The sequence below is a fragment of the Morganella morganii genome (assembly GCF_019243775.1).
Lineage (GTDB): Bacteria > Pseudomonadota > Gammaproteobacteria > Enterobacterales > Enterobacteriaceae > Morganella > Morganella morganii.
On the sequence record NZ_CP069157.1, the window covers coordinates 2,645,275 to 2,702,945 of the forward strand.

Annotated in this window: 54 protein-coding genes, 3 tRNA genes, 1 pseudogene and 1 riboswitch (2 of these 59 only partly in view); of the genes and pseudogenes, 14 read left to right on the forward strand and 44 right to left on the reverse strand. The window is 52.4% G+C overall.

Features of this window, described 5'->3' with window-relative positions; genetic code table 11:
• The 5 genes in view from JL661_RS12750 to JL661_RS12770 are tightly spaced (at most 38 nt apart) and all read left to right on the forward strand, a layout consistent with a single transcriptional unit that may run on beyond the window.
• Window positions 1–438: the 3' portion of a CerR family C-terminal domain-containing protein gene (locus tag JL661_RS12750; protein ID WP_004235704.1), read on the forward strand. Its footprint begins 249 nt before the window's first position; the window shows 438 of its 687 coding nt (coding positions 250–687); its start codon lies beyond the left edge, outside the window; it ends in the stop codon at window positions 436–438.
• A 38-nt stretch (window positions 439–476) separates the two neighbouring features.
• Window positions 477–1,475 carry a secretion protein HlyD gene (gene hlyD / locus JL661_RS12755; protein ID WP_062772269.1) on the forward strand — a complete coding sequence of 333 codons (999 nt, stop codon included), beginning with the start codon at window positions 477–479 and terminating at the stop codon, window positions 1,473–1,475.
• Between the two features lie 9 nt (window positions 1,476–1,484).
• A complete protein-coding gene (locus JL661_RS12760; RefSeq protein WP_062772266.1) occupies window positions 1,485–3,230 on the forward strand; it encodes an ATP-binding cassette domain-containing protein in 1,746 nt (581 codons plus the stop codon).
• On the forward strand, window positions 3,227–4,363 hold the full coding sequence (locus JL661_RS12765; RefSeq protein WP_036417063.1) for an ABC transporter permease: 1,137 nt from the start codon (window positions 3,227–3,229) through the stop codon (window positions 4,361–4,363). The genes JL661_RS12760 and JL661_RS12765 overlap by 4 nt, the downstream gene beginning before the upstream one ends.
• 10 nt (window positions 4,364–4,373) lie before the next feature.
• Window positions 4,374–5,471, forward strand: a complete 1,098-nt coding sequence (locus tag JL661_RS12770) for an ABC transporter permease (RefSeq protein WP_062772263.1) — start codon at window positions 4,374–4,376, stop codon at window positions 5,469–5,471.
• 63 nt (window positions 5,472–5,534) lie between these two features.
• Here JL661_RS12770 and JL661_RS12775 read toward each other — a convergent pair whose 3' ends face one another.
• From JL661_RS12775 to JL661_RS12800, 6 genes are all read right to left on the reverse strand, one after another.
• On the reverse strand, window positions 5,535–6,245 hold the full coding sequence (locus tag JL661_RS12775) for a Bax inhibitor-1/YccA family protein (RefSeq protein WP_062772260.1): 711 nt from the start codon (window positions 6,243–6,245) through the stop codon (window positions 5,535–5,537).
• A gap of 200 nt (window positions 6,246–6,445) precedes the next feature.
• On the reverse strand, window positions 6,446–6,901 hold the full coding sequence (gene moaE, locus JL661_RS12780) for a molybdopterin synthase catalytic subunit MoaE (RefSeq protein WP_004235696.1): 456 nt from the start codon (window positions 6,899–6,901) through the stop codon (window positions 6,446–6,448).
• A 3-nt stretch (window positions 6,902–6,904) separates the two neighbouring features.
• Window positions 6,905–7,150: a molybdopterin synthase sulfur carrier subunit gene (gene moaD, locus JL661_RS12785; RefSeq protein WP_024474126.1), complete on the reverse strand. Its 246-nt coding sequence runs from the start codon at window positions 7,148–7,150 to the stop codon at window positions 6,905–6,907.
• Complete coding sequence (gene moaC / locus JL661_RS12790; RefSeq protein WP_004235693.1) at window positions 7,147–7,626, reverse strand: cyclic pyranopterin monophosphate synthase MoaC; 480 nt, start codon at window positions 7,624–7,626, stop codon at window positions 7,147–7,149. Before moaC ends, moaD begins: the two co-directional genes overlap by 4 nt.
• Window positions 7,627–7,651: 25 nt before the next feature.
• Entirely contained in the window at window positions 7,652–8,635 is a 984-nt protein-coding gene (gene moaA / locus JL661_RS12795; protein WP_049243032.1) for a GTP 3',8-cyclase MoaA, read from the reverse strand.
• A riboswitch (molybdenum cofactor riboswitch) is annotated at window positions 8,623–8,772 on the reverse strand. Its footprint overlaps the gene before it by 13 nt.
• Before the next feature lie 286 nt (window positions 8,773–9,058).
• On the reverse strand, window positions 9,059–9,601 hold the full coding sequence (locus JL661_RS12800; protein WP_004235690.1) for a GNAT family N-acetyltransferase: 543 nt from the start codon (window positions 9,599–9,601) through the stop codon (window positions 9,059–9,061).
• A 256-nt stretch (window positions 9,602–9,857) separates the two neighbouring features.
• On the opposite strand from JL661_RS12800, the gene JL661_RS12805 reads away from it, so the two are divergent.
• Window positions 9,858–10,766, forward strand: coding sequence for a gluconeogenesis factor YvcK family protein (locus tag JL661_RS12805; protein WP_004235688.1), 909 nt, complete (start codon window positions 9,858–9,860; stop codon window positions 10,764–10,766).
• 5 nt (window positions 10,767–10,771) lie between these two features.
• Here the strand turns inward: JL661_RS12805 and uvrB are convergent, their stop codons facing one another.
• From uvrB to bioB, 5 genes are all read right to left on the reverse strand, one after another.
• Window positions 10,772–12,784, reverse strand: coding sequence for an excinuclease ABC subunit UvrB (uvrB, locus tag JL661_RS12810; protein ID WP_004235687.1), 2,013 nt, complete (start codon window positions 12,782–12,784; stop codon window positions 10,772–10,774).
• A 530-nt stretch (window positions 12,785–13,314) separates the two neighbouring features.
• Complete coding sequence (gene bioD, locus JL661_RS12815) at window positions 13,315–13,998, reverse strand: dethiobiotin synthase (protein ID WP_004235686.1); 684 nt, start codon at window positions 13,996–13,998, stop codon at window positions 13,315–13,317.
• Window positions 13,985–14,779 (reverse strand): malonyl-ACP O-methyltransferase BioC, encoded by a 795-nt coding sequence (gene bioC, locus JL661_RS12820; RefSeq protein WP_062772619.1) that lies wholly within the window; start codon window positions 14,777–14,779, stop codon window positions 13,985–13,987. The genes bioD and bioC overlap by 14 nt, the downstream gene beginning before the upstream one ends.
• Window positions 14,745–15,917, reverse strand: a complete 1,173-nt coding sequence (gene bioF / locus JL661_RS12825; RefSeq protein ID WP_032098858.1) for an 8-amino-7-oxononanoate synthase — start codon at window positions 15,915–15,917, stop codon at window positions 14,745–14,747. The genes bioC and bioF overlap by 35 nt, the downstream gene beginning before the upstream one ends.
• Before the next feature lie 8 nt (window positions 15,918–15,925).
• Window positions 15,926–16,963 carry a biotin synthase BioB gene (gene bioB / locus JL661_RS12830; RefSeq protein ID WP_004235683.1) on the reverse strand — a complete coding sequence of 346 codons (1,038 nt, stop codon included), beginning with the start codon at window positions 16,961–16,963 and terminating at the stop codon, window positions 15,926–15,928.
• 86 nt (window positions 16,964–17,049) lie between these two features.
• Here bioB and bioA point away from each other — a divergent pair, with 86 nt between their 5' ends.
• Window positions 17,050–18,354 carry an adenosylmethionine--8-amino-7-oxononanoate transaminase gene (gene bioA, locus JL661_RS12835; RefSeq protein ID WP_004241641.1) on the forward strand — a complete coding sequence of 435 codons (1,305 nt, stop codon included), beginning with the start codon at window positions 17,050–17,052 and terminating at the stop codon, window positions 18,352–18,354.
• A 176-nt stretch (window positions 18,355–18,530) separates the two neighbouring features.
• Here bioA and pgl read toward each other — a convergent pair whose 3' ends face one another.
• The gene (gene pgl, locus JL661_RS12840; RefSeq protein ID WP_004241640.1) at window positions 18,531–19,520 is read right to left on the reverse strand and encodes a 6-phosphogluconolactonase; all 990 of its coding nucleotides are present in this window, start codon (window positions 19,518–19,520) and stop codon (window positions 18,531–18,533) included.
• Window positions 19,521–19,742: 222 nt separating this feature from the next.
• Here pgl and JL661_RS12845 point away from each other — a divergent pair, with 222 nt between their 5' ends.
• Complete coding sequence (locus JL661_RS12845; protein ID WP_004235680.1) at window positions 19,743–20,564, forward strand: pyridoxal phosphatase; 822 nt, start codon at window positions 19,743–19,745, stop codon at window positions 20,562–20,564.
• Window positions 20,565–20,652: 88 nt separating this feature from the next.
• On the opposite strand, the gene JL661_RS12850 is transcribed toward JL661_RS12845, so the two are convergent.
• The 6 genes from JL661_RS12850 to JL661_RS12875 form a co-directional block, all read right to left on the reverse strand.
• Complete coding sequence (locus tag JL661_RS12850; protein ID WP_036417077.1) at window positions 20,653–21,009, reverse strand: hypothetical protein; 357 nt, start codon at window positions 21,007–21,009, stop codon at window positions 20,653–20,655.
• A 198-nt stretch (window positions 21,010–21,207) separates the two neighbouring features.
• Window positions 21,208–22,275: a molybdenum ABC transporter ATP-binding protein ModC gene (modC, locus tag JL661_RS12855; RefSeq protein WP_062772257.1), complete on the reverse strand. Its 1,068-nt coding sequence runs from the start codon at window positions 22,273–22,275 to the stop codon at window positions 21,208–21,210.
• A complete protein-coding gene (gene modB / locus JL661_RS12860; RefSeq protein ID WP_004235677.1) occupies window positions 22,269–22,964 on the reverse strand; it encodes a molybdate ABC transporter permease subunit in 696 nt (231 codons plus the stop codon). Before modB ends, modC begins: the two co-directional genes overlap by 7 nt.
• A 23-nt stretch (window positions 22,965–22,987) precedes the next feature.
• The gene (gene modA, locus JL661_RS12865) at window positions 22,988–23,758 is read right to left on the reverse strand and encodes a molybdate ABC transporter substrate-binding protein (RefSeq protein ID WP_004235676.1); all 771 of its coding nucleotides are present in this window, start codon (window positions 23,756–23,758) and stop codon (window positions 22,988–22,990) included.
• Between the two features lie 196 nt (window positions 23,759–23,954).
• Window positions 23,955–24,095, reverse strand: a complete 141-nt coding sequence (locus JL661_RS12870; protein WP_004235675.1) for an AcrZ family multidrug efflux pump-associated protein — start codon at window positions 24,093–24,095, stop codon at window positions 23,955–23,957.
• 114 nt (window positions 24,096–24,209) lie between these two features.
• A complete protein-coding gene (locus JL661_RS12875) occupies window positions 24,210–24,779 on the reverse strand; it encodes a hypothetical protein (RefSeq protein WP_004241632.1) in 570 nt (189 codons plus the stop codon).
• 199 nt (window positions 24,780–24,978) lie between these two features.
• On the opposite strand from JL661_RS12875, the gene modE reads away from it, so the two are divergent.
• Complete coding sequence (modE, locus tag JL661_RS12880) at window positions 24,979–25,764, forward strand: molybdenum-dependent transcriptional regulator (RefSeq protein WP_004235672.1); 786 nt, start codon at window positions 24,979–24,981, stop codon at window positions 25,762–25,764.
• 51 nt (window positions 25,765–25,815) lie between these two features.
• Here the strand turns inward: modE and JL661_RS12885 are convergent.
• Window positions 25,816–27,769, reverse strand: a pseudogene (locus JL661_RS12885) (bifunctional 2',3'-cyclic-nucleotide 2'-phosphodiesterase/3'-nucleotidase).
• 204 nt (window positions 27,770–27,973) lie between these two features.
• Here JL661_RS12885 and modF point away from each other — a divergent pair.
• The 3 genes from modF to gpmA all read left to right on the forward strand — a co-directional run bounded on the left by modF (window position 27,974) and on the right by gpmA (window position 31,422).
• Complete coding sequence (modF, locus tag JL661_RS12890; RefSeq protein WP_036417084.1) at window positions 27,974–29,425, forward strand: molybdate ABC transporter ATP-binding protein ModF; 1,452 nt, start codon at window positions 27,974–27,976, stop codon at window positions 29,423–29,425.
• Window positions 29,426–29,612: 187 nt separating this feature from the next.
• A complete protein-coding gene (locus JL661_RS12895) occupies window positions 29,613–30,431 on the forward strand; it encodes a CPBP family intramembrane glutamic endopeptidase (protein ID WP_049246931.1) in 819 nt (272 codons plus the stop codon).
• Between the two features lie 238 nt (window positions 30,432–30,669).
• Complete coding sequence (gene gpmA / locus JL661_RS12900) at window positions 30,670–31,422, forward strand: 2,3-diphosphoglycerate-dependent phosphoglycerate mutase (RefSeq protein ID WP_004235668.1); 753 nt, start codon at window positions 30,670–30,672, stop codon at window positions 31,420–31,422.
• A 75-nt stretch (window positions 31,423–31,497) separates the two neighbouring features.
• Here the strand turns inward: gpmA and aroG are convergent, their stop codons facing one another.
• The 3 genes from aroG to pnuC all read right to left on the reverse strand — a co-directional run bounded on the left by aroG (window position 31,498) and on the right by pnuC (window position 34,468).
• On the reverse strand, window positions 31,498–32,550 hold the full coding sequence (aroG, locus tag JL661_RS12905) for a 3-deoxy-7-phosphoheptulonate synthase AroG (RefSeq protein ID WP_004235667.1): 1,053 nt from the start codon (window positions 32,548–32,550) through the stop codon (window positions 31,498–31,500).
• Window positions 32,551–32,748: 198 nt separating this feature from the next.
• Window positions 32,749–33,678, reverse strand: coding sequence for a DUF808 domain-containing protein (locus JL661_RS12910; protein WP_015422551.1), 930 nt, complete (start codon window positions 33,676–33,678; stop codon window positions 32,749–32,751).
• Window positions 33,679–33,766: 88 nt separating this feature from the next.
• Complete coding sequence (gene pnuC / locus JL661_RS12915; RefSeq protein ID WP_062772254.1) at window positions 33,767–34,468, reverse strand: nicotinamide riboside transporter PnuC; 702 nt, start codon at window positions 34,466–34,468, stop codon at window positions 33,767–33,769.
• Window positions 34,469–34,694: 226 nt separating this feature from the next.
• Here pnuC and JL661_RS12920 point away from each other — a divergent pair, with 226 nt between their 5' ends.
• Window positions 34,695–35,573 (forward strand): aminoglycoside 6-adenylyltransferase, encoded by an 879-nt coding sequence (locus tag JL661_RS12920; protein WP_062772251.1) that lies wholly within the window; start codon window positions 34,695–34,697, stop codon window positions 35,571–35,573.
• A 66-nt stretch (window positions 35,574–35,639) separates the two neighbouring features.
• Here the strand turns inward: JL661_RS12920 and JL661_RS12925 are convergent.
• From JL661_RS12925 to JL661_RS12980, 12 genes are all read right to left on the reverse strand, one after another.
• Window positions 35,640–35,715: transfer RNA gene (locus JL661_RS12925), tRNA-Lys, on the reverse strand.
• Window positions 35,716–35,743: 28 nt separating this feature from the next.
• Window positions 35,744–35,819: transfer RNA gene (locus tag JL661_RS12930), tRNA-Lys, on the reverse strand.
• A gap of 25 nt (window positions 35,820–35,844) precedes the next feature.
• Window positions 35,845–35,920: transfer RNA gene (locus JL661_RS12935), tRNA-Lys, on the reverse strand.
• A 165-nt stretch (window positions 35,921–36,085) separates the two neighbouring features.
• Complete coding sequence (gene cpoB, locus JL661_RS12940; protein WP_049243098.1) at window positions 36,086–36,865, reverse strand: cell division protein CpoB; 780 nt, start codon at window positions 36,863–36,865, stop codon at window positions 36,086–36,088.
• Between the two features lie 9 nt (window positions 36,866–36,874).
• On the reverse strand, window positions 36,875–37,369 hold the full coding sequence (gene pal / locus JL661_RS12945; RefSeq protein WP_004241622.1) for a peptidoglycan-associated lipoprotein Pal: 495 nt from the start codon (window positions 37,367–37,369) through the stop codon (window positions 36,875–36,877).
• A gap of 43 nt (window positions 37,370–37,412) precedes the next feature.
• Window positions 37,413–38,705: a Tol-Pal system beta propeller repeat protein TolB gene (gene tolB, locus JL661_RS12950; protein WP_004235661.1), complete on the reverse strand. Its 1,293-nt coding sequence runs from the start codon at window positions 38,703–38,705 to the stop codon at window positions 37,413–37,415.
• Between the two features lie 127 nt (window positions 38,706–38,832).
• Window positions 38,833–39,918, reverse strand: a complete 1,086-nt coding sequence (gene tolA, locus JL661_RS12955; protein WP_004241621.1) for a cell envelope integrity protein TolA — start codon at window positions 39,916–39,918, stop codon at window positions 38,833–38,835.
• 46 nt (window positions 39,919–39,964) lie between these two features.
• Window positions 39,965–40,390 (reverse strand): colicin uptake protein TolR, encoded by a 426-nt coding sequence (tolR, locus tag JL661_RS12960; protein WP_004235659.1) that lies wholly within the window; start codon window positions 40,388–40,390, stop codon window positions 39,965–39,967.
• Window positions 40,391–40,404: 14 nt separating this feature from the next.
• Complete coding sequence (gene tolQ / locus JL661_RS12965; RefSeq protein WP_004241620.1) at window positions 40,405–41,091, reverse strand: Tol-Pal system protein TolQ; 687 nt, start codon at window positions 41,089–41,091, stop codon at window positions 40,405–40,407.
• On the reverse strand, window positions 41,088–41,480 hold the full coding sequence (ybgC, locus tag JL661_RS12970; protein WP_004241619.1) for a tol-pal system-associated acyl-CoA thioesterase: 393 nt from the start codon (window positions 41,478–41,480) through the stop codon (window positions 41,088–41,090). Before ybgC ends, tolQ begins: the two co-directional genes overlap by 4 nt.
• Before the next feature lie 426 nt (window positions 41,481–41,906).
• Window positions 41,907–42,314 carry a hypothetical protein gene (locus tag JL661_RS12975; protein WP_126324590.1) on the reverse strand — a complete coding sequence of 136 codons (408 nt, stop codon included), beginning with the start codon at window positions 42,312–42,314 and terminating at the stop codon, window positions 41,907–41,909.
• Window positions 42,307–43,680 (reverse strand): MFS transporter, encoded by a 1,374-nt coding sequence (locus JL661_RS12980; RefSeq protein WP_062772248.1) that lies wholly within the window; start codon window positions 43,678–43,680, stop codon window positions 42,307–42,309. Before JL661_RS12980 ends, JL661_RS12975 begins: the two co-directional genes overlap by 8 nt.
• Window positions 43,681–43,771: 91 nt before the next feature.
• On the opposite strand from JL661_RS12980, the gene JL661_RS12985 reads away from it, so the two are divergent.
• Window positions 43,772–44,665: a LysR family transcriptional regulator gene (locus tag JL661_RS12985; protein ID WP_004235654.1), complete on the forward strand. Its 894-nt coding sequence runs from the start codon at window positions 43,772–43,774 to the stop codon at window positions 44,663–44,665.
• A gap of 68 nt (window positions 44,666–44,733) precedes the next feature.
• Here JL661_RS12985 and ybgE read toward each other — a convergent pair whose 3' ends face one another.
• The 10 genes from ybgE to sdhA all read right to left on the reverse strand — a co-directional run.
• Window positions 44,734–45,018, reverse strand: coding sequence for a cyd operon protein YbgE (gene ybgE, locus JL661_RS12990; RefSeq protein WP_015422547.1), 285 nt, complete (start codon window positions 45,016–45,018; stop codon window positions 44,734–44,736).
• Window positions 45,019–45,023: 5 nt separating this feature from the next.
• Window positions 45,024–45,131 carry a cytochrome bd-I oxidase subunit CydX gene (cydX, locus tag JL661_RS12995; protein WP_004235652.1) on the reverse strand — a complete coding sequence of 36 codons (108 nt, stop codon included), beginning with the start codon at window positions 45,129–45,131 and terminating at the stop codon, window positions 45,024–45,026.
• Between the two features lie 13 nt (window positions 45,132–45,144).
• Window positions 45,145–46,287 carry a cytochrome d ubiquinol oxidase subunit II gene (gene cydB / locus JL661_RS13000; protein WP_004235651.1) on the reverse strand — a complete coding sequence of 381 codons (1,143 nt, stop codon included), beginning with the start codon at window positions 46,285–46,287 and terminating at the stop codon, window positions 45,145–45,147.
• 14 nt (window positions 46,288–46,301) lie between these two features.
• A complete protein-coding gene (gene cydA / locus JL661_RS13005; RefSeq protein WP_004235650.1) occupies window positions 46,302–47,864 on the reverse strand; it encodes a cytochrome ubiquinol oxidase subunit I in 1,563 nt (520 codons plus the stop codon).
• A gap of 802 nt (window positions 47,865–48,666) precedes the next feature.
• A complete protein-coding gene (gene sucD, locus JL661_RS13010) occupies window positions 48,667–49,539 on the reverse strand; it encodes a succinate--CoA ligase subunit alpha (protein ID WP_004235649.1) in 873 nt (290 codons plus the stop codon).
• Complete coding sequence (gene sucC / locus JL661_RS13015) at window positions 49,539–50,705, reverse strand: ADP-forming succinate--CoA ligase subunit beta (protein ID WP_004235648.1); 1,167 nt, start codon at window positions 50,703–50,705, stop codon at window positions 49,539–49,541. The genes sucD and sucC overlap by 1 nt, the downstream gene beginning before the upstream one ends.
• A 148-nt stretch (window positions 50,706–50,853) precedes the next feature.
• On the reverse strand, window positions 50,854–52,065 hold the full coding sequence (gene odhB, locus JL661_RS13020; protein ID WP_004241611.1) for a 2-oxoglutarate dehydrogenase complex dihydrolipoyllysine-residue succinyltransferase: 1,212 nt from the start codon (window positions 52,063–52,065) through the stop codon (window positions 50,854–50,856).
• 14 nt (window positions 52,066–52,079) lie between these two features.
• Window positions 52,080–54,884: a 2-oxoglutarate dehydrogenase E1 component gene (sucA, locus tag JL661_RS13025; protein WP_004235645.1), complete on the reverse strand. Its 2,805-nt coding sequence runs from the start codon at window positions 54,882–54,884 to the stop codon at window positions 52,080–52,082.
• Between the two features lie 461 nt (window positions 54,885–55,345).
• A complete protein-coding gene (locus JL661_RS13030; protein ID WP_036417103.1) occupies window positions 55,346–56,062 on the reverse strand; it encodes a succinate dehydrogenase iron-sulfur subunit in 717 nt (238 codons plus the stop codon).
• A gap of 34 nt (window positions 56,063–56,096) precedes the next feature.
• Window positions 56,097–57,671, reverse strand: the 3' portion of a protein-coding gene (gene sdhA / locus JL661_RS13035) for a succinate dehydrogenase flavoprotein subunit (protein WP_036417105.1). Its footprint extends 192 nt past the window's final position; the window shows 1,575 of its 1,767 coding nt (coding positions 193–1,767); the start codon falls outside the window, past its right edge; its stop codon occupies window positions 56,097–56,099.

The window sequence follows — 57,671 nt, forward strand, 5'->3', positions numbered from 1 at the left end:
GATCTGTTTCTGGAAAACGGCGCTGACGAACGGGATGAAAGCCGCTGTCTGCAACTGATTGAACTGAGTTTTCTTGCCTACAATGAGCTGGTACTGAAGAAAAGTAATATTAATATCAGCCGGATTATGTCGCGCGAGCAGTTAATTCCGACCAAAGCTTACACGCTTATCCACGAACAGGCGCTGTCTGCGATTTTTACCCGCCAGGCAAGACTTGTCGCCCGTTATACCGGGCTGCCGGACGGACATATCAATACGCTGATCCATACACACGCTCTGATGGGTGAGATTTTATCTTTCCGTCTGGCACGGGAAAACCTGCTGCGCCAGACCGGCTGGGATAATATCGGCCCGAAAGAGTATGACATGATCAATGATGTGCTGCGGGAACATATCCGGTTGCTGCTCAGCGGATTAAAGCAGCATTACCGCAACTGATACACCGCTGTCTCTGATAACTCACCAGGAATCAATTCATGAAGCCAATGAAAAAAACCGAGATATTTATCATTATTCTGATCCTGCTGGCCGGTGCCGGCGGATGGTACTGGTGGGAGTCACGCCCGTCGGGGCCTGTACTGCTGTACGGTAATGTGGATATCCGGACGGTGAATCTTGGTTTTCGTGTCGGCGGCAAACTGCAATCCCTGAATGCGGATGAAGGGGCGGCGGTTCAGCCCGGTGAGCTGCTCGGTATGCTGGATGATACACCGTACCGTCACGCCCTGCTGAAAGCGGAAGGGGTACGGGACAGCGCACAGGCGGCATTACTGATGATGGAAACCGGCTACCGCCCGGAAGAAATCGCGCAGGCAAAAGCCGATGTTGCCCGTAATACGGCAGCGGCGGAATTTGCCCGTCAGTTTTATCAGCGCCAGGCCGGACTGATGAAAAGCCGTGCCATCTCCGCCAATGACCTGGAGAATGCCCGTAATCAGCGCAATCAGGCCGATGCGGCACTGAAAGCCTCACAGGACAAACTGAACCAGCTGGAAAACGGTTACCGCAAAGAAGAGATTGCCGAAGCGCGCGGACAGCTGAAACAGGCTGAAGCCGCCGTGGAGCAGGCACAGCTTGACCTGGCGGACACACGGCTGACCGCACCGGCAGCAGGTACTATTCTGACCCGCGCCATCGAGCCCGGCACGATTTTACCGGCAGGCAGCACCGTGTTCACCCTGACACTGACCAATCCGGTGTGGGTACGGGCGTATGTCAGCGAAAGCGAGCTGGGACAGGCACAGCCCGGCCGTAAAGTATTACTGGAAACCGACAGCCGCCCGGGCAAACCGTATCACGGGCATGTCGGATTCGTCTCCCCGACTGCCGAGTTTACCCCGAAATCCGTTGAAACCCCGGCACTGCGGACAGATCTGGTCTACCGTCTGCGCATTGTGGTGACGGATGCCGACCCGCTGCTGCGTCAGGGGATGCCGGTCACTATCCGCTTTGATAATGAAGAGCAGCAGCCGTAAGGAGAGACGATGCCAGACATCACTATCTCCCTCAGTGCCGTCGAAAAATGCTTTCCCGGCCTTGATAATCCCGCAGTTAACCGGCTGACCACCACCATCCGGGGCGGTGGTGTAACCGGGCTTGCCGGGCCGGACGGTGCCGGAAAAACCACCCTCATCCGTATGCTAGCCGGGTTACTGAAACCGGACAGCGGGGAGATCCGCGTGGCCGGGTTTGATCCGATTGAAGACAGTGTGGCTTTGCACGCACAGCTCGGTTATATGCCGCAGAAATTCGGGCTGTATGAAGATCTGTCCGTGATGGAAAACCTCCGTTTATATGCCGAACTGCGCGGTCTGCCGCACCATGAACAGCAGGCTGTTTTTGACCGCCTGCTGACCTTTACTGACCTGACCCGTTTTACCGGCCGCATGGCGGGCAAACTCTCCGGCGGCATGAAACAGAAGCTCGGACTGGCCTGCACACTGCTCGGGCAGCCGCAGGTGCTGCTGCTCGATGAGCCGGGTGTGGGAGTCGATCCTATCGCCCGCCGCGAACTGTGGCGGATGGTGCACACTCTCGCCGATGACGGCATGCTGATCCTCTGGAGTACCTCTTATCTGGATGAGGCAGAACAGTGCCGCGATGTGCTGCTGCTCAATCAGGGAAAAGTCATTTATGAGGGCAAACCGGCACATCTGACAGAAACGATGGAAGGCCGCTCTTTCCTGCTCTCCGCAGCCCCCGGTGAACGCCGCCGCATCTTACAGGAGGCATTGATTCAGCCACAGGTGTCTGATGGTGTTATTCAGGGACGTTATGTCCGGCTGATTGTAAAACCACAGGCCGATACCCGCACCCTGCTCAGCGCGCTGAAATGCCCGGATGCAGAGCTGCTGCCCGCTAAGCCTCGTTTTGAGGATGCATTTATTGATCTGCTCGGCGGCGGCCCTTCTCACCGCTCACAGCTGGCGCAGATTATGCCGCAGATCCCGGCGGCACCGGATGAGACCGTGATTGAAGCCGTCAGCCTGACCAAAAAATTCGGTGATTTTGCCGCGACCGATCATGTGGATTTTCAGGTCAAACGCGGGGAGATTTTCGGCCTGCTCGGCCCGAACGGTGCGGGCAAATCCACCACCTTTAAGATGATGTGCGGCCTGATGATCCCGAGCAGCGGCCGCGCTCTGGTGCTGGGGCTGGATCTGAAAACCAGCTCAGCCAAAGCCCGCAGCCGCCTGGGTTATATGGCGCAGAAGTTTTCTCTCTACGGCAATCTGACGGTCGCCCAGAACCTGAAATTTTTCTCCGGCGCTTACGGGCTGCGCGGCAAAGCGCAGCAGCAGAAAATCGATGATATGGTAAATGCTTTTAATTTCACCCCGATCCTGCGCCAGACCACCGAAGATTTGCCGCTCGGCTTCAAACAGCGGCTGGCGCTGGCCTGTGCCCTGATGCATGAACCGGATATTCTCTTTCTCGACGAACCCACCTCCGGCGTTGACCCGCTCACCCGCCGTGAATTCTGGCTGCATATTAACGGCATGGTGGATAAAGGTGTGACCGTGATGGTGACCACCCACTTTATGGATGAGGCGGAATATTGTGACCGCATCGGGCTGGTCTATCACGGCAAAATCATTGCTGCCGGCACCCCCGATGAACTGAAAGCCTCGGTGGCAGACGACACCCGTCCTGATCCGTCAATGGAAGATGCCTTTATCGGGCTGGTCGAGGAGTATGACAAAGAAAGCGCACAGGAGGCCGCATCATGAGCACACCTTCCGGTTTTTCATGGCGCCGTCTGCGGGCGCTGTGCATCAAAGAGAGCAAACAGATTGTCCGCGACCCGTCGAGTGCCCTGATCGCAATTGTGATCCCGCTGATTCTGTTATTTATTTTCGGTTACGGCATCAATCTGGATTCATCAAAACTGCGCCTCGGGATTCTGGTGAATCAGCAGAGCGAACCGGCGCGGGAGCTGATCAACGCCTTTACCGGCTCTCCGTTTATTGATGCCACCCTCAGTGATAACCGCCGTGAATTAATTGATAAACTCCAGGCGGGGCATATCCGCGGTATTGTGGTGATCCCGGCGGATTTGGACAAACGTCTGGCTCGTCAGGGTGATATCGCACAGATTCAGGTGATTACGGACGGCAGCGAGCCCAATACCGCCAACTTTGTACAGGGCTATGCCAGCGGTATCTGGCAGGTCTGGCAGCAGCAGCGGGCACAGGATCGGGGGATCAGCAGTGAGCCGACTGTTGATGTCCGGCTGCGCTACTGGTTTAACCCGGCTGCTATCAGCCAGCATTTTATTATACCGGGCGCTATCAGCATCATTATTACCGTGGTCGGCGCTATCCTGACCTCACTGGTGGTGGCACGGGAATGGGAGCGCGGCACCATGGAAGCCCTGCTTTCCACTCAGGTAACCAAAACGGAACTGCTGCTCTCCAAACTGCTGCCGTATCAGGTGCTCGGCAGCTTTGTCATGGTGCTGTGTATGGTGGTGACCGTGTATGTGCTGGATGTGCCGTATCACGGCTCGCTGTGGCTTCTGGCCCTGGTGACCTCCCTCTATCTCGCCACCGCGCTTGGTATGGGATTGCTGATATCCACCGTGACCCGCAATCAGTTTAACGCGGCTATGATTTCGCTGAACGCCGCATTTCTGCCTGCGATTATGCTGTCCGGCTTTGTGTTTGAAATTGACAGTATGCCGGTGGCGATACAGGTGGTAACTTATGTGATCCCGGCGCGCTACTTTGTGGAAAGCCTGCAGACTCTGTTCCTGGCGGGTAATATTATGCCGGTGATTATCAGTAATCTGGTGTTGCTGATCCTGTCAGCGCTTGTGTTTATCGGCCTGACCGCCCTGAAAACCCGCCGCCGGCTTGATTAAGGAGACTGCCATGTTTCATCGGATACTCACCTTAATTATCAAAGAGCTGCAATTACTTCTCCGTGAGCGGCAGACCCGTACGATCCTGATCGTACCGGTAATTTTTCAGATGATTTTGTTCCCGCTGGCGGCAACGCTGGAAGTCACCAACGCCACTATCGCCATTTATGATGAGGACAAAGGCCCCGCATCCATTGAACTGACCCAGCAGTTTGCCAAAGCCAGTGCGTTTTCTGATGTGCTGCTGATCCAGAACCGGCATGATGTACAGGATGTGATTGATAACCGCAAAGCCCTGCTGCTGGTGCATTTCCCGCAGAATTTCAGTGCACAGCTCGCCGCACAGAAACCGGCACAGCTGCAAATCCTGCTCGACGGACGAAACTCCAACAGTGCGCAGATTGCCGCCAATTATGTTCAGCAAATCACCGCGCATTACCAGCAGGAGCGGATGCCGCAGGCGGTCACCAGTGAGCTGGTGGTGCGCAACTGGTATAACCCGAATCTGGATTACAAATGGTTTATCGTGCCGTCGCTGGTGGCGCTGATCACCACCATCGGCGTGATGATTGTCACCTCTCTCTCTGTTGCCCGTGAGCGGGAACAGGGTACGCTGGATCAGTTGCTGGTTTCGCCGCTGACCACCGGTGAAATCTTTGTTGGTAAGGCAGTTCCGGCACTGATAGTGGCCACGGTCCAGGCCAGTATTGTGCTGGTGATCGGCATTTTCGCTTACCGCATCCCCTTCTCCGGTTCACTGATCCTGTTTTATTTCACCATGATGGTGTACGGCCTGTCGCTGGTCGGGTTCGGTCTGTTAATCTCCGCACTCTCCGCCACCCAGCAGCAGGCCTTTATCGGCGTGTTTGTCTTTATGATGCCTGCCGTGCTGCTGTCCGGTTATATTGCCCCGGTGGAGAATATGCCGGTCTGGCTGCAACATATCACCTGGGTCAATCCTATCCGCCATTTTAATGAAATCACCAAACAGATTTACCTCAAAGATGCGGATTTCAGTGTTATCCGCCAGAGCCTCTGGCCGCTGCTGGTGATTGCCGTGACCACCGGAACCGCCGCCTATGCGTTGTTCCGGCGCAAGATTGCGTGAATCAGAACGTAAAAAGGCCGGTTTTCACCGGCCTTTCATTGTTACATCCTGTTCTGTCTGTGATTAGCGGCGGTCGCCCAGCAGGCGCAGCAGCATCAGGAACAGGTTGATGAAGTCCAGGTACAGCGACAACGCACCCACGATCGCATAGCGGCGCATGGTGTCTTTGTTGTTGCTGTCAATCTGCTCACCCAGCTCACGCAGTTTCTGAGTGTCATACGCGGTCAGACCGGCAAACACAATCACACCGATATAGGTGATGATCAGTGTCATACCTTCGCTTTTCAGCCAGATATTAACCAGTGACGCGATGATAATACCAATCAGCCCCATAAACAGGAAGTTACCCATCCCGGACAGGCTGCGCTTGGTGGTGTAACCGTAGATACTCAGCGCACCGAACATCCCTGCCGTGATAAAGAAGGTGCTGACGATAGATGCATCTGTATACACGATAAAGATACTGGAGAGCGTCAGCCCTGTCAGTGCGGAATAGAGCATAAACAGCCCGGTCGCCATGGACGCGCTCAGGCGCTCAACCATGCCGGAGATAATCCAGACCAGTGCCAGCTGAGCAATAATCAGGCCGAAGAAGGTGATTTTGCTGGAGAAAACAAAGCTCATAATCGCCATCGAGTTAGACGAATACCAGGCGACGAAGGCAGTCAGCAGCAGGCCGCACGCCATCCAGCCGTAAACCTGGGCCATATAAGCCTGAATACCGGAGCCCGCCTGTGAAACTATCGAGCCGTTAGAACGAGGAAATCGGTCCATGATGGATAACCCTTTCATCTGTATCAAATTGTTTATCGGATGATAAACGACCAAGGACTATAGATTATCACATAAAAAGGGTGTTGCCAGCAGGCAAACTGTCAGGAATTCTCCCCATTTCTTTACAAACAGAGAATATTTTTAACCTGATGTACAGCCGCCGGAAAAAATCCGGCGATCAGGAGGTTATCAGCGGTAAATTACCAGCGATCTGCGGCTTTCTGGTCGCTTTCTCTGGCATCCACCCAGCGGGTGCCGCCTTCCGGCAATGTCTCTTTTTTCCAGAACGGCGCGCGGGTTTTTAAGTAATCCATCAGAAATTCAGCCGCTTCAAATGCCATGCCGCGATGGGCAGCACTGACACCGACAAACACAATCTCATCATTCGGGTATAAACTGCCGACCCTGTGGATCAGCGTCACCCGCTGTAATTCCCAGCGCTCACGCGCCTGTGTGACAATATCCGCCAGCGCTTTTTCGGTCATGCCCGGGTAGTGCTCCAGCGACAGAGCCGCCACATTATCACCCAGGTTATGATTGCGGACTTTACCGGTGAATGTGACCACTGCGCCGTCATCCGCGCAACCGGCCAGCCACTGATATTCCTCACCGACACTGAAATTGTCCGTCTGAACAGCAATCCGGGTATTATTCATGGCTCAGCCTCCGGTGACCGGCGGGAAGAACGCGACTTCGTCACCGTCTGTCAGCGGGTGCGACAACGGCACAAAAGACTGATTCACCGCACACAGCAGTTTGCCGGATTCCAGCGCCAGCGCCCAGCGCTCACCGCGCTCACATAACGCGGCCCGTAAATCTTCCGCTGTGGCGTAATCATACGGCAGAGAAAGCTCATCGGTATTCACCAGCTCGCGCACCTGCGCGAAAAACAGTACCTTAATCATGCGTCCGCCTTAAAATGTCCTGATTTCCCGCCGCTTTTTTCCAGTAACCGGACAGGGCCGATAACCATATCCTTCTGCACCGCTTTGCACATATCATAAATCGTCAGTGCAGCCACAGAAGCCGCAGTCAGGGCTTCCATCTCCACCCCGGTTTTACCGGTCAGACGGCAGCAGGATTCAATACGCACACGGGATGTGTCCGGCTCCGCGCTCAGCTGAACCTCCACTTTGCTCAGCATCAGCGGGTGACACAGCGGGATCAGATCCCAGGTTCGTTTAGCGGCCTGGATACCGGCGATACGGGCTGTCGCAAAGACATCCCCTTTGTGATGGTTGCCGTCAATAATCATCTGTAAGGTTTTGGCATCCATGGTGATAAAGGCTTCGGCGCGCGCTTCGCGGACAGTTTCCTGCTTTCCGGACACATCCACCATGTTGGCTTCGCCCGCCGCATTAATATGGGTGAGTTGAGACATGTAAACTCCTGATATGACCGGCGGATCAGCCGCCGATAACGGATAAATTCGGGGTAATACCGCTGTCCCCCTGATGGAGGAAATGGGTTTCGCGTTTGTGCTGCAATGCGCGCTGAAGTCGTGCTTTCAGCTCCGCATCGTGTCCGTCTTCCGCCAGCAGGTCACGCAGCGTGATCCCCTGCTCACCGAACAGGCACAGATGCAGATTACCGACCGCCGACACCCGCAGACGGTTACAGCTCTGACAGAAGTCTTTTTCATACGGCATGATCAGGCCGATTTCGCCCTGATAATCCGGATGACTGAACACCTGTGCCGGGCCGTCACTGCGGGCACGCGCCACCTGCTGCCAGCCTGCCTGTAACAGACGGGCGCGGATAACATTGCCGGAGATATGGAAACGGCGGAACACATCGCTGCCGTCACCGGTTTCCATCAGTTCGATAAAACGCAGCTGGATCGGGCGGTCTTTGATCCAGTTCAGAAATGCAGGCAGATGGATGTCATTGACATTCTTCATCAGCACCACATTCACTTTCACCTTCTCAAAACCGGCGTCAAACGCGGCATCGATACCACTCATCACCTGCATGAATTTATCCTGCCCGGTGATAGCGTGAAACTGGCGCGGGTCGAGGCTGTCAACGCTGACATTCACGGCGCTCAGCCCGGCGGCACGCCAGTCGCGGATATCCCGTGCCATGCGGTAACCGTTGGTGGTCACGGCAATGGTGCGGATATTCTCATTTTCGCGGATAGCGGCAACGATATCGGTAAAATCGCGGCGCATGGTCGGCTCACCGCCGGTCAGACGGATTTTTTCCGTGCCCAGCTGAGCAAATGCGCGGGTCACCCGGCGGATTTCGCCGAGAGAAAGAAAGGATTTGTGTCCGTTTGGTTTATAACCATCAGGCAGACAATAGTTGCAACGGAAATTGCAAACGTCTGTCACGGAGAGGCGCAGATAATAAAATTTGCGCGCAAAGGGATCTGTCAGTTGTTCAGTCATAACACCTTTCCAAATACGGGAGATGCGGACATTTCTATCCTGCACCCTGGTGGCACTCGTGAGTGTCACGGCCAGCTCACCCTATTTCCGGTTCTGACCTGAAACGTAGGTGTGAAGGCTAGGAGTTAATCGTTGTCATTAATGCTGTTAATAACCACGCTAAGTGAATTGATTCTAGCGTTGCCCTGCGGGAATTACCATGACAAATACGCTATATATCTTATTATACAACGAGTTACCGGGCCTCCGGGAAAAGGAACGGATACGCCGGATAACGAAAATTTCACACAGTTTTTCAATTAATTAGCAAATCCATTATAGGTCACTGAATAAATAATAAACAGCAAACCGCCGGAAATACGGCGGTTTGACAGGAAAATTATTTACCGGTTTCTTGATCTGACACAGGTATAGCAGGCCCGGTCAGTCCAGTGTAACGTGATAGAAAATAACGGATTTATGATTCATTCTCAGTGTCTCCTGCGGGCGGAATCCGTTACGCTCTGCCAGCCGGATGGAGGGTTTATTCTCTGGAGCAATAATACACACGCATTCATTAATACCGCGCACCTCTTTCAGCCAGTTCAGTATGGCTCCCAATGCTTCACCGGCATAGCCCTTACCGTGTGCCCGCTTTGTAAACACCCAACCCGCTTCCGGATAGTGGCTGATGTCTTTTTCCATTTCACGGTAAAAATCCGCAAAACCGATATCCCCGATATACTCTCCGGTGCTTTTCTCCCTGACCGCCCAGTAACCATAGCCCAGCAGCGGCCACAACCCGAGATACGCCAGCATCCGCATCCAGCTGTCACGCGGTGTGGAGATTTGTCCTGCCATAACATGATGCGTTACCACCGTGTCTGACCACATATCAGCAACCGCCGCATGATCTTCTCTGCGGTGGGCACTCAGGATCAGACGGTCAGTTTCCAGCACCGGAATGGTGCACGTCAGGTCATTCATGATGTTCTTCCTGTCATTTATTGATTTTTGTTATTGATGTTTATTTGTGATGCTTTCAGTCACCGCATTCACTCATACCATGACTTCCCTGCCGCTGCCACTTCTGAATCACACGTAAAAGTACGCAGCAAAAAGATAATTTATCTTTATGATTGACCGGAGTTTGATAAATCTCAGTATCGTGACGCGAAAAATTGGTTTTTATGATAGATTACCGCGCAAATAAATATGAAAACTCAGGGAATGCATAAACACTATGGGAAACCGCACACTCACGTCGCTGGAACATGTTGTTGCTTTAGGCGGAGGCCACGGGCTGGGACGGGTGATGTCCTGCCTGAACGGTCTGGGATCGCGGCTGACCGGCGTGGTCACCACCACGGATAACGGCGGCTCCACCGGCCGGATCCGCCGGGCGGAGGGCGGCATTGCCTGGGGCGATATGCGCAACTGTCTCAATCAGATGATCACGGAGCCGTCGATTGCTTCCACCATGTTTGAATACCGTTTTAGCGGTAACGGCGAACTGGCGGGACATAACCTCGGCAACCTGATGCTCAAGGCGCTGGATCATATGAGTGTGCGTCCGCTGGATGCCATCAATCTGATCCGCAATATGCTGAAAGTCAAAGCTAAATTGATACCGATGTCGGAAACGCCGGTCGACCTGATGGCTATCGACAGCGAAGGTCATGAAGTGTACGGCGAAGTGAATGTCGATCAGCTGACCTGCCCGCCGCAGGAGTTACAGCTATCCCCGCCGGTGAAAACCACCAAAGAGGCGCTGGATGCCATCTGCCGCGCGGAACTGATTATTATCGGGCCGGGCAGTTTCTTTACCAGCCTGATGCCGCTGATGCTGCTGCCCGATTTCACCAAAGCCATTAATTTTAATCAGGCGCCGATGATCTATATTGAGAATCTCGGCAAAGAACTGAGCCCGGCCGCGGCGTCCCTCAGCCTGAGTGAAAAAATCGCCGTGATTGAAAAACGCATCGGCCGCAAACGGATAGATGCAGTGGTGTGCGCACCGCATATCAATACCGGCGACCTCGGCGACCGCCTGATTGTCAGAGAGGTCCTGGAGGCACAGGATGTACCGTACCGCCATGACCGCCGCCTGCTGCTGAGTGCGCTGGATAAAACAATCGCCCTGCTGCCCTGATCCCGTCAGGAGTTGGCAATAAACTGCTCACGCAGCCCCTGTAATTCATCCCGTACCGCTGCCGCCTGTTCAAATTCCAGATCCTGAGCGTGGCGGTACATCTGTGCTTCCAGCTCCTGAATTTTAACTTCCAGCTCTTTCGGCGACATACGCTGATAATCGCTGCTTTTCGCGGCTGCTTTCCCTTTGCCTTTATTCTTCGCCCCAGCTGACGGCTGGCCGATTTTAAGGATATCGCCAATCTTTTTATTCAGCCCTTTCGGCACAATACCGTTTGCTTCGTTAAACGCCATCTGCTTCTCTCTGCGGCGTTCGGTTTCCTCAATAGCCCTCGCCATTGAGTCAGTGATTTTATCGCCGTAGAGAATCGCTTTGCCGTGCAGGTTACGGGCGGCACGACCAATGGTCTGGATCAGTGAACGTTCGGAACGCAGGAAGCCTTCTTTGTCCGCATCCAGAATCGCCACCAGCGACACTTCCGGCATATCCAGCCCCTCACGCAGCAGGTTGATACCCACCAGCACATCAAACTCCCCGAGACGCAGATCGCGGATAATTTCCACACGTTCCACCGTATCGATATCCGAGTGCAGATAACGCACCCGCTCGCCGTGCTCTTCCAGATATTCGGTGAGATCTTCCGCCATCCGTTTGGTCAGCGTGGTGACCAGCACACGCTCATTTTTCTGTGCGCGGATGCGGATTTCAGACAGCAGATCATCCACCTGAGTGGTTACCGGACGCACTTCCACTTCCGGATCGAGCAGCCCGGTCGGCCGGACCACCTGTTCAACCACATCAGACCCGGATTTCTCCGTTTCATATTTGCCCGGCGTGGCGGACACATAAATGCTCTGCGGCGCGAGGGATTCAAACTCCTCAAAGCGCAGCGGACGGTTATCCAGCGCGGACGGCAGACGGAAACCGTACTCCACCAGCGTTTCTTTGCGCGAACGGTCTCCTTTGTACATCCCGCCGATTTGCGGAATGGTGACGTGGGATTCATCAATTACCAGCAGGCCGTCCGCCGGCAGGTAATCAAACAGGGTCGGCGGGGATTCACCGGATTTGCGTCCGGAGAGGTAGCGTGAGTAGTTTTCGATACCCGAGCAGTAACCCAGTTCATTCATCATTTCCAGATCAAACTGAGTGCGCTGGGCGAGGCGCTGCTCTTCCACCAGTTTGTTGTTGTCGATCAGGAATTTGCGCCGCTCCGCCAGCTCCGTTTTAATCCCTTCCATCGCCTCAATGATGCGCTCACGCGGCGTTACATAGTGGGTTTTCGGGTAAACGGTAAAGCGCGGCACCTGATAATGGATATGGCCGGTCAGCGGATCAAACAGCGACAGGCGCTCGACCTCATCATCAAACAGTTCCACGCGCAGTGCGTAATCATCAGATTCCGCAGGGAAAATATCCACCACTTCACCGCGCACACGGAATGTACCGCGCTGAAAGGCCTGGTCATTACGGGTGTACTGGAGATCGGAAAGCCGGTGCAGGATCGAGCGCTGATCAATGATCATCCCCTCGGTGAGGTGCAGCATCATCTTCAGGTAGCTGTCCGGATCACCCAGCCCATAGATAGCGGAAACGGACGCCACCACCACCACATCCCGCCGCTCCAGCAGGGCTTTGGTGGCAGAAAGCCGCATCTGCTCAATATGTTCGTTTACTGAGGCATCTTTTTCGATAAAGGTGTCAGAGCTCGGGACATAGGCTTCCGGCTGATAATAGTCGTAGTAAGAGACAAAATATTCCACCGCGTTTTCCGGGAAGAAATCTTTAATCTCACTGTAAAGCTGCGCGGCAAGGGTTTTGTTGGGCGCCATGATCATGGTCGGGCGGTTCAGCGTGGCGATAACATTGGCAATGGTGAAGGTTTTCCCCGAGCCCGTTACCCCAAGCAGCGTCTGATGCGCCAGCCCGTCTTCCAGGCCCTCAACCAGTTTTGCAATGGCCTGCGGCTGATCACCGGCCGGTTTAAAGTCAGAATGCAGTTTAAATAGTTTGCTCATTGGCCCCCCTGCGCGAATAGGGTCACTATGATACTGGATAAAAAACCAGCTTCAACCCCCGGCAGAAAAAATCCGTTATTTTGTGATTTTTTGCTTGCAAAACCGGGGAAAATTTTATTGGCTTTCCACAGTTATCCCCAAAAAAAAAGCACTTGCAATTTTAAATTATGCTGAAATCTGATGCCCCTCTGACCAATTGCTATTTTTCACGCCGGAGGACCCTTGATTTTATTTATCTAATTGTTATTTATGAATAAATCATAAAAGCCCGATTTTACAACAATGTCAGTGAAAGCCCCGTTCCTGCAAGGATAGCGTGAGTTTTCTAAAGTTAATACACAGGGTTATCCACAGGAATAGTGGATAACTTAATAAAGTCGTTTGCCGGTGCATGGTTGCGTGACATTGTGCAGTCATAAAATTGTCACTCTCAGCACAAAGAGAAAAAATAATTCAGGATTTTTTCCTGATAAAAAACACCCGGCCGGAAGATTTGCCGTGATCCCGGCACGATCCGTCCGGATGCAGGATCAGTGCGCGGAAACCGGCAGTGAAAGATAGCCGGATAAGTCCTGATTCATCGGGTCCGGCAGATGCGGTAACACACCCAGGCACGGTGCCGGGATCAGGTTATTCAGTGTCGCCAGATACTCCGGCTGACGCAGGCCCGGCGGTGTGACTTCATTCGCCACCCAGCCCGCCAGGGTCAGTCCGGCCTGCTGTATCGCCAGTACAGTCAGTAACGCGTGATTAATGCAGCCGAGCTTCACCCCGACGACGAGGATCACCGGCATCCGCATTTGTGCCGCCCAGTCCGCATAACTTTGTGTGGCCGACAGCGGCGTAAACCATCCGCCCGCCCCTTCGGTCAGTACCCAGTCAGCCTGCTGATTTAAGGCATGCAGCCCGTCAGTCATCACCGAAAATTCCAGCGGGGTTTGAGTCAGTTCGCTGACAATGTGTGGTGATGTCGGCTCGGCAAAGGTATAGGGGTTAATCTGCGCGTAACTGACCGCCGGTACCGTATGCCGCCACAATGCCAGTGCATCACTGTTGCGCAGCCCCTCCTCCGTCATCTCACTGCCCGAGGCTACCGGCTTATACCCCGCGCAGCAGAAACCGGCGTTGCGGGCCGTTTGCAGCAGGGCGCAGCTGACCACGGTTTTACCGGCATCCGTATCGGTGCCGGTTAAAAACCAGTTATTTTTCAACATGTATGACTCCGTACTGAATAAGATAGCTGAGCGGAAATACGCCGTCTTCGGCGGGATAATGATTCGCCAGCTGAATGAGTTTATTGCGTGTCATCAGCCCGGCAGCACGTCCCTGATGAACATGGGTAGCTCCAATCCCCTTGAGGGAGTGCAGCAGCGCGGGCAGAGAATCAAAGGAGAGCCGGTAACACACTTCTGACAAAGTATGCCGGTAAGGCTGACAGGCGGCGGAAACCGCCTCACGGCTGAGAAAACCGTTGGCGTGACGGTTGCTGTCCACCCGGGAAAACGCCTGATTCAGCTCGTCCAGCGACCCGCTGAGCAGGGTGGAAAACGCCACCACACCACCGGGCCGGGTTACCCGCATCAGTCCGGCCAGCGCCGCCGCCAGTGAATCACACCACTGCACCGCCAGATTGCTGAAACAAAAATCAAACTGATTATCCGCAAAAGGCAGCTGTTCGATATCCCCCTGCACATAACGGGTCGCCCGCTGCTGCTGCCGGGCGTGTGCCAGCATGTCAGGGGAGAGATCAAACGCCGTCACACAGCGGCAATCCGCTTTCCACTGTTCACTGAAAAACCCGGTACCGCAGCCTGCATCCAACCCGTGCAGTTCCGGTAATAACAGCCCGGAAAGCGCCTGTGTGGTCAGGCGGCGCAGATGGTATCCGGTTTTCTGCTGAAGGTGCGCCACGGTGTCATAGTGTCCGGCGGCACGTCCGAAAGCCGCGGCAACAGCGGCTTTATTCACAGGGGCGGTAGTGACGGCAGAATGCATCCAGCGCCTCCGTAAGCTGTGTGATATCGTCGCGGTGATGGGCGCTGGTCAGCGTGATGCGCAGACGGGCAGTATTCGGCGGTACGGTCGGCGGACGGATAGCTTTCACCCACAGGCCGCGCTCCTGTAAATAGTGCGACAGTGCCAGAGCAGCACGGTTATCCCCCACGATCAGCGGCTGGATCGCCGAGGCGGACGGCAGTAATTGCAGCGGCAGATGCGCCACCCGCTCACGAAAGAAGCGGATATTTTCCGCCAGTGTGTCCCGTAATCCGTCACCACGGCGGATTTCCCGCACCGCAGCCTGAATGGCACACGCCTGTGCCGCCGGGAAGGTGGTGCTGTAGATAAGATGACGGGCATACTGCGTCAGATAATCCGCCGTCTGTGCATCACACAGCACCGCCGCGCCGCTGACCCCGACCGCTTTGCCGAAGGTGACAATCTGAATATCCGGGCGTATTCCTGCCGCATCACAACTGCCCCGCCCTTCACGGCCGCAGACACCGATACCGTGCGCATCATCCGCCATCAGCCGCGCGTTATGCTGCCGGGTGAGCGGCAGGATCGCCGCCAGCGGCGCGGCATCCCCGTCCATACTGAAGATCCCTTCAGTGACCACCAGGGTTTTGCCGGTACTGTTATCTGTCCGGCTCAGCCGGGTACTGAGATGGGCAGTATCATTATGATGAAAACGGCTGAATTCAGCGGGTGAATGCATCGCCGCTTCCATGATGGAGGCGTGAGCGAGTTTGTCGCAGATAAGGTGGTCGCCGCGCTGCATCAGTGCGGTGATCACCGCCTGATTAGCACTGAAACCGGAGACGAACAGGATCGCCCGATCAAACCCGAGCCACTCCGCCAGCATCTGTTCCAGATCCCGGTGTGCCGTGGTGTAACCGGTGACATGACCGGATCCGCCGCTGCCCACGCCGTATTGCCGGGTACCGTCACACCAGGCGCGGATCACCGCCGGGTGGCGGCTGAGGCCGAGATAATCATTACCGGAGAAATTCACGGCACGTCTGCCGTTAATCAGAAGAGTGCGCCCGTCCGCGCCGCCATTGGCCTCGCGGCGGCGTACCGCATCCTGTTCCTGCGCCTGCTGCAGGCGCTCAGAGAGAAAAGTCTGCCACATGGTACGGCTCACAGGGCTGCGTTATAGAATTTTTCGTCATCGCTGTGGCTGATGGCATCCAATAAAGAATCCGTCTCTTCATTGTCACCCCGGGTAACATGGATGGCTTCGCGTTTGATCCCCAGCTTTTTAAACAGGGCAATATCGGTATTTTCTTCCGGGTTGGTGGTGGTGAGCAGTTTGCAGCCGTAGAAAATGGAGTTCGCACCCGCCATAAAGCAAAGCGCCTGGGTCTGTTCATTCATCATTTCACGACCGGCGGAGAGGCGCACATGAGACGTTGGCATCATAATGCGGGCAACCGCGATGGTGCGGACGAAATCAAACGGATCGACTTCCTCATTATCCTCAAACGGCGTGCCTTTGATTTTCGCCAGCATGTTGATCGGTACACTTTCCGGTGCTTTCGGCAGATTCGCCAGCTGTACCAGCATCGCCGCGCGGTCGCGCACCGCCTCACCCAAACCTAAGATCCCGCCGGAGCATACTTTGATCCCCGCATCCCGCACATTGTCGAGGGTGTCGAGTCTGTCCTGATAGGTCCGGGTGGTGACAATCGAGCCGTAAAATTCCGGCGAGGTATCGAGGTTGTGGTTATAGTAATCCAGACCTGCTTTGGCAAGGCGCTCCGCCTGTGAGCTGTTCAGCATACCGAGTGTCATGCAGGTTTCCATACCCAGCGCCCGCACTTCTTTCACCATGGTTTCCAGGTACGGCATATCGCGCTCATGAGGATTCTTCCACGCCGCGCCCATACAGAACCGGGTCGAACCGGCTGCCCGCGCCTTACGCGCCGTCTCCACCACCTGCTGTACTTCCATCAGACGCTCTTTTTCCAGCCCGGTCTTGTATCGCGCACTCTGCGCACAGTATTTACAATCTTCCGGACACGCCCCGGTTTTGATGGAAAGCAGTGTGCTGATCTGCACCTGCTGCGGGTCAAAATGCCGGCGATGTATGGTCTGAGCTTCATACAACAGTTCAAAAAAAGGTTTTTCAAACAATGCATTGGCTTCTTTTAATGTCCACTGACGACCTTGACTCATAACTGTAACTCCCGATAAAAAAGTGTTGCCAGTTTAAATATCAGCATTATCATGTCAACTTTATTTGCATTAAAATGGTTTACATAATGGCTTTTTCAGAGAATATTTCAGGTCACGCCTTTTCGGCTGATGATGCGGATTTTGACCGCCGCCATATCTGGCACCCTTATACATCAATGACTCAGCCGCTGCCGGTCTATCCGGTGGTATCGGCACGCGGTGCGGTACTGACACTCGCAGACGGCCGCGAACTGGTTGACGGTATGTCCTCCTGGTGGGCGGCTATCCACGGCTATAATCACCCGGTACTGAATGCGGCGGTGACTGAACAGCTGTCACAGATGTCACATGTGATGTTCGGCGGGATCACTCATCCGGCTGCCGTTGCACTGTGCCGCCGTCTGGTGGCAATCACGCCGGAGTCGCTGGAATGCGTGTTTCCTGCCGACTCCGGCTCGGTCGCGGTGGAAGTGGCCCTGAAAATGGCGCTGCAGTACTGGCAGGCACGCGGCGAAAAACGCCACCGGATAATCACCCCGCGTCACGGCTACCACGGCGATACATTCGGCGCGATGTCAGTGTGTGATCCGCAAAACTCCATGCACTCACTCTGGCAGGGCTATCTGCCGGATCATCTGTTTGCAGATGCGCCGCAGTGCGGATTTGATGAGGAATGGCGGCCGGAAGATCTTCATTCTGTGGAAAACCTGCTGGCACAGCATCATCACGAGGTCGCTGCCGTGATCCTGGAGCCGGTTGTCCAGGGGGCGGGCGGAATGCGCTTTTACCATCCGGAATATCTGAAAGGCGTAAGATCACTGTGTGATCACTACAATGTCCTGCTGATTTGTGACGAAATCGCCACCGGATTCGGGCGCACCGGTAAACTGTTTGCCTGTGAACACGCCGGTATATCACCAGATATTATGTGTCTCGGAAAAGCCATCACCGGCGGTTATATGACACTCTCAGCCACCCTCACCACCCGCCATATTGCAGACACCATCAGTCAGGGTGACGCAGGCTGCTTTATGCACGGTCCGACCTTTATGGGTAATCCGCTGGCCTGTGCCACGGCAGTGGCGAGTATTGATCTGCTGTTGTCCGGAGACTGGGCTGCGCGTGTGAAGGCTATCGAAACACAACTGAAAAGCGCTCTGCTGCCGCTGAAATCCCGCAGCGGAATCCGCGATGCGCGGGTACTCGGTACCATTGGTGTGATTGAAACGGAAGAGCCGGTCAATATGGCGGAATTACAGCGCCACTTTGTTGACGCCGGTGTGTGGATCCGGCCGTTCGGACGGCTGATTTATATTATGCCGCCATACATTATTACAGCGGCACAACTGGAAAAACTGACGCAGGCGATAGATAAGGTGACGGAGGAATAAAAAACAGGTGATAGCATCAGTACCGGTGAAGCGCTGATAACGGGCAAAAACGAAAAGCCGCTGTGAATACATCCCTGTAAGCTCAGGCGCGTCATCCATGACGCGCATGCTTTTCGTTTCGCCTGCCCGTTATCGCTTATTACCTGACCGGCAAACTCTGTATTGAAAAAAACACATTACTTCAGCGTCAGCACTGTCACCCACATCGGCCCTTTTCCTGCCGGATAGCGGTTGATAAAGTGCAGTTCGCCGGTAATTGCATCAATCCGGGAAACCGCCACATGGTGAGAGAGCTGTCCGGTTGAGATCAGGAAACGCCCGCTGTTATCCACCGCAAAACCGCGCGGCTGAGTTTCAGTCGGATAACACCCCGCCAGTTGCAGATGACCGCCGTCATCCGACACCCGGTAGTGATTAATCACACTTGATGCCCGCTCACAGGCATAGAGATGATGCCCGTCCGGCGTGATATGAATATCGGCTGCCCAGCGTCGTCCTGAATAATCATCCGCCATCATATCGACAGACTGAATTTCACGGACTTTCACCCATTCGCGGTAAACATTAATGGTCGCATTTAATTCATTCAGGCAATACGCCACATGCTTTGCCGGATGAAACGCCATATGGCGCGGCCCGGCACCGGCAGCAACCGTCAGCATATCGGCGTGACGTTCAGTTAAGCGTCCGTCTTCCTCAATCGTGTAAGCGCGGATGTGATCTTCCCCGAGGCACGGCACAAACAGTGTGTGTCCATCCTGCGCAATATTGGCGGAATGCGGATTTTTTAATCCCTCAATCACCTGCACTGCACGGACGGGAATACCGTTATCGCGGATCGGCAGTACCGCCAGATTTCCCTGATGATAAGAAGCGGCGTACAGTGTGCGCCCCGCTTTATCAAGGGTGATATAGGCGGCAGTGCCCGGGAGCGGCGTCAGGCCGGTTTGTGTGAGTTTGCCGTCTTCCGCGATTTTATAAGTCGCCACCGCATTGCCCGGTTTGACCGCAGCATAAAGATGACGGCCATCCGGCGCGGTGATCAGCGGCTGCACCTGATCAGGCGTTGATACTGTCTGTAACAGTGACATCTCACCGTGTTCATTCATCTGCCAGACATGAATCTGATGACTTTCCGTACTGGCAACATAAACCACCTGCTTCATTCGCGCTCCTTAATATCATCACTTACCCGTTTGATTTTTAACAGGTAATGTAAGCATTTCTGTATAATAATACCGCACTTAGCGTTTATCGCGAAACAATTAACATGCTATATTATCAGTTATCTCCGCCCGGAATCATTCAGGATGCCGTCAGGATACAATAATATTCCCTGATGCCCGCCGTTATTCCGGTTCTGACACTCATACAAGGGGCTCCCTGTTATGTCTTACCGCGTCCTCGCATTTGATCTCGATGGTACACTTCTCGATCCGGATAAACATATATTGCAGGAGTCGCTGGATGCCATCCGCGAAGCCCGTCGTGCCGGGGTGCAGGTGCTGATTGTCACCGGCCGTCATCACGTTGCTATTCATCCGTTTTATCAGACATTGCAGCTGGATACACCGGCTATCTGCTGTAACGGTACCTATCTGTACGATTATCCGGGGAAAAAAGTGCTTTCCGCCGATCCGATGAGTGTCAGTGAATCCCGTCAGCTGCTCGAACGCCTGGCACAGACGGATATCGAGCATCTGATGTATATCTCGGATGCCATGCTTTATCACACTGACAGCAGCACTATTGAGCGGACACTGAACTGGTCAGCTTCTCTGCCGGAGCACCAGCGTCCGGTGATGCGCAAAGTGAATAATTTTCTTGATGAGGTTGATCGCGCTGACACTATCTGGAAATTCGCCACCTGCTCAGATGATCTGAACAAACTGCGTGAATTTACCGACGCTGTGGAAGCGGATATGGGACTGTCCTGCGAGTGGTCGTGGATAAACCAGGTGGATATTGCCCGCAAAGGTAACAGCAAAGGCCGCCGTTTACAGGAATGGGTGGAATCTCAGGGAATGACGATGAAAGATGTGATGGCATTTGGTGATAACCATAATGACATCAGCATGCTTTCAGCCGCCGGTCTCGGAGTGGCAATGGGTAATGCGGCAGACGAAGTCAAAGCACACGCTGACCTGATTATCCCGGATAATACACAGCCGGGTATTGCACAGGCAATCCGCCGTCATATTCTCAGCTGATCAATACCGTATTCTGAACTATAAAAAACGCCTTTTAATAAAGGCGTTTTTTATTATTTATTTCCCGCTGTTCAGAGAACAAAATTAGTTATTTATACTTATCAAAATTCCAGTTATTTTTCATTTTTTCTGCCGGATTCTGATTCGGGAATTTTGCATTTTCGACGATCAGCAATAATTTCGATCCGTCATAAGTATAGCCGCCCTCAGAATACTGATACGGGAAGCTTTCTGTTGCCACCACTTTATATCCCATACTGAGCAGCTCCGGGATACGCATTCCGCCCTGAGAACCGTCAGTGGTGCCGATACACCAGACTTTTAAGTTTTCGATTTCAACATCTTTGACTTTTTTCAGATAGGTGTAACACATCACCTGATTTGCCGCCAGCGCCTGGCCGCCGGAGAAAATACCCAGTAATAAAAAGAAAAGTGCTTTTTTCATTTTATCCCTCTGACTCAGTGGTTTTTTATGCAATAACGCACGTCTTACACTTGTTTCCGTGTGCGGAGAATATTCTGTGATAATCTGGCAGGGTCAGTGATGCACCGGCGTTAATATATATCGCCGGTGATTCGGAAGGGCAATCGGAATAATATGAATGCCCCTTTTATTAATGAAAAGTACGTATATTCAGATAAATTATAATTCGCGGCTCAGTGACACGCTTTTTACCTGGGCATACACCCATTGTCCGGGTTTCAGCTGCAAATCATCCCGCGCCCAGCCGGTAATACGTGCCCAGAGGAAATGATTGCCGACCGCCAGACGCACATCATTCTGCCCGTTGTCGTCATCATACATTTCCGTGATTTTTGCCCGTAATATATTGCGGATACTGCTGCTTTTCGGTTTTTCCAGTGCAATGGACACATCATCCGCACTGACACGCACACGTACCGGCGTGTCCCGTTCACCGGCGATACGCGGCACCCACAGCACCTGGTCACCGATAGCAGCGGCCGTCATGGCGTAGCGGTCGTGGTGCTCAAGCACAGTGACACTCAGTACACTTGAGAGACTTTCCTGTGTCAGCCACGGGCGTAATGCCGCCCCGGCCCATACCTCTTCCAGCGGTCCCTGTGCCAGAATGCGGCCTTTTTCCAGAATCACCACATCTTCCGCCAGCCGCAGGATCTCATCCAGGCTGTGGCTGACATACAGGATCGGAATACTGATATCCTGTGCCATCTTTTCCAGATACGGCAGCAGTTCGCGTTTGCGCGGCAGATCCAGAGACGCCAGCGGTTCATCCATCAGCAGGATATCCGGTGCGGTCAGCAGCGCGCGGCCAATCGCCACCCGCTGTTTCTCCCCGCCGGAGAGGGTCATCGGCAGGCGGTTCAGCAGATGCCCGATACCCAGCAGTTCCACAATACTGTCAAACTGATCTTCCATCCCCCGTGCCATGCCGTAGCGCAGGTTGCCTCTTATCCGGTAATGGGGAAACAGGCGTGCATCCTGGAAGACATAGCCGATTTTGCGTTTTTCCGGCGGCAGACAGATACGTTTTTCAATATTGACGAGTGTGTGACCGTTAAGCTCAATCCGCCCTTTCTGCGGTTTTGTCAGCCCGCCGATCACATTGATAAAGGAGGTTTTCCCTGCCCCGGAGAGCCCGAAGACAGCGGTAATACGGTCACTGGCCAGTTCGGTATTGATCACCATCGATAAATCACCGAGCTGTTGTTCAAAATCAAGCACTAACATGTGGCAACCCCCAGGCGTTTGCGTCCCCAGCGGGTCAGCCATTCCGAGGCCAGCAGTGAAGCCAGTGCCAGAACAATGGCGATAATACAGAGCCGCGCTGCGTCCATTTCCGCCCCCGGCGTTTCAAGCAGGGAGTACATGGCCAGCGGGATAGTCCGGGTTTCCCCCGGGATATTGGAAACAAAGGTGATTGTCGCGCCGAATTCCCCCAGCGAACGGGCAAATGCCAGCACAGTACCGACAATAATACCCGGCAGCGACAGCGGCAGTGTGATGGTGAAAAAGACCCGCAGCGGGGAAGCCCCGAGTGTCCGTGCCGCCTGCTCCAGGCGCATATCCACCGCTTCCAGTGCCAGACGGATAGCCCGCACCATCAGCGGAAAAGCCACCACAGCCGCAGCCAGCGCGGCACCGCGCCAGCTGAAGGTAAAACTGAAGCCGAACCAGTTATAGAGCCACTCACCGATAATGCCTTTGCGCCCCATGCTGATCAGCAGCAGATAACCCACTACCACCGGCGGTAACACCAGCGGTAAGTGGATAAGACTGTCCAGCAGCGACTTGCCCGGAAAACGGCAGCGCACCAGTACCCATGCCATCAGTATGCCGAACGGCAGACTGGCTGCCACGGCGACCGTTGATACTTTCAGGCTGAGGATGACCGCCTGCCATTCATACTCATTCAACATCGCTGTCTGTTAGTCCTTACTTATTACAGAGGGCTGAAACCGTAACGTTTGAAGATCTCTTTTGCTTCCGGTGTCTGCAGGTAATCATAGAAACCTTTAACATCGGCATTATTGCGATCTTTCAGGATAGCAATCGGATATTCAACCGGTTTATGGGTATCTGCAGGGAAAATACCGACCACTTTCACTTTATCACTGGCAACCGCATCAGAGCCGTACACAATACCCAGCGGCGCTTCACCGCGTTCCACCAGCGCCATGCCGCTGCGCACATTATTGGTGCGGGCCAGCATCGGATCAACGACTTTCCAGGCACCCAGGTTTTCCAGGGCTTCCTGTGCATAGATACCAACCGGCACATGATCAGGATCGCCGACAGCCAGACGGCCGCCATCCAGTAATTTAACCCAGTCAGTCTGCTTATTAATATCAACTTTATCAATTTTGCTGTCTTTCGCGGCAATCAGCACCAGCTCATTACCCAGCAGGGTTTTACGGGTGTCATTGATGATCAGGTTTTTCTCCTGGGCATAATCCATCCATTTCTGGTCAGCAGAAATAAAGATATCTGCCGGAGCACCATTTTCAATCTGACGGGCCAGGGTGGAAGAAGACGCATAAGACGCGACCACTTCACCTTTTTTCTCCTGCTTATATTTTGCCGAGATTTCATCAACCGCATTTGTCAGTGATGCCGCAGCAAATACGGTCACTTTTTCAGCGGCCCATGCCTGACTCATGACAGCAGCAGAGATAACAACACCGGCCAATAACTTACTGAACTGTTTTTTCATTTTTTCCACCAGGATAGATTAGGATTAACCCGTTGTATATAACAAGATACAACGAAAAATGAAAGGAGGTTTATCCCACTATCGGCAGTTAAGCGGAAAACAATATAAAATGAGGGGAATTACGCAGATAATGAGCGGGAAAACAGAAACAAAGACGGATTACCCGCGAACGCAGGTAATCCTGAATACGGTATAATCAGAGCTGCTTTTCGCGGCGCTCGCCTTTTGAAATCAGGTTGAAAATTTCACCTAATCCCCAGATCAGAGCCGCCAGGCCTGTCATAACAACAGGAACCATTAACAGTGCGAAACCTAAACTTTTAACTAACTCAAACATAGCACTTAATCTCTTTATATCAGGCGAAAAGGATATTCAGCATGACTATAATAGCGTCATAATGGCCGCTATTCTATATAAATCACACCCCGGAAAGCATGGCGATTCGTGCTGTCAGGTCTGCATAAAGTAAACAACCGCCACAATAGCCGCCGCCAGAATCAGAAAACCTATCACTTTTCCGGCACTGCCGGGTTTTTCCACAATACTGCTGCGTGGTGAGACAGGGGCAGCCGGGGATTGTACCGGTGTTTCACCTTCATCGTCTTCGCGGTAAAGCTCCTGAATATAGAGAAACATCATTTTCATAAACTGGCTGTTCAGTGGCAGGGTTTGCCCATCCTCACCGATGATGCACAGTGTGAAATCAATTTTCCTGCTCAGTCCCAGTAAAAACGCGCCCGGCAGCCAGGTATATTCCCGCTCACCGGATGCCATTTCTTCCGCGACTTTTGCAGGTGCTTCATGACCGCCATCATCACGCATATAAACGAGCAGCAGAGGTTCTTCATCATCTTCCCCCTGAGTGAATGCCAGACCAATTTGTCCGCCACTTTCATGATCCTGTGATTCAGCCCAGAATGGCTGTTCTGCCAGCATACGGGCAAATTCTTCTGTTTCAGCCCCTTCCGGTTCCGGGGAATCCTTGACTGCCTGATGAAGACGAAATAATACATTCTGCATGAAATAATCTCTGGCTGATAATCAATTCCTATACCATACCTGTTTTTATCCGGTTCATGAATTTTTAAGTAAACTTAAACTGCCATATTGGCAGATGAAAAAAAAACGCAGTTTGCTACACTAACCGGAAAGTAAAGCCGCACCGGGCGGAGAGACTGCGCCGGTGATTCTGTCTGATTAATATACGGGGTATTTTCCGTTGGATATTTTATTAACACTGAAATCAGAAGGTCATTTATTTGCCGATCCGCGGCGGATTTCCTTACTCAAACAGGTCAGAGCCACCGGCTCCATCAGTCAGGGGGCAAAACTGGCCGGAATCAGTTACAAAAGCGCCTGGGATGCCATCAATGAGATGAACCAGCTTGCCGAGGAAACCATTGTTGACCGGGCCACCGGCGGCAAAGGCGGCGGCGGCGCGACACTGACACGCTATGGTGAGCGCTTACTTCAGCTTTATGATCTGCTGGCACAGATCCAGCAGAAAGCCTTTGATGTTCTTAAGGATGATTCGCTGCCCCTCGACAGCCTGCTGGCGGCCATCTCCCGCTTCTCATTGCAGACCAGTGCCCGTAACCAGTTCTTCGGCACAATTATGTCGCGCAACCATTCTCATGTGCAGCAGCATGTGAATGTCCTGCTGGCGGATAAAAAGACCGAACTTGCCGTTGCCCTGACGGAACAGAGTGCCAACCGGCTGGGCTTATCAGTCGGTAAAGAAGTACTTACTCTGATTAAAGCGCCGTGGGTGAAAATCAGCAAATCCGCAGAAAACAGCACGGATTATGACAACCGTCTGAGCGGACGTATCTGTTCCGTTGCCAGAGGTGCGGAAAACAGCGAGGTGATGGTGACACTGACCGGCGGCGCACAATTATGCTCCACCCTGGATAATCAGGATGCCGACAGGCAGCAACTGAAAGAAGGTGATGACGTCACCGCGCTGTTTAATGCGGACCAGGTGATTATTGCCACATTATGCTGATAAAAATGATGATAAAAGCCGCCGCTGACGGCGGCTTTCGTGAGTAACTGCTTACTTCGCTGTTAAATCAACCTGATAAACCGCAAAACCCACATCATCCGTCCCGACCCGGGTCATCGGGTAATGGGCATTTTCTTTAATAAACTGTGTGGCTTTATCGCCCGGTGAAGTTTCAAAGCGGATATCTAATTTCTTATCCGTTTTCACCGGCACAAATGTCCAGTTTTGCTCAGCCTGCGCTGATACCGCACCTTTCGCTTTGGTTTCTGCCGCGATATAACCGGCCAGCACACTGCGGTTTTCATCCGGTGAGGCAAACGCAATATGTTTGTCACCGGTACCGGCAAATTTTCCGCCGTAAGCACGGTAGTTATTGGTGGCAACCAGGAAAACCGCTTTCGGATCAATCGGCTTACCCTGATAAGTCACATTTTTGATACGGTTGGCCTGCGGATTGACTGTCTGGCACTCCACATCATATTTTGCCGGTTGTGTCAGGTCTATCTGATAGTTGATCCCGGAAATGGTATCGAAATTATAGGTTCTGAAACCATCCCAGTTGACCAGGCTCTGCGGTGCCTCTGACTGCGGGTTAATCTGATTGAACATCCCGGCGGAGCACTCCAGCCATTCGGTCACTTCCGCACCGGTCGCTTTCACCACCACCAGCGTATTCGGGTAGAGATAGAGATCCGCCGCGTTGCGGAACGTCATATCCCCTTTTTCCACCTCGACGAAATCCGCCGGGGCATTTTTGCGTCCGCCCACTTTAAACGGTGCAGCCGCTGACAGCACCGGTAAATCTGCCAGATCCGGATCGCCCTGAATAAAGCGGCGGGTATAATCAGTCTGTGCATTATTCACAATCTGCACCGTCGGGTCGCTCTGCAGCAAGGCAAGGTAGCTGTACATATTATCCGGTGATTTACCAATCAGTTTGCCGACAAAGGTCCGGGTCGCATTGTGCTGCTCATCAATCACAGAAGCCAGCTTGTCATCCCGTACCACCAGCGGCTTTTTATTGACTTTGTCATAAATCGGACGCGCCTGTGCTTTGGCATCCGCCACCTTCCACGCACCGTCATCATTATTCAGCACCAGATCCACCACGCCGAGGTGATCCCCCCCACTGGCCGGGCATCACTGCCGGAATACCGTTAACGGTTCCCTGCTCAATATTAACGCCTTTGATATCCGCAAAGTCTTTGCCCGGAAATACACCGTGCGAGTGACCGAACATAATGGCATTAATACCCGGTACTTCACTGAGATAATAAACCGAGTTCTCAGCCATGGCTTTATACGGCTCCTGAGAAAAACCGGAGTGCGGAATAGCGACAATTAAATCCGCACCTTCTGCCTTCATTTGCGGCACAAATTTTTTCGCGGTTTCCGTAATATCATTGACGCGGACTTTTCCTTCCAGATTCGCTTTATCCCAGATAAGGATCTGCGGCGGTACAAAACCGATATAGCCGATTTTAATCACATGCTCTTTGCCGTCGCGATCTTTAACCGGGGTATCAACGATAATATAAGGGGTAAACAGATTCTTACCGGTTTTCTCATCAATAATATTGGCATTCACATACGGAAAATCCGCACCGGCAATGGCTTTTTTCAGATAATCCAGGCCAAAGTTAAATTCATGGTTACCGAAGTTTCCGACGGTATAACCCATGGTATTCATCAGCTTATGTGCCGGATGGGCTTCACCGTCATTTAACCCTTTACTGACCATATAATCCGCCAGCGGGCTGCCCTGAATTAAGTCCCCGTTATCCACTAATACTGCGTTGGTGGCTTCACCTTTTGCCGCTTTAATTAAACCGGCGGTGCGGACCAGACCAAACTGCTCTGTCGGTTTGTCTTTGAAATAATCAAAGTCAATTAAGTTACTGTGAATATCCGAGGTTTCCATCACCCGCAGATCCACCGTTGCGGCATTGACCGTTCCGCTGATCAGTAATGCCAGCACCGAATATTTTAATCCTGTTCTCACCATAACACCCTCTTCCGGTTAATTTCCGTGATGCCCTGATTTCTGTACCAAAAAGTATAACAAAAACAGCAGACTGAATGATGACGTTTCTGTGAAGCAGATCTTCTTTTCATGATACGGGATGTAACACCGGTGCCATATCTTGACATCCCTGCCGGTTCCGCTTATTTCTGGGGAATAATTAAACTAATAATAAGGCTGTTCACTATGGCATATCTGCACATCACACAAGGGGTCTTCCGGTTAAGCGCGGATAAACAGCTTTCTGTTCCGTCATTACAGCTGGAAAGCGGTCAGCACCACGCCTTTATCGGCACTAACGGCAGTGGAAAATCTGCCCTTGCCCGCGCGCTGATTCAGGAACTTCCGCTGCTTTCCGGGGAGATGAGCAACACTTTCCGCCGTCCGGTTCTGGTCGCGTTTGAGAAATTACAGGCGCTGATTGATGAAGAGTGGAACCGCAATAATACCGACCTGATGGATGGCGATGACACCGATAACGGCCGTACCACCGCTGAGATTATTCAGGCGGAGCATCGTGATAATGAGCGCTGCCTGCAGCTGGCGGCGCAGTTCGGGATTTCTGATCGCCTGTCACGCCGCTTTAAATACCTTTCCACCGGTGAAACCCGAAAAACCCTGCTGTGTCAGGCACTGATGACAGAGCCGGATTTACTGGTGCTGGATGAGCCTTATGACGGGCTGGATACCGATTCCCGCCGTATGCTCAGTGAGATGCTGGCAGAGCTTGCAGAGGGCGGGCTGACGGTTGTTCTGATCCTCAACCGTTTCAGTGATATTCCGGACTTTATCACCCGCGCCGGGCTGCTGACAGACTGTGTGCTGGCACCGGCGGATACCTTATCCGCACTATTACAGGCACAGCTGGCCCGTAGTGAGCAGACAGAGCATCTGACGCTGCCGGAGCGGGATGACCCGTCCGCAGAACGCCTTGCGCCGGATATTCCGCGGGTGATCCTCAATCACGGCTGTGTCAGCTATAACGATAAGCCCATCCTCAATGATCTGACCTGGCAGGTGCTGCCCGGTGAGCACTGGCAAATCACCGGCGAGAACGGCGCGGGTAAATCCACACTGCTCAGTCTGATCACCGGTGATCATCCGCAGGGCTACAGCAATGACCTGACGCTGTTCGGCCGCCGCCGGGGCAGCGGAGAAACGGTGTGGGATATCAAACGCCATATCGGGTATGTCAGTAACAGCATCCACCTCAGTTACCGCGTCAATATCAGTGTGCGTAACACGCTGATTTCCGGTTATTTCGATTCTGTCGGGCTCTATCAGAAACCGTCAGACCGGCAGGTAAAACTGGCGGATGAGTGGCTGGCGCTGCTCGGTCTGAAAGCGTACCGCGATGCTCCGTTCCACAGCCTGTCGTGGGGGCAGCAGCGGCTGATACTGATTGCCAGGGCCCTGGTAAAACACCCTGCAATGCTGATCCTTGATGAGCCGTTACAGGGGCTGGATACACTCAACCGCCTGCTGGTGCTGCGTTTTATCGATATTATGATAAGCCGTGGTGATACCCAGCTGCTGTTTGTCAGCCATCACAGCGAGGATACCCCGGCCTGTATCAACCGGCGGCTGGCATTTATTCCTGATAACGGTAGTTATCGTTACGAAATCAATACGTTGTAATCTTTTTATCAAACGGCTGTTTTACTTTTTTACTGCACCGGAAACAGCCGTTATTTTCTGAATGTATTCAGTCTGTTATTAAGAATAATCTGATTAAAAATCATTATCAGTCTGCTTTTTTTACTGGCGCATCACTGACTTCTCTTTTACCCTGCTCACTCCTTTTCTGATTCTCTGACACAATTCCATGACCTGGCTTTTACTTGCATTATCTCTGCTGTTATTACAATTTCACCGGACACTGTCACTGGCAACACTTCTGGCTGCCACCATCAGCGCCCTGTTTACCGGTGTGATGGACTGGCATGCCCTGCTCACCCTGTGGTTTGCTATCCTTCTGGCTGTCGCACGGCCTTATACCGCACCACGCTCATGGCAGCGTGTACTGCTGACACTACTGGTGATCACCGTCGTGCCGGGTCTGGCTTTTCACCTGCTGCCGGGATTCCACAACCTGCGCTGGATGCCGCCGGAGGCTGCCGGGCCGCACAGTCCGCCCTATTCTTTCTGGTTTAATGCCGATAAAGCACTGCTTCCGTTTGTGCTGATCATCATCATTCCGCAGCTGTTTGTCACCGCGCCGCTGCGCCGGGTCACCCGTCTGCACTGGCTGTTACTGGCTTTCTCCGTACCTGCACTATTGTTACTGGCAACCGCTCTTGGCGGACTGGGGTTTGAACCGCATCTGCCGCGCTGGCTGCCGGCGTTTATGCTGGCGAATCTGTTTTTTGTCTCCCTCGCAGAGGAAGCGCTGTTCCGGGGGGCTATTCAGCAGGTGCTTTCCCGGTATCTGCCGCCCTATGCCGCGCTGTTTATTGCAGCCGCTGTCTTCGGCCTGGCACATATTGCCGGAGGGCCGCTGCTGGTTGTCTTTGCCGGTCTGGCAGGGGTTATCTACGGGCTGGCCTGGATGTGGAGCGGACGGCTGTGGGTGGCGACAGGGTTTCACTTCGCACTGAACCTCTGCCATCTGCTGTTTTTTACCTGGCCGTTTAAGGTGGCGTAAAAAAACCGTTTTTTCCTGTGTATCACACTTTGCGTAAACATTTATAGCGGAATCGATTCAGTTTTGGTATACACTATCCGGTAAACAGGACGGAATTGATCTCTTCCGCACAGGCCCCGGCGGAAATACCTGTGCGGAAAGTTTGCCGAAAGGCGCCGGTGACCAATATAATGGGCAATGTGCCGGGTCTGTTTCAATTCTGAAACCCCCTATCTGAAACACAACAGGAGTTTACGCTATGGCAGTAACTAAACTGGTGCTTGTACGTCACGGTGAAAGTGAGTGGAACAAAGAGAACCGCTTTACCGGCTGGACTGATGTTGAGTTATCTGAAAAAGGCCGTGCTGAAGCACAAGAGGCTGGTCAGTTACTCAAAAAAGAAGGCTTCTCTTTTGATTTCGCCTATACCTCTGTACTGAAACGCGCTATTCACACACTGTGGAATATCCTGGATCAGGTAAACCAGCAGTGGCTGCCGGTTGAGAAAAGCTGGAAACTGAACGAACGCCATTACGGCGCACTCCAGGGTCTGGATAAAGCGGAAACCGCTGCAAAATACGGTGACGAGCAGGTCAAACTGTGGCGTCGCGGTTTTGCCATTACCCCGCCGGCACTGGAAAAAAGTGATGAGCGCTTCCCGGGCCACGATCCGCGTTATGCGAAACTGGCAGAAAGCGAACTGCCTGCCACTGAGAGCCTGGCGATCACTATCGACCGCGTTGTGCCTTACTGGACTGATGTTATCAAACCACGCGTTGCTTCCGGTGAGAAAGTAATCATCGCTGCACACGGTAACTCCCTGCGTGCACTGGTGAAATACCTGGATAACATGAGCGAAGATGAAATCCTCGAGCTGAACATCCCGACCGCAGTGCCGCTGGTGTATGAGTTTGATGAAAACATGAAGCCGCTGCGCCGCTATTACCTGGGCGACCAGGATGCGATTGCTGCCAAAGCCGCTGCTGTTGCTAACCAGGGTAAAGCGAAGTAATCCGCTTTCTTTGGTGAAAAAAACCCTGACAGTGTCAGGGTTTTTTATTTTCCGGGATTAATGCTTCCGGCGAAATCAGCTGCGGCGGGCTTTTACCGCATCTGCCAGCTGACGCAGCAGGGTTTCGGTATCTTCCCAGCCGATGCAGGCATCTGTCACGCTCTTGCCGTACACGAGCGGCGCATCACCTTCCAGGTTCTGGTTCCCTTCCTCAAGGTGGCTTTCCACCATCACACCCATAATGGCTTTCTCACCACCGGCAACCTGCTGTGCCACATCGGTGCTCACATCCATCTGACGCTTGTACTGTTTGCTGCTGTTAGCGTGGCTGAAATCGATCATGATACGCGGTGCCAGACCGGCCTGTGCCAGCCCTTCTTTTACCGCACTGACATCTTCCGCGCTGTAGTTAGGTTTTTTACCGCCACGCAGAATGATATGGCAGTCACCGTTACCGGTGGTGTTCACGATGGCCGAATGTCCCCACTTGGTCACGGACAGAAAACAGTGCGGCGACCCGGCGGCGTTAATGGCATCAATGGCGACTTTGATGGTACCGTCTGTACCGTTTTTAAACCCGACCGGGCAGGACAACCCGGAGGCCAGCTCACGGTGTACCTGAGATTCCGTGGTACGGGCACCGATAGCACCCCAGCTCATCAGATCCGCCAGATACTGCGGGGTGATCATATCCAGAAACTCACCGGCTGCCGGTAAGCCTTTATCATTGATATCCAGCAGCAGTTTGCGGGCAATACGCAGACCATCATTGATGGCAAAAGAGTGGTCGAGGTGCGGATCGTTGATCAACCCTTTCCAGCCGACCGTGGTGCGCGGTTTTTCAAAATAGACGCGCATGACGATTTCCAGCTCACCTTTCAGTTCTTTGCGTAATGTCAGCAGGCGATCCGCATATTCAACCGCCGCTTTCGGGTCGTGAATTGAGCATGGCCCGATAACGACCAGCAGGCGATCATCCCGGCCTTCCAGGATTTCGTGGATTGCATGACGGGTGCGGCGAACGGTGTCTGCGGCAGTCTCAGTCGCGGGAAATGACTCTAATAACGCCACTGGCGGTAATAATTCCCGAATTTCTTTTATTTTTACATCATCGTTCTGATAATTCATAACCCGTCTCTTCCGGTGTCCCGTTTCATTATTGTCGTTATTTTAATCTAACTGCTTGTCAACAAGCTGTAAACAATTAGCTGCCGCCGGAATTGAAATTAATTTTTCACCCCGAAAATATTCAGATCAACAGGACAAATTATTATGAATCAGAAGGAAAACAGCGGCTTCATCAGCCGCTGCCCGTGAGAAGGGTATTTATGCCGCTAATCCAGTTTTAATACGCTTAACAGCGGTAATCAGCGCAACAATCACCAGACCGGCGACGAGACCAAACAATAAATTGGCAACCGGTGGGGTCATAAAGTGCAATATGCTGCCGAGTGCCGGGAGTTGTGCACTCTGCTGAGCAAGACTTTCAATCAGGTTATGAATAAACGGAATGCCGTGTGTCAGAATACCGCCGCCGACCATAAACATGGCCGCTGTCCCGACGACTGATAAGGTTTTCATTAAATACGGCGTGGCGTGGATCAGTCCGTCACCCAGTTTTTTCAGCAGCGCGGCTGATTTCTTCTGCAGGTAAAATCCCAGATCATCGAGTTTGACAATCCCGGCCACCAGGCCGTATACCCCGATAGTCATAATGATCGCAATCACCGACAACACCACGAGCTGATTAATAAAGGGAGAGGTGGCAACAATACCGAGGGTGATAGCAATAATCTCCGCTGATAACACAAAATCGGTGCGGATAGCGCCTTTGACTTTGCGTTTCTCGAACGCGGCCAACTCTTCCGGCGTCTGAATATCTTCCGCCGGTGCCGTTTCACCGGGCTCATCACCGGCTTTATGCAGAAACTTATGTGCCAGTTTTTCCGCCCCCTCAAAACACAAAAACGCCCCGCCGACCATCAGAAGCGGCGTAACAGCCCAAGGGGCAAAGGCGTTGATCAACAGTGCGAGCGGTACCAGAATCAGTTTATTGAGAAAGGAACCTTTCGCCACCGCCCAGACCACCGGGATCTCCCGCTCCGCGCGGACACCGGCCACCTGCTGTGCATTCAGCGCCAGGTCATCCCCCAGTACACCGGATGTCTTTTTGGCGGCCATTTTGGTCATCACAGAGACATCATCCAGTACGGTTGCGATATCATCGAGTAGTGCGAGTAAGCTGCCACCGGCCACAGGCGTTTCCTTTTATTGCTGATTAATGAGAATCTGATTATCATCAGACTCTCATTATAATCCCCCGGTTATTGCACTGAAAATAGTTTTACGGCTGCTTCGCTGCTTTTATCCACATCCGCGAACCGTTGAGCGCCACACCCAGCAGGATAATATATTCCAGCGACAGCGCGTACACACCCTGAAGGGCATAAATCACAATACTGATCATATTGATAACCACCCACAGCAGCCAGTTTTCCACCAGTTTGCGGGTCATCAGGATCATCGCCACCACAGACAATACCGTCATGGCTGCATCCCAGAACGGGAAAGCATCGGGCAGCAATACCGGCATTGCCAGATCAGCCCCTGCGGCATTAAGCATACTAACCATGCTCTGTGCCAGCCACGTAAAGACCGGGTCGATAAAACGCGCCAGCAGTAAAATCGCCGCCAGAGAAACCGCCGCAATCACGGCAGTCTGCCGCAGTGGCATCCAGCGGATTTTCAGCTCCGCTTCTGCTTTCTCATTTTGCCGGCTCCAGGCATACCAGCCGTAAATATTGGCGGCGAAAAAGAAAATCTGCAGCAGCAGATTGGCGTAGAGCTGGATCTGAAAGAAAATCACCGCAAACAGTGTGACGTTAATCAGACCAAACAGATAATTGATTGTTTTTTCCAGGCTTGCCAGCCAGATACATAACAACCCGGCGGTTGCTCCCACCGCTTCAATCCAGGACAGCGAATAAGACCCTTCTTTCCAGTAAGGGATCACCACGAGAATATTATTAATATCAAAAAATTCCATTCCGTCACCTGTGTTAAGTATATTTCCTGTCACCGGCGGCCAGCCACTGATAACAGGTTTAGTTAACTGTATTCTGCCCTGTTTTTTTCAGTAAAATCATCCCATCGTAACAGCATTTGTTTAATATGCTAAACATGATAACGTTTTTTTTAACCTGAACTCTCCCGCTATTTTTGATTATGACGTACTATCAGCCCAGCTATTAATTATATGAATGAGATGTAAGATGGAATCAATTGAGCAAATTATAAACAATATAATTTCTTTTGCCCTATTAGATCCCCGTATCGATGCGGTCATTATCACCGGCTCTGTGGCACGCCAGAACCAGGCAGACCGTTTTTCAGATATTAATGCCGAACTGATCGGCAGCAGTCATGATGAGTTGTTTCAGGACAGCCGCTGGCTGAGCCGGTTTGGTGTGCCGCTGATTATCCGCAAAGCGGCTTCGCGCGAAGACGACAGCCTCTGCTGGCCGTCTTGTCAGGTTCTGTATGAGAAAGGCCGTAAAGTTGATTTTGTGCTGGCCGGGCGCGAACGTATCATACAAATGGCCGCACACGGGCTGGACAGCATCTATCAGCGCGGTTATGCCGTTCTGCTGGATAAAACCGGTCTCACTGCCGGGTTGCCGGAGTATGCCGATCCGACTGCCGTGCTCACCTCGCCGGACCAACAGACATTCCAGGAAAACTGGCAGAACTTCTGGCTGGAAGCCTCACAGGTGCCGGTTTATTATCTGCGCAATGAACTCTGGACTACCCGGCTGAAAGATACCGCCATGAAACAATGGCTGATCACCCTGCTGGAGTGGCATGTGCTGCTTCGTAGTGACGGTACACAGGATGTCTGGTATGCGGGGCGTCATCTGAGCACCTGGCTGCCTCCGGGCCTGTACGGGCGTTTTATGGCGACACTGGATAACCGTGATCGTGTCCGTGCCGCACGGGCGCATATGGCGATGCTGACACTCTACCGCGATGTGGCACTCCGCGTGATTGAAACACAGAAATTTGATATCGATATAACGCTGGCAGATAAAATTATTGCACTGGTCACTGACCGGCTGAATGCCGATGATTTACTTGCGCCGGAGAATGAATAATAACAAACGGATGATCGCCGGTGTGATGCCGGGGGAGAACAAAAATCAGAGGGAAAATGGTTACGATGGTGGGTCGTACAGGATTCGAACCTGTGACCAATTGATTAAAAGTCAACTGCTCTACCAACTGAGCTAACGACCCATCGTAATACTGCTGAGGGACTCTGAAATGGTGGGTCGTACAGGATTCGAACCTGTGACCAATTGATTAAAAGTCAACTGCTCTACCAACTGAGCTAACGACCCGTTTCAGATTTCGGGCAAAAGAGAATGGTGGGTCGTACAGGATTCGAACCTGTGACCAATTGATTAAAAGTCAACTGCTCTACCAACTGAGCTAACGACCCGTACTCTCTTGCCAACGGCACGATATAATACTGATTTATCCGGCCGGTGCAACGATTTTTTCAAATTAACTTATTCAAACGCTTATAATTCACTCACTTAGCCCCGGTTGAGCAAAAAACTCTCCGGTCGGGGCTATACTCTGAGCAAAAAAAATAAACCGGCGGTTATAAACCAGCCAGTTTTTTCTCAGCCAGTTTCGCACCGGAAGAGCCCGGATATTTTGCGACAACCTGCTGATAAATCGCTTTCGCTTTCGCTTTATCCCCTTTCTCCTGCATGATCAGCCCAACTTTATAGAAGGACTCCCCTGCTTTCTGGGATTTCGGCCAGTTCTTTACCACAGAAGCAAAATACGCCGCGGCGTCATCTTTTTTGCCTTTGTTGTAGTTCATCTGACCTAACCAGTAATTGGCATTAGGAAGATAACCGGATTTCGGATAGCTTTGGATAAAACTCTGAAATGCGCTGATTGCACCATCATAATCTTTGGTGTTCATCGCCATGTTTACCGCGGCGTTATAGTCATCTTTCTCATTGCCCTTACTTGCAGCAGCAGGAGCGGAGGTTGCGGCAGTACCCGCAGAGTCCGTATTACCGGATGCCGCGGATGTATTATCTGTTGATGCGCTGCCGCCACCGGTGAGGGAATCCACCTGTGAGAAAAGTTCGCGTTGGCGTTCTGTCAACTGATTCAGCTGGTACTGACTTTCCTGGATTTGCCCGCGCAGCATGTCGATATCGCGCTGGTTGTCCATGACTTGTTGCTGAAGTTGGGTTAATAGCTGACCATGAGCGTTAGAAATACGCTCGAGCTGCATGAGGCGGTCATCAGTGGAGCCTGAGCCGATATTGATGATGGGTGCCTGAGCAATAGCGGCCCAGGGGGCCGCTACACCTATCAATAACGACAGACTCACCATCAGGCGTCTGAAGTTACTTTTCATGTATATCTCTTAGTATACGATTACAGCACGACGGTTTTTAGCGTAGTCAGCTTCGGTGTGACCCAGAACTGCCGGCTTCTCTTTACCGTAAGAAACGATAGAGATTTGTTCGCCGTTAACGCCTTTACCCTGCAGGTACATTTTCGCTGCGTTAGCACGACGCTCGCCCAGTGCGATGTTGTACTCAGGAGTACCACGTTCGTCAGCATGACCTTCAACAGTTACTTTGTAAGAAGGGTTGTTGCGCAGGAATGCAGCGTGTGCATCCAGCATTTGCTGGAATTCAGGAGAGATATCGTATTTGTCGAAACCGAAGTATACGATATTGTTGTTCTGAAGTTCCTGCAGCTGCTGGCGTGCCAGTTCTTCCGCAGACATACCGGCGTTTGCGCCATTGTCGACAGTGCCCGCATCCGCCTGGTCGTTTTTGTTAGAACTACATGCAGCAACAGCCAGAACAGGTAAAGCTAACATCAGCCCTTTAAGCACTTTGTTAAGTTGCATCTCTTTGATCCTTTTATAATTTGCCATACATATTTTTAATGCATCACAGATACGGCGACCAGGCAGGGAATTTTACCTGTCCGTCAGTCGCCGGAAGACGCGCTTTGAAACGCCCGTCGGTCGAAACCAGCTGCAATATAGTTCCCATACCTTGTGAGGAGCTATAAATAACCATAGTGCCGTTAGGTGCGATACTTGGCGTTTCATCTAGGAACGTATCCGTTAAAATCTGGAAATTGTTCGCTACTAGATCTTGTTTGGCGATATGCTGTTTCCCGCCGCCTGAACTGACCATTACCAGGAAACTGCCGTCAGCACTGACGTCACCATTCTGGTTCTGAGTCCCATCCCACGTCAGGCGCTCAGGCGCACCGCCATTAATACCAACCTTATAGATCTGCGGACGACCAGCCTGGTCAGACGTGAACGCTAACGTCTGGCTGTCCGGGAACCATGAAGGTTCGGTGTTATTACTGCGACCATCTGTTACCTGACGCATCTGGCCTGAGCCGAGATCCATCACATACAGATTCAGACTACCGGTTTTTGATAACGCAAATGCCAGTTTGGTTCCGTCCGGTGAAAATGCCGGTGCACCGTTGTGACGCGGGAATGAAGCAACCTGACGCACCTGTCCGCTGGACAGATTCTGAATAACCAGGGCTGAACTTCCGCTCTCAAAGGTAACATACGCCAGTTTCTCGCCATCCGGTGACCATGCCGGTGACATCAGCGGCTCAGGTGAACGGTGAACGGTGAACTGGTTGTAGCCGTCATAATCAGACACGCGCAGCTCGTGACGATAGTCACCGCTGTTTTTAACCACCACATAAGCGATCCGGGTACGGAATGCACCACGAATACCGGTTAATTTCTCAAATACTTCATCACTGGCAGTGTGTGCCGCATAACGCAGCCACTGTTTGGTGACTTTAAACTGGTTCTGTGCAAGCACGCTGCCCGGGGAACCGGAGGTATCCACCAGTTGGTAGCTCACCAGATAGTTGCCGTCAGCACCCGGCTGAACCTGGCCGACAACAACAGCATCAATGCCTAACGCCGTCCAGGACTCAGGAACCACTTCAGACGCGGTACCCGGTAACTGCGGCATACGGTTAGGGTCGATCGGGTTAAATTTCCCGCTGTTACGCAGGTCAGCAGCAATGATAGCGCCGACTTCTTCCGGTACAGCGCCGCCGCCGGCGACCTGGAAAGGTACAATGCCGATAGGACGTGCTGAATCAACACCCTGAGTAATCTCGATACGAACTTCAGCCTGAGCAACTGCCGCCCACAGCATCAGAAAACCGAGCATGTATTTAACTGCCTGCTTCATTCTCTCTCCCTCGTTGCGCCAATGCCCGCATCAAACCCGTATTTTAACAAACGTTCATAACCAAAACCAGATACCACAGTAAAAACTAATACCCGGATATATCTGGTTCGTCACGCTGTATTACAGCTTATTCCGGCTTAAAGTCCAGTTTGGTATTCTTAAACTGCTGCCAGACCGATTTGCTCGGCGGCGCAGGAATACGAGCCTGTTTGGCCGCCGCGAGTGCGGCCTGACATAAACCGTCATCACCACCGACCGCATTCACACTGATAAGCGTACCTTTATCAGTGATATTAATTTCCAGCGTACAGGTTTTACCGCGGTACATATCCGCATTATAGAACTTCGCCTGAATCGCTAACCGGACCTGTGCGATATAACCGTTCATATCGCCATCCGAATTTGTTCCGCTCTTCTTGCCACCGCCCTGACCGGCTGCGGATGCACCGCCGCTTTCTGTGCCCGGAGCGTTGGACGCCAGTCCGCCGAGGAGGTCATCGACTTCACTGGCCTGTTTTTTCGCTGCGGCTTTGGCTGCCTTTTCTTTAGCTGCTTTGTCTTTGGCTGCTTTTTCAGCTTTGGCGGCTTCTGCTTTGGCTGCTTCCGCTTTAGCGGCTTCGGCCTTGGCGGCTTTTTCCTGAGCCGCTTTTTCGGCTTTGGCTTTTTCTTCTTCAGCGGCTTTCTGTGCGGCGGCTTTTTCGTCAGCCTGTTTCTTCGCCAGTGCCTGCTCTTTAATTACTTTTTCTTTTTCAGCCTGAGCTTTGGCAGCGGCTTCTTCCGCCAGCTTCTGCTCTTCTTTGGCTTTCTTCACGGCTTCCTGAGCTTGTTTTTGCTGCTCTTCAGCCTGTTTTTTCTGGTCTTCAACTTGTTGTTCGGTCTTCAGGCGCTCTTCTTCAATTGCTTTTAAGCGCTCCTGCTCACGCAGTTCTTTCTGACGTAATTCTTCTTCCTGCTGCTTCGCTTTTTTCTCGCGCTGCGCCTGAGCCTGTTTTGCGTTGGCCTGCTGCTGTTGCTGCTGGTTAAAATTTTCAACCATGGCGTTCGGATCAACCATAATGGCGTCGATCACCTGACCGCCCTCACCGCCGCCGGTCAGCCCTGATTTGGTTACAAAGGATCCCCAGATCACAAGCGCAATCAGCAAAAGATGCAACACCACAGAGGTGATGACAGAACGATTTAATTTATCTTTACGCTCTTTCAGCTTTCCCACGCTTAATTCCCTAACCTTCTGAGTGAAAACATCTGCATAACAAACCTTACATCGGCTTCGTCATCAGGCCCACAGATTTCACTCCGGCCTGTTTCAGAATATTCAGGCCATTAATAATCTCTTCGTAAGGCACATCTTTGGCACCGCCGACCAGGAAAATAGTCTTCGGATCTTCAGCCAGATACTGTTTTGCCGCAGCAATGATCTGCTCTTCCGGTAACAGTTCCAGGCGATCCTGCTTCACCACCAGGGTGTAGCGGCCGACACCGGAGACTTCCAGAATCACCGGCGGATTATCATTGGTGGAAACGGATTGTGAATCGGAGGCATCCGGCAGATCCACTTCCACACTCTGACTGATGATCGGCGCTGTTGCCATGAAGATCAGCAGCAACACGAGTAACACGTCCAGTAAAGGAACAATGTTAATTTCGGATTTCAGCTCCCGCCGGCGTCCGCGATGACGTGCCATGATAATCTCCTGCCTTATTTCTTATCAGCAGTAGCAAAGGCCTGACGATGTAAAATCGCCAGAAACTCTTCGCTGAAGTTGTCGTAATTCTGTTCTAATTTGTTCACGCGCTGATTAAGACGGTTGTATGCCATAACCGCAGGAATTGCCGCAAACAGACCGATTGCTGTTGCAATCAGTGCTTCCGCAATACCCGGTGCCACCATCTGTAATGTTGCCTGTTTTACCGCACCCAGTGCGATAAAGGCGTGCATGATCCCCCATACTGTACCGAACAGACCGATATACGGGCTGATAGAACCGACAGTACCAAGGAACGGGATGTGGTTTTCCAGATTTTCCATCTCACGGTTCATGGAGATGCGCATTGCACGCGCCGCACCGGTTTCCACCGCCTGCGGAGAGTGCACATTCGCCTGATGCAGGCGGGCAAATTCTTTAAAGCCGGAGTAGAAGATCTGCTCAGTACCGCTCAGTTCATCACGGCGGGCCTGGCTTTCTTTATACAGACGGGACAGTTCGATTCCTGACCAGAATTTGTCTTCAAACGCTTCTGCTTCACGGGTGGCCGCATTCAGGACTTTGGTGCGCTGAATAATAATGGCCCACGAGGCAACAGAAAAGCCCAGCAATACCAGCATGATAAATTGCACGAGGTAACTTGCTTTCAGGAATAAATCCCAGATATTCATGTCAGTCACTGCTTAAACTCCGCGACAATAGACTCAGGAAGCGCTACCGGCTTCATTAAAGAAATATTCACGCAGGCGACCAATACCTCTGCGCGACATAAAAGAGTTCCGTTTTTATGCATAAGTGTCTGCGTAAATGTCAGAGACGCACGACGGATGTCGGTGATCTCACTGCGTACCTCTAACAGATCGTCTAACCTTGCCGGATGGTGGTAATCGATAGTTAATTTGCGGACCACAAAGCCGAGCTGCTCTTCCAGCAGACGCTGCTGATGAAAGCCCCGTTCCCGTAACATTTCGGTTCTGGCGCGCTCAAAAAATGCAAGATACTGCCCGTGGTATACCACACCACCAGCATCGGTATCTTCGTAATAAACCCGTATTGGCCAACTGAACATTGAATATCCCGCAACTTACCTTTATCAGACAACATGCTTTGCAAACTATACGTGAAGAGCAAACGTATTGAAAATGCTTAGTTCGTAAAGATAAGAAAAGCCCGTTTGTCCGCGCGCTAATCATACTCGCCTTTATCCAACACGCAAGCCCCCGGAAGGGTTGAGATGAAAAAATATTTTGTTACGTATTACAACACCTTAGGGGCGTTATTTTTTGCTCTGAAAGCTATCATTAAACACTTATTAAAAGACATTTTTCCCCATGAATACGCAAAAATCCGGAATTATCCGGATTTTTGTGCTACCGATTTATTTACCGAGTAATCTAACTTATTGTAATTACATAAATTAAATCACCTTATTTTTATCTTATAAAAACAGGATTTCCGTCCGCATTTACCGGCTGAAAACGCCACCGGCGGCATTTCAGGCAGACAGCGGTGTTTCATGTAAATAATGCCACCGCCACTTCCCGTTATCCTCCCGGCGGAGAATAACCAGCGAGCGCCGTGCTGTGGTGCTTCCGGCAAAGTGCTGTGTCTCCTGATAGCGCACAGATATGGTGTTTTCTGTCAGGCTGACGCACTGATACTCCGCCGTTTCAATCGGTGCTCCCTGTCTCTGACCCTGTATACGGGTAAACATCGCCGTTACCGCCGCGAGATCAATCACCGCCCCGCTGATACCGGTCATGGAAAACTCAGGAGTGAAATGGGTCAGCAGCTCAGACAGTGCCGCCTGCCCTTCTGCCCCCGGAACCGTAAATGTTTTAAAAATCAGGTCGTGGACATGATGGATTTCGTCACACGCCTGCTGAAACATAGTATTACTCACGGATAATCTCCTCTGCGGGTTTTAATGAAGTGCGGAACTGCGGGCGGACCAGGAAAATCAGCGGGATAAGCCCGGCCAGTGCGCCTCCCAGAAATGTCAGGGCAAATGCCTGTACCTGAACAATGGCATTCAGGGTCTGATACAGCGTCATCATGACGGCAGCACCAATACTGAACACCACCTGGCGGTTAATATTCCAGATCACACTGGCTTTATTCAGCTGTGCACCGTGAAAATCATACAGTGCGGTGGTTTGTGCGCAGTTTGCGGCGATACCACCGCCGGTGCCGGTCAGCAGATAAATCAGACCGATGAAATATAACGGTGTGTGGCTGTCTGTCAGGGCAAACAGCGCGATACCGCCGCTGTGCAGCAGCAGACTGATAATAAACAGTCGCCCGGCACCGGTCCGGTTATAGACTGCGCCGCTGATCAGCATAGCTACCATCGCCCCCGCCGCATACAGCAGCATAAACGCACCGGTGACGGCAGTACTCAGGTTGAGAACCGTGGTCAGATAAAAGATAGCGAGGATGTTCGCCCCGGTGAATACGCCCGGTACCGCGTAATACACTGCAACCGAGAGCCACAACCGGGTATTTTTCAGCAGCGATAAATCAATAATCGCCTGCGGAGTCTGCCGGTAATGGCGGTAATAAAGCCCGGCACTGAACAGCATCAGCCCGCCCAGCGCCAGTGCGCCGGTAATATTGTGGTATTCCCCGTACAATGAGAGGGCAATCAGCAGGGATGCCAGCGTCAGGCTGACCAGAAGCAGCCCTTTGAGATCAGGTGCTTCTCCGGCAGTGGTTTTCGGTTCACGGATCCAGCACCAGGCCAGCAGTGCCGTAAAGAGTGCCACCGGCGCATTGACATAAAAGACAGGCCGCCATCCGGCGAAGTCAACAATGATCCCCCCGGCCATCGGGGAAAGCGCGGGCGCAATCAGCGCGATCATCATAATAATGGTGGATATCTTGCTTCGCTCGCGCCCCTGAAAATACTGAAAAGTCAGTGACTGCCCGGCGGGGATCAGTAATCCGCCTGCCACACCCTGTAAAAAACGCCAGAAAATCAGCGAAGTAAAGGATTCTGCACTGCCTGCCAGCACAGCCGCCGCGGCAAACAGCAGCATTGAGGCCGTCATCAGTTCGCGGATCCCGAAACGGGCCGCCAGACGGGGGCTGAGCGGGATAATCAGTGTCAGTCCGAGAATATAGCTGTTTGCCACCCAGGTCACCGACAGGGATGACACCTGCATGGCCTCTGCAATAGCAGGCAGTGTGATGGCCGACATAAAGATATTGATACAATCAATAAAAAAGCCCAGTAAAAAAATCAGGGCGATACGGTAACGATAAGTCATGGTTTCCTCCGGCCGGCAGTGTAAAAGCAGTTGACCGCAGCCGTCTATGCATCAAAATAGACAATACTGTTTGAAAAAACGAAACAATCTTATGCTGACAGCCGTTGAGAAGATCAATACCTTTATTTATGTTGTGGATACCGGTTCCTTTACCCGGGCTGCTGCACGCCTGAATCTGAGCAAATCGGTGGTCAGCCTGCATATCAAAGCCCTGGAGTCTGAACTCAGCACCACACTGCTGCACCGGACCACACGGCAGTTTACGCTGACGGAAGCAGGACAGGCGCTGTATCAGCAATTCAAACCACTGTTACAACAATTCGACAGCGCGATGGATGCCGTCAGAACGGGGACAGCACAACCACAGGGACCGCTGAGTTTCAGTGCCGCCGCAGAATTCGGCGGACAATTTCTGCTGCCGCAGTTGCCTGCTTTCACAAAGCGCTATCCGCTGATCAGAGCAGATTATCGCGTCGATCACAGTCTGAGTGACTTGATTGCCCTGAAACTGGATGTGGTGTTCCGGCTGGGAACGCTGAGTGACAGCGGTCTGCGGTTCCGCAAACTCGCTGACTTTCCGGTCTGTTATGTGGCAACACCGGCGTTTATCCGGCAACACCGCGTGACAGAAAGCAGTGATCCCGCCGCTCTGCCCTTTATCGCCAACAGCAACCTGACCGCCCGTATCAACTGGCGTCAGCATCTGCCCGCGCCGGACAACCGGGTGTTTATCTCTAATTCGATTCAGGCGATCCGCACCATGACACTGGCACATCAGGGTTACAGTCTGCTGCCGGTCTGGTATATCAGAGAGCAACTGACAGAGGAAAAACTGGTTCCGGTATTCACCCGTCAGCCGGTACCGGATCAGAGCATCAATATGGTCTTTCCGCCCGCGGCACATCTGCCGCAGAAGGTCCGGGTGTTTATTGATTATTTTGCCCGCTTTTTTGCAGATAATGCCGCATTACTGCGCTATCCGTGAATCGGAGCGGAAACAGAAAAGAAAAAAAGCCGTTCAGATGAACGGCTTTTTAGTCATAAACGTTTATATCAGCTGAAAAAATGATAAAGGCCGTAACCCAGAATCACCACCGCCGGAAGCGGATGGAACAGAATCTTCCAGATTGCGCGCTTCGGCCGGAATGCCAGACCGAAAATTGCGCCGCTGCATACCGCCCAGATCATCAGCAGTCCCTGCCAGATCTGTAATGAACTGGTGTTTGCCGCAAAACGCGACGGATCCCAGATCACACTCAATGCCAGCCCCAACGCCATTATCAGGACAAGGGCCCGTAAAGGACCCTTATCCAGTAGTTGGTAAGACTTATCCAGCATCCGTCTTACTCGCCTGAAGCGGCTTTATCTTCGTGGTGCTCAATAGCCAGTGCTGCAATAACAGCAATACTACAGGCCAGGAGCGTTCCGAGGATCCATGCAAAATACCACATATTCGTCTGCTCCTTAGTACAATGTATGTTTGTTCTCTTCGATGAAGGACTTATCAATACGCCCTGCCATCTTCACGTAACACCAGATGGTGTACAGGAGAACAAGTGGTACAAAGATAATCGCAACAACCGTCATCACCTGGAGAGTAAACAGGCTGGAAGTTGCATCCCACATGGTCAGACTAACGTTCGGGTCGATGCTTGAAGGCATAATGAACGGGAACATTGCTGTACCACAGGTCAGGATCACACCGGCAATAGTCAGCGAGGTGAACAGGAATGCCCACGCGCCTTTATCCATTGCAGTGAACATCACGACCAGCAGAGGTGATGCCAGACCAATAGCAGGCAGGATCCACAGGATTGGATAGGCATTGAAGTTTGCCATCCATGCGCCTGCTTCCTGTACCACTTCTTTATTGACCGGGTTAGACGCACCGAAATGGTCGATGTCAGAGACAACACGGAAACCATCGATACCGCCCCACATCAGCCATGCACCGGCTGCCGCGAACAGAACAAATGTCAGCAGAGCAGTGATAGTGGTGGCTTTACGCACACGCACATGCAGATCACCGGTGGTACGCATCTGCAGGTAAGTTGCACCGTGCGCCACGATCATCATCAGGCTGATTAAACCGGCTAACAGACCGTACGGGTTCAGCAGACCGAAGAAGCTCCCTGCATAAGACACCTGCAGCTGGGAGTTAACTTCAACCGGTACACCCTGTAACAGGTTACCGAATGCCACACCGATCACTAATGACGGTACGAAACTGCCGATAAAGATACCCCAGTCCCACATACCGCGCCATTTTGGTGATTCCAGTTTTGAACGATAGTCAAAACCGACCGGACGGAAGAATAATGCCGCCAGGACCAGAATCATTGCGATATAGAAACCGGAGAATGCTGCAGCATAGACCATCGGCCATGCTGCGAACAGTGCACCACCCGCGGTGATAAGCCATACCTGGTTACCGTCCCAGTGCGGTGCAATCGCGTTAATCATGATACGGCGTTCAGTATCATTTCTGCCGATAACTCGCAGCAGAACACCCACGCCCATATCAAAGCCATCAGTTACAGTGAAGCCAATCAGCAGTACGCCAATCAGGATCCACCATACAAACCGTAATATTTCATAATCAAACATAAGTGGGCTCCTGTTTACTTAGCGTCTTGTGCCGGGGACGTTTCGAAATGATAACGGCCGGTTTTTAAGCTGCTTGGACCAAGACGTGCAAATTTGAACATCAGGAACATTTCAGCAATCAGGAATAAGGTATACAGGCCGCAAATCAGCGCCATAGAGAACAGAATGTCTCCGGCTGCCAGATGTGACGTTGCATATGCTGTCGGTAACACTTCACCGACTGCCCATGGCTGACGGCCATATTCAGCAACGAACCAGCCTGCTTCAACACCAATCCACGGTAACGGCAGGCTGAGGAATGCAGCACGCAGCAGCCATTTGGACTTGCCGATACGATTGCGCAGTACACTCAGGAATGACAGACCCAGAACGATCAGCATCAGACCACCGGCAGCCACCATCAGGCGGAATGCCCAGAACAGCGGTGCGACACGCGGAATGGAGTCTTTGGTTGCTGCCTGAATCTGCTCTTCAGTTGCCTGACCGACGTTATCGGTATAGCGTTTCAGCAGTAAGCCGTAACCAAGGTCTTTTTTGCTCTGATTAAAGGCATCACGGACTGCCGGGTCGGTATTACCGCCACGCAGCTGCTGTAACAGATCATACGCCACCATACCGTTACGGATACGGGCTTCGTGCTGCACCATCAGGTCACGCAGGCCGAGAACCGGAGTATCAATTGAACGGGTGGTGATAAGGCCCATCAGGTACGGAATCTCAATCGCAAAACTGTTTTCCATTTTTTCCTGATTAGGGAACGCAATCACGTTAAATGATGCAGGCGCAGGCTGAGTATGCCATTCACCTTCAATCGCGGCGAGTTTGGTTTTCTGCACGTCACCCATTTCATAACCGGATTCATCACCCAGCACGATAACGGATAACACAGCGGCGATACCAAAGCTTGCTGCAATCGCAAAAGAGCGTTTTGCAAATGCAAGATCACGGCCCTTCATCAGATACCACGCACTGATAGACAGTACGAAGATCGCACCGGTACAGTAGCCGGCAGCCACTGTGTGCACAAATTTAACCTGTGCAACCGGGTTGAGAACCAGTTCGGAGAAGCTCAGCATCTCCATACGCATGGTTTCAAAGTTGAAGTCAGCAGCAATCGGGTTCTGCATCCAGCCGTTTGCCACCAGGATCCACAGCGCAGAGAAGTTGGAACCGAGCGCAACGAACCAGGTCACCATCAGGTGCTGTTTCTTGCTGAGACGATCCCAGCCGAAGAAGAACAGACCCACGAAGGTGGATTCGAGGAAGAATGCCATCAGACCTTCGATTGCCAGAGGCGCACCGAAGATATCACCGACATAGTGAGAGTAGTATGACCAGTTTGTCCCGAACTGGAACTCCATGGTCAGACCGGTAGCAACACCCAGAGCGAAGTTAATACCAAATAACTTGCCCCAGAACTTCGTCATATCTTTATAGATTTGTTTACCGGACAGGACGTATACCGTTTCCATGATCGCTAACATGAAGGACATCCCTAATGTTAGCGGTACAAATAAGAAGTGGTACATCGCTGTTAAGGCAAACTGTAATCGCGACAGTTCGACAATATCAAACATCTTGACTCCTTGCTCCTAGCAGGAAGACACCGACATGCGGCAACCCAAGCTTTCCTGAAGAAAGAAAGCAACATAACTACCAGCAATAAATGCCTCTAAATGCAATAACAAATTAGTAACAAAAAAACACCTAAATAGACACCCTAATAATAGTACGCTTATATTTGCACACAATAAACCGCTTTTGCGTGATTCAGATTGGAATTCTGAGGATATATCAAATAATGCACAGCGTAGTCATTTTCGGCTATTTTGATCTGCCACAATTTAAACAAATCACCGAAATAATGCCAGTGCAATAGATTGATTTACGTCAATTTTTCCGCATCGTGTTAATTAAAATCGCATATATGGTAATTGAGTTACTTTATTGTTACGGCAATGTACACACAAATACAACCTGACAGAAAAATACCAATAATATATGCGCTTTTTATTAACCTTTTATTTTCATCAGCAATTCTGGTTAATTTCATGAGCCGGATAATTCAATTATAAATAAATTATCACTAAAACTGTTATTGTCTGTTTGTATTAACACACGACAATAATCATTTTCGGCACAAAAATTAAGTATAAATCAAGATGATAAAAAACGCCCTTTTATACCTGAGACTTTTTGCTGTGTAAACGATACAGCAGGCGTTTCAGAACAATTAAGAAAATTGCTTAAAACAACAGCAATAACAGGAAGCAGTGGGTAAAAGCGCGTAATCAGGCAGAAATGGCGGAATTGTGTTCAGATCAAAAAACAGCCGGAAGCGCCATGAAACCGGCTCCGGCTGTATAATAATGGCAGGAATTATTTATTCAGAATCGCTTTTACCGCATCACCGATATCAGCCAGGCTGCGGACCGTCTTCACACCGGCGGCTTCAAGGGCGGCAAATTTCTCATCTGCTGTCCCCTTCCCGCCTGCGATAATCGCCCCCGCATGACCCATACGTTTGCCTTTCGGCGCAGTCACACCCGCGATATACGCCACGACAGGTTTGGTGACATGGTCTTTGATAAAGGCAGCCGCTTCTTCTTCCGCACTGCCGCCGATTTCACCGATCATAACAATCGCTTCTGTCTGCGGGTCGTTCTGGAACATCCGCAGGATATCAATAAAGTTAGAACCCGGAATCGGGTCACCGCCGATCCCCACACAGGTGGATTGTCCCAGACCGGCATCAGTCGTCTGTTTCACCGCTTCATAAGTCAGCGTACCTGAACGGGAAACGATCCCCACTTTGCCCGGCAGATGGATATGTCCCGGCATAATCCCGATTTTGCACTCACCCGGAGTGATAACACCCGGACAGTTCGGGCCGATCATCCGCACACCAGCTTCATCCAGCTTCACCTTGACGGTCAGCATATCCAGAGTCGGGATACCTTCCGTGATGGTGATAATCAGCTTAATACCTGCATCAATCGCTTCCAGAATCGAGTCTTTGCAGAACGGTGCCGGAACATAAATAACAGAAGCGGTCGCACCGGTGGCTTCCACCGCGTCACGCACGGTGTTAAAGACCGGTAAACCTAAATGTGTTGTACCGCCTTTGCCCGGCGTCACACCGCCGACCATTTTAGTGCCGTACGCAATTGCCTGTTCAGAGTGGAAAGTCCCCTGGCTACCTGTGAATCCCTGACAGATAACTTTGGTGTTCTTATCGATTAAAATAGACATTATTTCGCTCCCACTGCTGCAACAACACGTTTCGCAGCATCCGTCAGGCTGGTTGCCGCAATAATATTCAGACCACTTTTCGCCAGTTTTTCCGCACCCAGTTCCGCGTTGTTCCCTTCCAGGCGCACAACCACCGGCACACTGACACCGACTTCCTCAACCGCGCCGATGATCCCGTCCGCAATCAGGTCACAACGGACAATTCCGCCGAAGATATTGACGAAGACTGCTTTGACGTTTTCGTCAGACAGAATGATTTTAAAGGCTTCTGTCACACGCTCTTTGGTTGCGCCGCCGCCGACATCCAGGAAGTTTGCCGGCTCACCGCCGTGCAGTTTGACGATATCCATGGTGCCCATTGCCAGACCGGCACCGTTCACCATACAGCCGATATTGCCGTCCAGTGCCACATAGTTCAGTTCCCACTGTGCAGCCTGTGCTTCGCGGGCATCTTCCTGTGACGGATCATGCATTTCACGCAGTTCCGGCTGGCGGTACAGTGCGTTACCGTCAATGCCTAATTTGCCGTCGAGGCAGATAAGCTCGTCCTGAGTGGTGATCACCAGCGGGTTGATTTCCGCCATGGCCAGATCACGCTCCAGGAACATGGTTGCCAGTCCCATAAAGATTTTGGTGAACTGGCTGACTAATTTACCGGTTAAGCCCAGTTTAAACGCCAGCTCGCGCCCCTGATACGGCATCGGGCCGGTCAGCGGGTCAATCACGGCTTTGTGGATCAGTTCCGGTGTTTCATGTGCCACTTTCTCAATTTCGACACCACCTTCAGTGGAGGCCATAAAGACCACACGGCGTGAACCGCGATCCACCACGGCCCCCAGATAAAGCTCTTTGGCGATATCTGTTGCGCCTTCCACCAGCACCTGATGCACAGGCTGACCCAGTGCATCTGTCTGATAGGTTACCAGACGCTTGCCTAACCACTGTTCGGCAAACGCGCGAATTTCGTCTTTGCTCTTAACCAGTTTCACACCGCCCGCTTTCCCGCGGCCCCCGGCATGAACCTGGCATTTTACGACCCACGGGCCGCTGCCGATTTTGGATGCAGCTTCTTCCGCTTCACGGGGTGTGGAGCAGGCATAGCCTGCCGGTGCAGGTAAACCATACCGGGTGAAGAGTTGTTTTGCCTGATACTCGTGTAAATTCATGATGTTCTATCCATAATTTGTCTGATGAGAGCGGACTCTCTTATTGTTGTTGCCTGGATAGCGCCGGTTTTCCGGCGCAGGGACACAGATTCACTGTCGCGAGTTCAGCCGGGCGGTTTTAGCGCGATGCCGCCCGGATGAGGGTTGATTACACGTCGAGCAGTAAACGTGCCGGATCTTCTAACATCTCTTTAATGGTCACGAGGAATCCGACAGATTCACGGCCATCAATCAGACGGTGGTCATAAGAGAGCGCCAGGTACATCATCGGCAGGATCACCACCTGACCATTTACCGCCATCGGACGATCTTTGATAGCATGCATCCCCAAAATCGCACTCTGCGGCGGGTTAATGATCGGTGTGGACATCAGCGAACCGAATACCCCGCCGTTGGTAATGGTAAAGTTACCGCCGGTCAGGTCTTCCACTGTCAGTTTGCCTTCCTGACCTTTGACAGCCAGCTCTTTAATGCGTTTTTCGATTTCAGCCATGCTCAGCGCATCCGCATCACGCAGGACCGGGGTCACCAGACCGCGCGGCGTGGAGACCGCAATACTGATATCGAAATAGTTGTGATACACCACATCAGTACCGTCGATAGAAGCATTCACTTCCGGATAACGTTTCAGTGCCTCAACCACCGCTTTCACATAGAAAGACATGAAACCGAGGCGCACACCGTGGCGTTTTTCAAAGGATTCGCCATACTGTTTACGCATATCCATCACCGGCTTCATGCTCACCTCGTTAAAGGTGGTCAGCATTGCGGTGTTGTTTTTCGCTTCCAGCAGACGTTCTGCCACACGCTTGCGCAGACGGGTCATCGGCACGCGTTTTTCACTGCGGTGCGGTAAACCGGCCTGAGAAACCGGCTCAGCGGCGGCTTTTGCAGGCGCTTTCGGCTGCTGAGACAGATATTTCTCAACATCTTCACGGGTCAGACGACCACCGACACCACTGCCGGTAATATCTGCCGCTTTCAGGCCATGCTCTGCGAGCAGGCGGCGCACAGCAGGGCTTACCGCGTCATTGGTTTCTTCATCCAGACCAGCGTTCTGACGCTGTGCCGGTGTGGACTGTACTTTTTCTTTTATTTCTGCAGGCAGACCGGTGCTGTCGCCCAGACGGATACGTCCGAGCAGTTGTTTAGAGAGGACGGTTGCCCCTTCTTCTTCCAGCACCGCTTCCAGAACACCGGAATCACTGGCAGGAACTTCCAGCACGACTTTGTCTGTTTCAATTTCCACCAGCACTTCATCACGTTCGACGCTGTCACCCGGTTTTTTGTGCCAGGTTGCCACGGTGGCATCAGCAACAGACTCGGGGAGATCAGGAACCAGAATTTCTATGCTACTCATTGCTTTTCCTTAATTTATTCAACGTTCAGTGCATCATTAACCAGCTCTTGTTGTTGCTGCTGGTGAACAGACGTATAACCCACGGCCGGAGAGGCGGATGCCGGACGGCCCGCATAACGCAGTGCCGCACCTGCCGGAACCGCATCACGGAAATTGTGCTGGCAGCAGTACCACGCGCCCTGGTTGAGCGGCTCTTCCTGGCACCAGACAAAATCTTTCACATGGCTGAATGGTGCGAGAATCGCATGTATATCTTCATGCGGGAACGGATAGAGCTGTTCAATACGGATAATCGCCACATCCGTCTGATTATTCTTGCGGCGCTGCTCCAGTAAATCGTAGTAAACCTTACCGGAACACAGCACAACGCGCTTCACATCTGCCGGATTCAGATCATCTGCTTCACCGATAACCGCTTCAAAGTGACCTTCGGCCAGTTCTTCCAGAGAAGAGACCGCCAGCGGGTGACGCAGCAGTGATTTCGGTGACATGACAATCAGCGGACGGCGCATACCGCGCAGTGCCTGACGGCGCAGCATATGGTAAACCTGTGCCGGGGTTGACGGGACACAGACCTGCATGTTCTGTTCCGCGCAAAGCTGAAGGTAGCGTTCCAGACGGGCGCTGGAGTGCTCCGGCCCCTGGCCTTCGTAGCCGTGCGGCAGTAACATCACCAGTCCGCACATCCGGCCCCACTTCTGTTCGCCGGAGCTGATGAACTGGTCAATCACCACCTGTGCCACGTTGGCGAAGTCACCAAACTGGGCTTCCCAGATAGTCAGGCCGCGCGGGTCAGTGGTTGCATAGCCGTATTCAAAGGCCAGTACCGCTTCCTCAGACAGGACGGAGTCCCATACATTGAAGCGTCCCTGGGCGTTATGGACATTCATCAGCGGCACATAGCAGGAGCCGTTGCTCTGGTTATGAATAACCGCGTGACGATGGAAGAACGTACCGCGTCCCGCATCCTCACCGGACAGACGCACCGGAACACCTTCATCCACCAGTGTTGCGTAAGCCAGATTCTCCGCCGCACCCCAGTCGAGCAGTTTATTACCTTCCGCCATTTCCGCACGGTCGGTATAGATTTTTTCGACACGCGGGTGCATATGCACTTCTTCCGGCACGGTACTGATACGGCGCGCCAGATCACCGAGGCGTTTCAGTTCCACTTTATTGGCGTAGCTGTCGTTCCAGTTGTGATTCAGGTACGGTTCCCAGGTAAGCGCTGCTTTACCGATTTCACGCCACTCTTCCACCACACAGTCACCGCGATCCATCGCATCACGGTACATATTGACCATTTCAGTCACATCACCGGCAGCGACCACACCTTCGGCAATCAGTTTATCGCCGTAGATTTTACGCGGTGTCGGGTGCTGTTTGATTTTCTGGTACATCATCGGCTGGGTTGCACTCGGCTCATCCGCCTCGTTATGGCCGTGACGGCGGTAGCAGACCAGGTCGATCATCACATCGCGGTTAAAGGTATTACGGAAATCCAGTGCCAGGCGGGTCACGAATGCCACAGCTTCCGGATCATCAGCATTCACGTGGAAAATCGGTGCCTGTACCATCTTCATGATGTCAGTACAGTATTCCGTTGACCGGGTATCTTTCGGGTTGGAGGTGGTGAAACCAATCTGGTTATTGATAACAATGCGGACAGTCCCGCCCACTTCATAGCCCCGGGCCTGTGACATATTCAGGGTTTCCTGAACAATCCCCTGGCCGGTTACCGCTGAGTCACCGTGAATGGTGATCGGCAGAACCATTTTGCTCAGACTTTCCGGCAGACGGTCGCGGCGGGCGCGGACAGAGCCGATGACCACCGGGCTGACAATCTCAAGGTGAGACGGGTTAAAGGCGAGTGCCAGATGCACCTGAGCCCCTTCTGTCACGAAGTCAGACGAGAAACCCTGATGGTATTTCACATCACCGGTACCCAGATGATCTTTGTGTTTACCGGCAAACTCATCAAACAGATCCGCCGGTTTTTTACCGAACAGGTTAACCAGAACGTTCAGACGACCGCGGTGTGCCATACCCAGCACCACTTCGCGGGTGTCCTGCTTACCGGCATGACGGATCAGGTCTTTCAGCATCGGAATGAGGGAATCGCCCCCTTCCAGTGAGAAACGTTTTGCGCCCGGGAATTTCGCCCCGAGATAGCGCTCCAGCCCTTCGGCTGCGGTCAGATCCGCCAGGAAACGCCGTTTTTCATCAGCACTGAACAGCTTACTGACGTCAACGGATTCCAGACGTTGCTGGAGCCAGCGTTTCTCTTCGGTATTGGTGATATGCATATACTCAGCGCCGATGGAGCCGCAGTAAATGCGTTTTAATGCATCAAACAACTCGCTCAGCCGCATGGTTTCGCTGCCGATGGCAAAAGAACCGACGTTAAAGGTTTCATCAAAATCGGCTTTGGTCAGATTGTGGAACGCCGGGTCCAGATCCGGAACCGGTTCCTGTTTCCACAGGCCGAGCGGGTCAAGGTTGGCATTCTGATGACCGCGGAAGCGGAATGCGTTGATAAGCTGCAGGACTTTGACCTGCTTGGAATCCATCGCCGGATCGCTGACGGAGGTGTGGTAGCGGGTCGAATCTTTGGCCAGACGACGGAAGTAGTCGCGCGTCTGTGAATGAGGTTGTTCTGTGATGTCCGCTTTCGGCAGTGAGTCGAAAATCTCCCGCCAACTTCCATCGACGGAGGACGGATCGTTCAGATAGTCTTCATAGATATCTTCTATGTAGGCCTGGTTTTCTCCAGCCAGAAAGCTGGAATCCAGCCAGTCCTTCAGTGCGCCGTTCTGCATTATGATCCCTTAAGCTTAGAGCTTCATCCCCGTTGTCTTCCCGGCTGCGGTGTACCGGCTGCGTGTCCGTCCGGAAAACAGAGTGGTTCTGTTCTGCGGATTCCCCGTCTGCCGCTGCCCTGCAACCTGAATGAGGCCGGGTTTAGTTTTCGCCGTGATAACTAATACCGCGATACATTGCGGTGCGTAAAGGATTCCCGGGTGGTGCTTGTGCATCTTATGTTCTGTGTATCCCTGAGGAACCTTTAGCAACGGAATAACCGTTGCTGAAGATCCCTGTACTGTCTATAACCATACTTACATTTGAACCAAAAAACTCACATCTTAATCACAATTAACTACATTTATTGTCGCTTCTAACACTTACTGCGATAGATTATGCCTATTGTTACGGGTTGGTAAAAGATGCCTGCCGGGCAGGCATCTTATTATTATCAATCGCTTAAGCAGAATAAAGTCAATTATGCACTGCGTTTCAGTAACATTGATTTAATATGACCAATTGCTTTTGTCGGATTCAGCCCTTTCGGACATACACTGACGCAGTTCATGATGCCGTGACAGCGGAATACGCTGAAAGCATCACTGATGTCGTCAAGACGGGATTCTGTCTCGGTATCGCGGCTGTCCGTCAGGAAACGGTACGCGGCTAACAGACCGGCCGGACCGATAAATTTGTCCGGGTTCCACCAGAAGGACGGGCAGGATGTCGAGCAGCAGGCACACAGGATACATTCGTACAGACCATCGAGCTTTTCACGCTGCGCCGGTGACTGTAAATGCTCACGAGCCGGCGGGTTTTTGTTGTCGTTGATCAGATACGGGCGGATCTTTTCATACTGCGCGTAGAACTGCCCCATATCCACCACCAGATCCCGCACCACCGGTAAGCCCGGCAGCGGACGGATCACCACTTTTTTACCGCCTTTCATCAGCGCCGACAACGGAGTGATACAGGCCAGACCGTTTTTGCCGTTCATATTGATACCGTCAGAACCACACACCCCTTCACGACAGGAGCGGCGGAATGACAGGCTCGGATCCTGCTCTTTCAGCAGAATCAGTGCATCCAGCACCATCATGTCCCGGCCTTCTTCCACATCCATCTGATAGTTCTGCATGTGTGGTGCGTTATCCACATCCGGGTTATAGCGATAAACTGAAAATTCAACTTTCATAGTATTCTCTCCGCAAATGCCTCATCACCACACATCAGTAAGTACGAATCTTCGGCGGGAATGGGTCACGCAGCTTAGGCTGCATGTTCACCGCACGGCGTGTCATGGTTTCAGATTGCGGCAGGTACAGGGAATGACACAGCCAGTTCGCATCATCGCGCTCCGGATAGTCAAAACGGCTGTGCGCACCACGGCTTTCAGTACGGAAGTTGGCGGCCATTGCAGTGGAATACGCCGTTTCCATCAGGTTATCCAGCTCCAGACACTCGATGCGCTGGGTGTTGAATTCTGATGAGGTATCATCCAGACGCGCATACTGCAGACGCTCTTTAATAGCTTTCAGTTCTTCCAGTCCCTTGGCCATCGCATCCCCTTCGCGGAATACCGAGAAGTTGTGCTGCATACAGGATTGCAGGGCCTTGCGGATAGCAACCGGATCCTCACCGCTGCGGGTGTTATTCCAGCGGTTCAGACGCGCCAGTGCCGCATCGATATCCGATTCACCGGCATCACGCATTGCGCCCTGCTCCAGAATGGATTCTTTCAGATGCAGACCGGCTGAACGGCCGAAGACCACCAGGTCAAGCAGTGAGTTACCGCCGAGGCGGTTTGCACCGTGAACAGAAACACAAGCAATTTCACCGACTGCAAACAGACCCGGAACCAGCACATCCTCACCCTGCTCATTCATGGTCACAACCTGACCGGTGACTTTCGTCGGGATGCCGCCCATCATATAGTGGCAGGTCGGGATAACCGGAATCGGCTCTTTGACAGGGTCAACGTGGGCGAATGTCCGGGACAGTTCCAGAATACCCGGCAGACGGGATTCCAGCACTTCTTTGCCCAGATGGTCGAGTTTCAGTTTGGCATGTGGTCCCCACGGGCCGTCACAACCACGGCCTTCGCGGATTTCGATCATAATGGAACGGGCAACCACGTCACGCCCGGCAAGATCTTTAGCGTTCGGTGCGTAGCGCTCCATAAAGCGTTCGCCGTCTTTATTGAGCAGATAACCGCCCTCACCACGGCAGCCTTCAGTAACCAGTACCCCGGCACCGGCAATCCCGGTCGGGTGGAACTGCCACATTTCCATATCCTGCAGTGGAATACCGGCACGCACCGCCATACCGACACCATCACCGGTGTTGATATGGGCGTTAGTGGTGGACTGATAGATACGCCCCGCACCGCCGGTCGCCAGAATCGTGGCTTTGGCTTTGAAATAGACCACTTCACCGGTTTCGATACAGATAGCGGTGGTGCCCATAATGGCGCCGTCCTGGTTTTTCACCAGATCCAGGGCATACCATTCGGAAAAAATCGTGGTGTGATTTTTCAGGTTCTGCTGATACAGCGTATGCAGCAGTGCGTGACCGGTACGGTCAGCCGCAGCGGCAGTACGTGCAGCCTGCTCGCCCCCGAAATCTTTGGATTGTCCGCCGAACGGACGCTGATAAATACTGCCGTCGTCCAGACGGGAGAACGGTAACCCCATGTGCTCCAGTTCCAGCACCGCTTCCGGGCCGGTTTTACACATGTATTCGATAGCATCCTGGTCACCGATGTAATCCGACCCTTTTACGGTGTCGTACATGTGCCATTCCCA

What these genes read in the sequence shown, in the direction of transcription:
- hlyD (WP_062772269.1), top strand. Translation starts at nt 477, where the DNA reads ATGAAGCCAATGAAAAAAACCGAGATATTTATCATTATTCTGATCCTG.
- JL661_RS12760 (WP_062772266.1), top strand. Translation starts at nt 1,485, where the DNA reads ATGCCAGACATCACTATCTCCCTCAGTGCCGTCGAAAAATGCTTTCCC.
- JL661_RS12765 (WP_036417063.1), top strand. Translation starts at nt 3,227, where the DNA reads ATGAGCACACCTTCCGGTTTTTCATGGCGCCGTCTGCGGGCGCTGTGC.
- JL661_RS12770 (WP_062772263.1), top strand. Translation starts at nt 4,374, where the DNA reads ATGTTTCATCGGATACTCACCTTAATTATCAAAGAGCTGCAATTACTT.
- JL661_RS12775 (WP_062772260.1), bottom strand. Translation starts at nt 6,245, where the DNA reads ATGGACCGATTTCCTCGTTCTAACGGCTCGATAGTTTCACAGGCGGGC.
- moaE (WP_004235696.1), bottom strand. Translation starts at nt 6,901, where the DNA reads ATGAATAATACCCGGATTGCTGTTCAGACGGACAATTTCAGTGTCGGT.
- moaD (WP_024474126.1), bottom strand. Translation starts at nt 7,150, where the DNA reads ATGATTAAGGTACTGTTTTTCGCGCAGGTGCGCGAGCTGGTGAATACC.
- moaC (WP_004235693.1), bottom strand. Translation starts at nt 7,626, where the DNA reads ATGTCTCAACTCACCCATATTAATGCGGCGGGCGAAGCCAACATGGTG.
- moaA (WP_049243032.1), bottom strand. Translation starts at nt 8,635, where the DNA reads ATGACTGAACAACTGACAGATCCCTTTGCGCGCAAATTTTATTATCTG.
- JL661_RS12800 (WP_004235690.1), bottom strand. Translation starts at nt 9,601, where the DNA reads ATGAATGACCTGACGTGCACCATTCCGGTGCTGGAAACTGACCGTCTG.
- JL661_RS12805 (WP_004235688.1), top strand. Translation starts at nt 9,858, where the DNA reads ATGGGAAACCGCACACTCACGTCGCTGGAACATGTTGTTGCTTTAGGC.
- uvrB (WP_004235687.1), bottom strand. Translation starts at nt 12,784, where the DNA reads ATGAGCAAACTATTTAAACTGCATTCTGACTTTAAACCGGCCGGTGAT.
- bioD (WP_004235686.1), bottom strand. Translation starts at nt 13,998, where the DNA reads ATGTTGAAAAATAACTGGTTTTTAACCGGCACCGATACGGATGCCGGT.
- bioC (WP_062772619.1), bottom strand. Translation starts at nt 14,779, where the DNA reads ATGCATTCTGCCGTCACTACCGCCCCTGTGAATAAAGCCGCTGTTGCC.
- bioF (WP_032098858.1), bottom strand. Translation starts at nt 15,917, where the DNA reads ATGTGGCAGACTTTTCTCTCTGAGCGCCTGCAGCAGGCGCAGGAACAG.
- bioB (WP_004235683.1), bottom strand. Translation starts at nt 16,963, where the DNA reads ATGAGTCAAGGTCGTCAGTGGACATTAAAAGAAGCCAATGCATTGTTT.
- bioA (WP_004241641.1), top strand. Translation starts at nt 17,050, where the DNA reads ATGGCTTTTTCAGAGAATATTTCAGGTCACGCCTTTTCGGCTGATGAT.
- pgl (WP_004241640.1), bottom strand. Translation starts at nt 19,520, where the DNA reads ATGAAGCAGGTGGTTTATGTTGCCAGTACGGAAAGTCATCAGATTCAT.
- JL661_RS12845 (WP_004235680.1), top strand. Translation starts at nt 19,743, where the DNA reads ATGTCTTACCGCGTCCTCGCATTTGATCTCGATGGTACACTTCTCGAT.
- JL661_RS12850 (WP_036417077.1), bottom strand. Translation starts at nt 21,009, where the DNA reads ATGAAAAAAGCACTTTTCTTTTTATTACTGGGTATTTTCTCCGGCGGC.
- modC (WP_062772257.1), bottom strand. Translation starts at nt 22,275, where the DNA reads ATGTTAGTGCTTGATTTTGAACAACAGCTCGGTGATTTATCGATGGTG.
- modB (WP_004235677.1), bottom strand. Translation starts at nt 22,964, where the DNA reads ATGTTGAATGAGTATGAATGGCAGGCGGTCATCCTCAGCCTGAAAGTA.
- modA (WP_004235676.1), bottom strand. Translation starts at nt 23,758, where the DNA reads ATGAAAAAACAGTTCAGTAAGTTATTGGCCGGTGTTGTTATCTCTGCT.
- JL661_RS12870 (WP_004235675.1), bottom strand. Translation starts at nt 24,095, where the DNA reads ATGTTTGAGTTAGTTAAAAGTTTAGGTTTCGCACTGTTAATGGTTCCT.
- JL661_RS12875 (WP_004241632.1), bottom strand. Translation starts at nt 24,779, where the DNA reads ATGCAGAATGTATTATTTCGTCTTCATCAGGCAGTCAAGGATTCCCCG.
- modF (WP_036417084.1), top strand. Translation starts at nt 27,974, where the DNA reads ATGGCATATCTGCACATCACACAAGGGGTCTTCCGGTTAAGCGCGGAT.
- JL661_RS12895 (WP_049246931.1), top strand. Translation starts at nt 29,613, where the DNA reads ATGACCTGGCTTTTACTTGCATTATCTCTGCTGTTATTACAATTTCAC.
- gpmA (WP_004235668.1), top strand. Translation starts at nt 30,670, where the DNA reads ATGGCAGTAACTAAACTGGTGCTTGTACGTCACGGTGAAAGTGAGTGG.
- aroG (WP_004235667.1), bottom strand. Translation starts at nt 32,550, where the DNA reads ATGAATTATCAGAACGATGATGTAAAAATAAAAGAAATTCGGGAATTA.
- pnuC (WP_062772254.1), bottom strand. Translation starts at nt 34,468, where the DNA reads ATGGAATTTTTTGATATTAATAATATTCTCGTGGTGATCCCTTACTGG.
- JL661_RS12920 (WP_062772251.1), top strand. Translation starts at nt 34,695, where the DNA reads ATGGAATCAATTGAGCAAATTATAAACAATATAATTTCTTTTGCCCTA.
- cpoB (WP_049243098.1), bottom strand. Translation starts at nt 36,865, where the DNA reads ATGAAAAGTAACTTCAGACGCCTGATGGTGAGTCTGTCGTTATTGATA.
- pal (WP_004241622.1), bottom strand. Translation starts at nt 37,369, where the DNA reads ATGCAACTTAACAAAGTGCTTAAAGGGCTGATGTTAGCTTTACCTGTT.
- tolB (WP_004235661.1), bottom strand. Translation starts at nt 38,705, where the DNA reads ATGAAGCAGGCAGTTAAATACATGCTCGGTTTTCTGATGCTGTGGGCG.
- tolR (WP_004235659.1), bottom strand. Translation starts at nt 40,390, where the DNA reads ATGGCACGTCATCGCGGACGCCGGCGGGAGCTGAAATCCGAAATTAAC.
- ybgC (WP_004241619.1), bottom strand. Translation starts at nt 41,480, where the DNA reads ATGTTCAGTTGGCCAATACGGGTTTATTACGAAGATACCGATGCTGGT.
- JL661_RS12980 (WP_062772248.1), bottom strand. Translation starts at nt 43,680, where the DNA reads ATGACTTATCGTTACCGTATCGCCCTGATTTTTTTACTGGGCTTTTTT.
- JL661_RS12985 (WP_004235654.1), top strand. Translation starts at nt 43,772, where the DNA reads ATGCTGACAGCCGTTGAGAAGATCAATACCTTTATTTATGTTGTGGAT.
- ybgE (WP_015422547.1), bottom strand. Translation starts at nt 45,018, where the DNA reads ATGCTGGATAAGTCTTACCAACTACTGGATAAGGGTCCTTTACGGGCC.
- cydX (WP_004235652.1), bottom strand. Translation starts at nt 45,131, where the DNA reads ATGTGGTATTTTGCATGGATCCTCGGAACGCTCCTGGCCTGTAGTATT.
- cydB (WP_004235651.1), bottom strand. Translation starts at nt 46,287, where the DNA reads ATGTTTGATTATGAAATATTACGGTTTGTATGGTGGATCCTGATTGGC.
- cydA (WP_004235650.1), bottom strand. Translation starts at nt 47,864, where the DNA reads ATGTTTGATATTGTCGAACTGTCGCGATTACAGTTTGCCTTAACAGCG.
- sucD (WP_004235649.1), bottom strand. Translation starts at nt 49,539, where the DNA reads ATGTCTATTTTAATCGATAAGAACACCAAAGTTATCTGTCAGGGATTC.
- sucC (WP_004235648.1), bottom strand. Translation starts at nt 50,705, where the DNA reads ATGAATTTACACGAGTATCAGGCAAAACAACTCTTCACCCGGTATGGT.
- odhB (WP_004241611.1), bottom strand. Translation starts at nt 52,065, where the DNA reads ATGAGTAGCATAGAAATTCTGGTTCCTGATCTCCCCGAGTCTGTTGCT.
- sucA (WP_004235645.1), bottom strand. Translation starts at nt 54,884, where the DNA reads ATGCAGAACGGCGCACTGAAGGACTGGCTGGATTCCAGCTTTCTGGCT.
- JL661_RS13030 (WP_036417103.1), bottom strand. Translation starts at nt 56,062, where the DNA reads ATGAAAGTTGAATTTTCAGTTTATCGCTATAACCCGGATGTGGATAAC.